Raw genomic sequence first — 56,201 nt, 5'->3', positions numbered from 1 at the left:
TCCGCATGTATAGAGGAGTTCTATAGCTGATAGTGCTGATCTGCAATTTACTCGATATGAGCCTCCGCGAATAATGTGCGCCTCCGCGGCTAGACGCGCTGCCCAGCGGCGCCTGGCCGTGGCGGATACTGGAGGAATTCATGAAGAGTTTGGAGTTGCCGATAGCCATCATCGGTGCCGGAATCGGCGGCCTGGCGGCCGCCGTCGCATTGCGCGCCCAGGGTATGAACGTGCACATCTACGAGCAGGCGCGGCAGTTCGCGCGCATCGGTGCCGGCATCCAGATGACGCCCAATGCCATGCGGGTGCTGAGCGGGCTGGGCCTGCAGTCGCGCCTGGAAGAAATCGCATTCGCCCCGGAGTCGTCGTTGAACCGGACCCACGACACGGGCGAGGTGACCAACGAATTTCCGCTGGCCGGTGCCGTGCTGGAGCGGTACGGCATGCCTTTCCTGGCCATGCACCGGGGTGACCTGCATGCCTCGCTGGCCAGCCTGGTGCCGCAGGAGCACATCTCGCTCGGAAAGAAACTGGTACATCTCGAGGATGAGGGCGAGGCGGTCCTGCTTCGCTTCGAAGACGGATCGCAGGTCCGCGCCGGGGCCGTCATCGGCGCCGACGGCGTGCACTCGCAAGTTCGCGAACTGCTGCTGGGCGAGGAAAAGCCCCGCTTCACCGGGCGTGTCGCCTACCGGACCACCTTTCCCGCCAGCCGGCTCGGGTCGCTGGACATCGGCCAGTCGCGCACGAAATGGTGGGGGCCGGACCGCCACATCGTCATCTATTACGTCACCCGCCGCTGCGACGAAGTGTATTTCGTCACCAGCCAGCCCGAGGACGCCGGCTGGCTCACGCCCGAATCCTGGTCGGCCAAGGGCGACCTCAACGTGCTGCGGGAAGCCTATGCGGATTTCCACCCCGACGTCAGGGCCGTGCTGGCCGCGTGTCCCGACGTGCACAAGTGGGCCATCTTCCAGCGCGATCCGCTGCCCAGCTGGGGCCGCGGCAACATCGTCCTGATGGGCGACGCCTGCCATCCCATGACGCCCTACATGGCCCAGGGCGCGGCGATGGCCCTGGAGGACGCCGTGGTGCTGGCGCGCTGCGTTGCCGAACATGCCGACCCGGACGCCGCCTTCCGCGCGTTCGAGCGCGTGCGCAAGCCCCGCACATCCGCCGTGCAGGCCGGCTCGAGCGCCAACAACTGGATGCGCCAATCGACGAATCCCGACTGGGTCTACGGGTATGACGCGTGGCAGGTCTCGCTGGACGAGCCCGCCCAATGACCTTCCTCCGGCGGGCCGGGCGCGGGGCCGCCTCGCGCAAGCCCGGCCGGGATCCGAAAGAAAAGGAGACAGCATGAAAACGCGCATCAAGATTACCGCCGGCGCCGTGGCTTCGGCGCTGGCCCTGGGAGCGGCGGCGGCCAACGCCGCGTATCCCGAGCGGCCGATCCGGCTCGTCGTGCCCCACGGGCCGGGCGGGGTGGCCGACACCGTGTCCCGCATCTTCGCCGATGCGCTGGCGCAAGAGCTCAAGCAGCCGGTGATCGTCGAGAACAAGGCCGGCGCCAGCACGATGATAGGCGCCGACAACGTCGCCAAGGCGGCGCCGGATGGCTATACGCTGCTGATGGCGTCGGTCACCACCTTGTCGATCAATCCCTTCCTCTACCCCAACATCACCTACGATCCCAAGCGTGACTTCACGCCGGTGTCCATGGTGGCCGCGCTGCCGTTCTACCTGATGGCCAGTCCGACACTGGGCGTCAAGAACGTCAAGGACCTGGTCGCCTTGGCCAAATCCCGGCCCGGGCAGCTGAATTACTCGTCGCCCGGCGCCGGTACTTCGCCGCACCTGGTGGGCGCCCTGTTTGCGTCCATGACCGGCATAGACGCCATTCACGTGCCCTACAAGTCCACCGCGGCAGCCGAAGTGGATCTGAACGCCGGCCGCGTCCACTTCGCTTTCACCGGTTCGGGCATGGCGCCTATCCGGTCCGGGCGGGTGGTGGGCCTGGGCGTGACGAGCGACGAGCGGGTGGCTTCCATGCCGGACCTCCCCACCCTGCAGGAGCAGGGCCTGGCGCTCGATGCCACGGTATGGAACGGCGTGGTGGTTCCCGCCGGTACGCCGCCCGAGGTCGTCAATAAACTGGCTGCCGCGCTGGCCAAGATCGCGAAGTCGCCCGCGATCAAGGAGAAGGTCCAGTCCCACGGCGGCATCGCGGTCGGCAACACGCCGGAGGAGTTCGAGCGCTTGATCGACACCGAGGCGCAGCGGTGGGAGAAAGTGATCAAGGAGGCCAGCATCACGGTGCAGTGATGCGGAAGAGGGGGCGCGGCCGCCGCGGCGCACTCCGGCTTCAATCGCCCCAGAAGGCGCCGATGCCCGCTATGCCGTGGGCGCCATGGGCGATCGCCGCCGTGCGCGTTTCGGGCGATTGTCCGCCCAGCGCGAACACCGGCAGGCCGGCATGGAGCGCGAGCGCGGAGAACGCATCCCAGCCCATGCCCGGCTGCCCCGGGTGCGAGGCCGTTGGGAGTACCGGCCCGAGAACCGCGAAATCCGCATCCAGCCGCCGCGCCCGCTCGAGTTCCGCGGCGTCATGGGCTGAGACCCCCAACCGGGCGCCGGGCGGCAGTTCGGGCCGCCCCTCCGGAATATCGGCCGCACGCAGGTGCAGGCCGTCGGCATCGGCGAGCCAATCGGCCGGATGCACGCTGTTCAGCAGCACTTGCGCGCCGGCGGCGCGGGCACGCGCCACCACCTTTTGCAACACGCCCCGCAGCGCCTCGTCGGCCGGACCGCCGGGCCAGCCCGGCTCGCGGAATTGGATCAATTGCAAGCCCGAGGCGAGCGCGGCATCGAGCCGCCGCAGGAACGGTTCTACGTTGCCGGGCGCGCCGATGTTCGTAATCGCATAGGTGCCTGGCACATGCAGCCAGCGCAGCGGCGGCAGGGTCGCCGGAAGGACAGGGCCGATGCCGGGGTCCAGCGCCAGCCCCAACGCATCCTCCGGCGCCTGTGCACGTGCCTGGGCCGCCTCGAGGTCGACCGGCTGCTCGCCGCGGGCAATGCGCGCTTCCAGCGCCGCCACCCGTTGCTCCCGATCCCGGCGCGCGGCATCCACCTCGGCCGCGCTGGCGGTGCGGACCCGCGCCCACTGCAGCGCCTGCGATTCCAGTCCGCGCGGCTCGCCTTCCCAGCGCGTTACCCGGCAGAAGTAAAGCCTGACCGTTGCATGGGAATACGCATGGACATGCGTGACCCAGGTCGACGACTCCCGCACCGTCACGCCCAGTTCCTCGTGCAGCTCCCGCGCCAGCGCCTCCAGCACCGTTTCCCCCGGCTCCAGCTTGCCGCCCGGCAACTCCCACCACCCCGCATAAGCCTTGCCCGCCGGCCGCTGCCCCAGCAACAGCCGCCCGTCCCGCTGGAGCATCACCCCCACCGCGACATCCACCACCTTCCCCGCAGCGCTACCGTTCGTACTCACCAGATGACTTCCTCAATATCCACGATCAGAACCCCCCGGGGACTGCCCTAAGGCGGGGCCCAAATCTAGCACCCCCGCCCCAAGCCAAGATGCCCTTTCCCGACCCAGGATGCGGTGGATCCGGCTCCGCCGGTCCACCCGCATCGCCCCCTGGGGGGCGCGCGTCAGCGCGTAGGGGGGGGACTATTCCTCCCCGCCCAGTCCTTGGCGAACTGCCAGGCCACCCGCCCCGAACGCGAACCCCGTTCCAGCGTCCACTGCAGCGCCTCGGTGCGCGCCTGGGCGATGGACTCCTCGCTGCAGCCGAGCTCGCGCAGCCAATGCGCGACGATGTCCAGGTAGTCATCCTGCTTGAAGGGATAGAACGACAGCCACAGCCCGAAACGCTCGGACAGCGATATCTTTTCTTCTACCGTTTCGCCGGGATGGATCTCGCCGTCGCTCTGGTGCTTGGCCTCGAGGTTCTCGTGCATGTACTCCGGCATCAAGTGGCGCCGGTTGGAGGTGGCGTAGATCAGCACGTTCTTGGTCGAGGCGGCGATGGAGCCGTCCAGCACGGACTTGAGCGCCTTGTAGCCGGCTTCGCCTTCCTCGAAGGAAAGGTCGTCGCAGAAGATGATGAAGCGCTCGGGCCGCTCGGCCACCGCTTCCACGATTTCCTGCAGGTCGCCCAGGTCGCTCTTGTCGACCTCGATCAGGCGCAGGCCGCGTTCGCCGTAGGCCGCCAGCATGGCCTTGACCAGCGAGCTCTTGCCGGTCCCGCGCGCGCCTGTCATCAGGACGTTGTTGGCGGGCTTGCCTTCCAGGAACTGGATGGTGTTGCGGTCGATGACGCCTTTCTGGCGGTCGATGTGCTGCAGGTCGTCCAGCGCGATCGTGGCCACGTGCCGCACGGGTTCCAGCCAGCCGCGCGAACCGCGCTTGCGCCAGCGGAAGGCGTGCGAGGACCAGTCTACCGGGGGCGGCGCGGGCGGCAGCCAGGCCTCGAGCTGGGCCAGCACGCGTTCGGCCCGCTGCAGGAAGGACGCGAGATCGACCTGGGACGGCGTTTGGTTGGGCACGGCTGTTGTTCTCCTAGGACCGGTAGTCGGCGTTGATGCTCACGTATTCGTGCGAGAAGTCGCAGGTGTAGACCGTCTCGGCCACGTTGCCGCGTCCCAGCGCGATCCGGACCGCTATTTCCGCCTGCTTCATCACCCGCTGGCCATCTTCTTCGCGATAGTCGGGATTGCGCCCGCCGTTCCTGGCGACCCACACGTCGTCCAGCCACAGGTTGACGCGGCCCACGTCGAGGTCGTCGATGCCGGCGTAGCCGATGGCTGCCAGGATCCGGCCCAGGTTGGGATCCGACGCATAGAAGGCGGTCTTGACCAGCGGCGAATGGGCTACGGAGTAGGCGACCTTGAGCGCTTCTTCCTGGGTGCCGGCTTCTTCGACGCGGATGGTGATGAACTTGGTAGCGCCCTCGGCATCGCGCACGATGAGCTGCGCCAGCTCGGTCGCGGCAGCCTTCAGCGTCGCCAGCAGTTCCGGGTAGAGCGGATCGTTCTCCGACTCGATGCGCAGGCCGGCGCGGCCGGTGGCGGCGACGATGAAGGAGTCGTTGGTGGAGGTGTCGCCATCCACCGTGATCCGGTTGAACGACACGTCGGCGATCTGTCCCACCATGCGCTGGAGCACGTCCTGCGCGATGGCCGCATCGGTGGCCAGGAAGCCCAGCATGGTGGCCATGTTGGGCCGGATCATGCCGGCGCCCTTGCTGATGCCGGTAATGGTGATCTGGTGTCCGCCGATGTTGGCCTTGCTCGAGACGATCTTGGGCAGCGTGTCGGTGGTCATGATGCCGTGCGCCGCCTCGGTCCAGTTGCCCGGCGCGAGCGCCTTGACGGCCGCCGGCAGGCCGGCTTCGATGCGGTCTACCGGCAGCGCCTCCAGGATCACGCCGGTCGAGAAAGGCAGCACCTGGCGCGCATCGATGCCCAGCAGCCGGGCGACGGCGTCGCAGGTGGCCCGCGCGGCCGCCAGGCCTGGTTCGCCGGTGCCGGCGTTGGCATTGCCGGTATTGACCACCATGGCACGGATAGGCAGCGACTGCGCCAGATGTTCTTCGCACACCAGCACAGGCGCGGCGCGGAACCGGTTGCGGGTGAACACGCCGGCCACGCTCGTGCCTTCGGCCAGGCGGAATACGGTCAGGTCGCGCCGGCCGGCCTTGCGGATGCCGGCCTCGGTGACGCCGATGTCGATGCCGTCCACCGGGAAAACCTGTTCGGGGGCGGGGATGTGAAGATTCACGGCCATGAGTGTCCTCGCGGAGCGGAAAAGTGCAATGCGGCGCGGGCGGTCCCGCGCCGGGCGGTCAAGGGTTGAGTTCGGCGAAAGCTTCGCCGGCGATGGCGACGGTGCGGGCGATGACCTCGTCGTCGTGCGCGATCGAGACGAAGCCCGCCTCGAATGCCGACGGCGCGAAGTTCACGCCGCGCGCCAGCGCCGCATGGAAGAACTTGTTGAAGGCCGCGGTATCCGAGGCCGACACGTCCGCCAGCGAGGCCGGCACGGAGTCGCGGAAGTACAGGCCGATCATGCCGCCTATGTGGTCGGCGGCAAAGGGCACGCCGGCGCTGGCGGCGGCGGCGCGCAGGCCTTGCACCAGCTTGCCGGCCTGGGCCTCGAGCCGTTCGTAGAAGCCCGGTTCGGCCAGCAGCCGCAGCGTGGTGATGCCGGCTGCCACGGCCACCGGGTTGCCTGACAGCGTGCCCGCCTGGTAGACCGCGCCCAGCGGCGCGATGTGCGCCATGATGTCGCGCCGGCCGCCGAACGCGCCGATCGGCATGCCGCCGCCGATCACCTTGGCCAGGGTAGTGAGGTCCGGCACGATGCCGGTGCGCCCCTGCACGCCTTGCGGGCCGACGCGGAAACCGGTCATGACCTCGTCGAAGATCAGCACCGCGCCGTGCCGCGTGCATTGCTCGCGCAGCGCCTCGAGGAAGCCGGGAACCGGCTTGACCAGGTTCATGTTGCCCGCCACGGGCTCCACGATGACGCAGGCGATGTCGTTGCCGTACTGCTTGAAGGCAGCTTCGACGGCGGCGATGTCGTTGTAGTCCAGCACCAGCGTGTGGGCGGTGAACTCCGGCGGCACGCCGGCCGAGGTCGGGTTGCCGAAGGTCAGCAGGCCCGATCCCGCCTTGACCAGCAGGCTGTCGGCGTGGCCGTGGTAGCAGCCTTCGAACTTGATGATCTTGGCGCGGCCGGTGAAGCCCCGTGCCAGGCGGATGGCGCTCATGGTCGCCTCGGTGCCCGAGCTGACCAGGCGCACCTGCTCGATCGAGGGCAACCGGTGCACCAGCATCTCGGCCAGTTCGACCTCGGCCTCGGTGGGCGCGCCGAACGACAGGCCGTTGACCGCGGCGTTTTGGACCGCGCGGACCACCTCGGGGTGCGCGTGGCCGAGGATGGCCGGGCCCCACGATCCCACGTAGTCGATGTACTGCTTTTTGTCCGCATCCCAGATATAGGGGCCGGAGGCGCGCTCGATGAAGGGCGGCGTGCCGCCCACGGAGCGGAAGGCGCGCACGGGCGAATTGACGCCGCCGGGAATGGTGCGGCAGGCGCGTTCGAACAGTTCAGCGTTGCGGATCATGATCAAGCCTTGCTAGAGGAATTGCCGGCCGGGTCGGCGGTCCAGGCCCGGGCGAAGGCGCGTGCCGCGGCCTCGATATCGGACGCGCCGAACAGCGCGGTGATGACGGCCAGGGCATCGGCGCCAGCCGCGACCGCCTGCCCCGCATTGGCGGGCGTGATGCCGCCTATGGCCACGATGGCCGGGCGCGTCGGCCGGCTCGCGCCGGGCAGCCTCAACCGGTGGGCGTCGGCCAGGCAGGACAGCGGCGCCCGCACGGCCGCCGGCTTGGTGGGCGAATCGAACACCGCGCCAAAGGCAACGTGGTCGGCGCCGGCCGCCAGCGCCGCGCGGGCGCGCTCGGGTTCGTTATAACAGGAGGCGCCGATCAGCAGCGCCGGTCCGCCGGCCTGCCGGGCCTGGGCGATGTCGCCATCATCGCGGCCCAGGTGCACGCCGTCGGCGCCCGCATCGAGCGCCAGCCGCCAGTCGTCGTTGATGATGAGCACTACGCCCAGCCGGCCGCACGCGGCACGCAGGGCCCGTGCCTGTTCCAGCCGCTTGGCCGGAGTTGCCAGCTTGCGGCGCAGCTGCACGGCGCGCAGGCCGCCGCGTGCAGCGGCCTCGACAGCCGCCACCAATTGGGCGGTGTCGTCCCATTCCGGCGTAATGCCGTAGAGTCCGCGCATGGGGCTGGCCATTGCCGCGTCGGGGGTATCGGGGGTGCTCATGACGCGTCCTCGGTGGGGCCGGATGGCGAGCCGTCGGCGCCCGGCGCGGCCGGTTCGTCGCCTTGCCGCGCCCAGAAAAACCGGTCGGGCAGCAGGCGGCCCATGCCCGGCTGGAAGCCGGATGCCAGCGACCGCCACGTGTACTCTTGCGCTTCCGGGACCGCGTCGCGTACTTCCATGCCGTTGGCCAGCAGGGCCGCCAGCGCTGCCGAGAGCGTCGCGCCGGCGCCGCGGAAATTGCCGGGCAGCCGCGGCCAGCGGTATTCGCCGGCCGGCTCGGCGGCCGAATCGCCGCCGCCGCGCAAGGTGTTGACGACGATGTCCCCCGGTTGGTGCAGCCCGGTGGTCAGGACCCAGGCGGCACCGCGGCGCAGCAAGGCCTGGGCCGCGGTTTCCTCGGGCGAGTCGGTCTCGAGCAAGCCGTCGGCCGCCAGCTGCGCCAGGCGCAGGCCATCGGCCACCACCACGGTCGCTTGCGGGATCAGCAGCTCGAGCGTCGCCGCCATGACTTCCTCGGCGGTGTCTTCCATTTCCGCATCGTCGGTGTCCGGCGGGTCGGCGCCCAGGTGCAGCACCACCGGCACGGCCGAATAATCGGCCAGGATCTCGGCCACCGCCGCCACCGCCTCCGCCGCGAACAGCCCGCCCACCTTGAAGGCGCGCACCGGCATGTCCTCGAGCAGGCTTCGGGCCTGGTCGTCTATCCATTCCGGCGCGATGGCCTCGGCGTCCTCCAGGCCGGCGGAGTCCTGCACGGTGTAACCGGTCATGACCGTCAGCGCATGGCAGCCCATGCTGGCGCAGGTCAGCAGGTCGGCCTGGATACCGCTTCCGGCGCTGGGGTCGGAAGGAGCGAAGGTCAGAACGAGAGGCGGCGTGGGGGCGGCTGGCAACGAAAGATCTCGAAAAGCGGGCCACTCGGATGGGACCGGGCGCGGCCCACGGTGTTTCGGTAAGATGCGAGATTCTAATAGATGCCCGGAGGTTCCCGGTTCGCGGGGACGGGGTTGAGTAATAATTGAGATCATGCGTACCTGGATGTGTCTGATTTGCGGCTGGATCTACGATGAAGCGGCCGGCCTGCCCGAGGAAGGAATTCCTCCTGGAACCAAATGGGAAGACGTGCCGCCCAATTGGGTTTGTCCGGAATGCGGCGCCCGCAAGGAAGATTTTGAGATGGTCGAGATCTGAGCCGTCCCAGGGCGATTACAATTCGGGTATGAGCGAACGCGCCAATATCGATCTCACGAATCAGTTCCTGATCGCTATGCCCGGCATGGCGGATCCGAACTTTGCCGGCGCGGTGATCTACGTCTGCGAGCACACGCCCAAGGGGGCGCTGGGCCTGGTCATCAACCGGCCCACCGACCTCACCTTGGCGTCCCTGTTCGAACGCATCGAATTGTCCCTGAGCGATCCCGACCGGGCCGAGTCCCCCGTGTTCTTCGGCGGCCCGGTCCAGACCGACCGCGGCTTCGTGCTTCACGCGCCGGTCGGGGAATACAACTCTTCCATCAAGGTCGGCGACCTGGCCCTCACCACTTCGCGCGACGTGCTGCAAGCGGTATCCGAAGGGCAGGGCCCGGGCCAGCTGCTGGTCACGCTGGGCTATGCCGGGTGGGAAGCCGGCCAGCTCGAGGACGAAATCTCCGAGAACGCCTGGCTGAGCGTGTCCGCCACGCCCGAGATCATCTTCAACGTTCCGCCCGCCGAGCGTTTCGACGCCGCGCTGGCGCTGCTGGGCATAGCCCCGATCATGCTGGCGGGCGAAGCCGGCCATGCCTGACGAAACGCTGCTCGCATTCGACTACGGAACCCAGTTCATAGGCGTCGCCGTCGGCAACACGCTCACCGGCCACGCGCGTCCGCTGGAGGTGTTCGCCAATACCACGCGCGAAGCGCGGTTCGCCCGCGTCGAACAACTGCTGCGCGAATGGCAGCCCTCGCGGCTGGTGGTCGGCCTGGCACTGGACGCCGACGGCGGCGAGCAGCCCATGACCGCCCTGTGCCGCCGCTTCGCCAACCAATTGCACGGGCGCTACGGCCTGCCGGTCGAGCTGGTGGACGAACGCGGCACCAGCCTGGCCGCGCAGTCGGAAATGGGCGCAGCAGGCCGCGGACTGCGGGTGGACGCGGTGGCCGCCGCCATCATTCTTCAGAGCTATTTCGATGCCCGTTCGCCAGTCCTGTCCCATCCGCCGCCGCGCGAAACAGGCTGACTACCGTTTCCCTCATCCGAGACTGCCATGAACCCACCTACCTCCCACCTCGATGCCGAGGCGCTCTATACGCGGCTGCTCGAAGCCGTGCGGGGCCTGCTGGGCGAACTGCCCGCCGACCGCACGCACCTGGTCGGCATTCATTCCGGCGGCTCCTGGATCGCCGACCGGCTGCATCGCGATCTCGGCCTGCCCGACGCCCCGGGCAAGCTGGACATCAGCTTCTATCGCGACGACTACGCGCGCATCGGCCTGCACCCGCAGGTCAAGCCCTCGGCCATCTCGTTCGACGTGGACGACAAGCACCTGATCGTGGTCGACGACGTGCTCTATACCGGCCGCACCATACGCGCCGCCATGAACGAACTGTTCGACTATGGCCGTCCGGCATCCATCAAGCTGGCCGTGCTGGTGGACCGCGGCGGGCGCGAGCTGCCCATTGCCGCGGACATCGCCGCCGCCACCATCGACCTGGCGCCGGGGCAGAACCTGGTGCTCTCGCGCGTGGGGGACGCCTTCAAGCTCGATTTCGAAAACCTGCCGGCACAGGAGCCGCACCATGCGTAACCCGCAGCTCAACAGCAACGGTGAGCTAACCCATCTGTTGACCGTGGAAGGATTGCCCCGCGCCATCCTGAACCATATCCTCGATACCGCGGAATCGTTCGTGCCGCTGGCCGACCGCGACATCAAGAAGGTGCCGCTGCTGCGCGGCAAGAGCGTGTTCAATCTGTTCTTCGAGAACTCCACGCGTACCCGCACCACATTCGAGATCGCGGCCAAGCGGCTCTCGGCCGACGTCTACAACCTCAACATCAACGCGTCGTCCGCCAGCAAGGGCGAATCGCTGCTGGACACGATCAACAACTTGTCGGCCATGCAGGCCGACCTGTTCGTCGTGCGGCATGCATCCAGCGGCGCGCCGCACCTGATCGCGCAGCACGTCGCACCGCACGTGCACGTGATCAACGCCGGCGACGGCCGGCATGCGCACCCCACCCAGGGGCTGCTCGACATGTACACCATCCGCCACTACAAGAAGGACTTCACGCAGCTCAGGGTGGCCATCGTCGGCGACATCCTGCATTCGCGCGTGGCGCGTTCGGACATCCACGCGCTGACCACGCTGGGCGTGCCGGAAGTGCGCGCCATCGGGCCGCTCACGCTGCTGCCCTCCGGCCTTGAACAAATGGGCGTGCGCGTGTTCACCGACATGGCCGAGGGGCTGCGCGGCGTGGACGTGGTCATCATGCTGCGGCTGCAGAACGAGCGCATGCGCGGCGCGCTGCTGCCGTCGGCCCAGGAGTACTTCAAGCACTACGGCCTGACCCAGGAAAAGCTGGCGCTGGCCAAGCCCGATGCCATCGTCATGCATCCCGGACCCATGAACCGCGGCGTGGAAATCGACTCGCCGGTCGCCGACGGCAAGCAGGCCGTCATACTGAACCAGGTGACTTTCGGTATTGCGGTCCGGATGGCCGTCATGAGCATCGTCGCAGGAGCTTGACCCCATGAAAATCCATATCCAGGGCGGCCGCCTGATCGATCCGGCCAACGGCATCGATGCGGTCAACGACGTCTACATTGCCGCCGGCCGCGTGGTCGGCATCGGCCAGGCGCCCGCCGGTTTCACCGCCAATCGCGTCATCGATGCCCGCGGCCTCGCGGTATTGCCGGGCCTGGTGGACTTGTCGGCCCGCCTGCGCGAGCCCGGCTTCGAGCACCGAGCCACGCTCGAGTCCGAACTGCAGGCGGCGCTGGCCGGCGGCGTCACCAGCCTGGTGCTGCCGCCCGACACCGACCCCGTGCTCGACGAGCCCGGCCTGGTGGAAATGCTCAAGCACCGCGCCCGCCAGCTCAATCAATCGCACGTCTATCCGCTGGGCGCGATGACGGTGGGCTTGAAAGGCGAAATCATCACCGAGATGGCCGAGCTGGTCGAAGCCGGATGCGTGGCCTTCTCGCAAGCCGATACGCACGTCACCGACACCAACGTGCTGCTGCGCGCCATGCAATATGCGCGCACCTTCGACTATGCGCTATGGCTGCGGCCGGAAGACCCGTGGCTGGCGCGCGAGGGCGTGGCTGCCAGCGGCGCCATGGCGTCGCGGCTGGGCCTGCCCGGTATTCCCGAGCAAGCCGAAACCATCGCCTTGCATACCTTGTTCGAGCTGCAGCGCGCCACGCGGGCGCGGCTGCACCTGTGCCGCATTTCCAGCGCCGCGGGCCTGGAACTGGTGCGCCGTGCGCGTGCCGAAGGTCTGCCGGTCACTTGCGACGTCAGCGCGCACCATGTGCACCTGACCGACCTGGACATCGGCTACTTCGATGCGCATTACCGCCTGATCCCGCCGCTGCGCAGCCAGCGCGACCGCGATGCGATCCGGGCCGCGCTGGCCGACGGCACCATCGACGCCATTTGTTCGGACCACACGCCCGTCGACGAAGACGACAAGCTCTTGCCCTTTAGCGAGGCGGAACCCGGCGCCACGGGCCTGGAGCTGTTGTTGTCCTTGGCCTTGAAGTGGGCGCAGGACGCCGGCGTGCCGGTGGCGCAAGCGGTCGCGCGGGTCACCAGCGAGCCCGCCCGCGTGCTGGGCAACAAGGTGCTGGCCTCGTGCGGGCAGCTCGGGGTGGGTGCGCTGGCCGACCTCTGCGTGGTCGACCTCGACGCGCACTGGCAGGTCAGCGAACAGACCCTCGTCAGCCAGGGCAAGCACACGCCCTTCCTCGGCATGGAACTTCCCGGCAAGGTGCGCATGACGCTCGTGGCCGGCCACGTGGCCTACGAGTGATTGCCTGATCGTGCGCGCCTGGTTTCGTTTTATCGTCCACCTGCTGCGGTTCTCGCTGCGGTTCCTGCTCGTGACCCTGTGGGTGATATTCGGGCTCATCGTGCTGGCCACCGTGTTCCGGCGGTTCGAAGTGGCGCGGCGCGACCGGATCAACAGCTGGTGGTCCCGCTGGCTGCTGCGCTGGTGCGGCATCCGGGTCTACATCAGCGGCCGGCCGCCTGTCGACGGGCCGGCCCTGCTGATCGCCAACCACGTGTCGTGGCTGGACATCTACGCACTCAGCAGCGTGCGCTGCACCATCTTCGTCGGCAAGCGCGAGTTGCGCGATTGGCCGGTGCTGGGGTGGTTGATTGCCGGCGTCGGCACGGTGTTCATCGATCGCGGCAGCCGGCGCGCCGTGCACTACGTGGCGCAGGCCATGCGCGAGCGTTTCGACCGCGGCCAGTTGATCGGGCTCTTTCCGGAAGGCACGACCTCGGACGGGCTGGACGTCCTGCCCTTCCACGCGGGCTTGTTCGAGCCGGCGCGCCGTGCCGGCGTACCGGTGCAGCCGGTGGCCTTGCGCTATCTGCACCATGGCGAACGCAGCACGCTGCCTGCCTACGTGGGCGATGAAAGCCTGCTGGGCAACGCCTGGCGGGTGCTGGGCACCACCGGCGTCGCCGTCCAGGTGGTCTACCTGCCGGCGGTCGTGCCCGAGGCGGGCGACGACGACCACCGCCACGCCATGGCCGCGCGGGTGCGCGAAGCGATCCAGCGCGAAGTGAGGCTCTAGGCAGGCGCGGCGCCGGGTCCCAAGGCCCAGGGCTGATTTCTAAGCCCGGGCCTCCGCCGCCTTGCGCGCGGGGCGCTTGCCCTTGCGCGGAATCGGCTGCGCGAACAGCCGGTGCACCAGCGCCCGTACCCATTGCAGCGACGGATCGCGCGCGGTATTGGCGTGCCAGATCAGCCGCACGTCATAGCTCGGTGCGTAGGGCAGCGTCCATACCTTGAATCCATAGCGCGGCTGCGCATTGCGGGCGTAGGTCGTCGGCACGATGGCCAGCATGCGCGAATTCATCACCACTTCGGGCAGGGCGCCGAAATGCAGCGCCCGGACGACAATGCGATGGTCCAGCTTCATGCGCGTCAGCATGTCGCGCACGCTGTCATGGAAGGTGGCGGTCGGGGATGCCACCAGCAGCGAGGCCGAGGCCAGTTCGCTGGGTGTCAATATCTTGCCTTTGTGCCCGGGAAAGGGCGTCCAGTCGGGCGCGGTGATCGCGACGTAAGGCTCGTGGAACAGCACGTCGGCCTGGATGCCGCGCTGCTTCGGATGCAGGATGCCGATGGAGAAGTCGATCTCGCGCGCTTCGAGCGCGGCTGCGACGTCGTCGGCCAGCACCGAGACGTTGGTCAGCTGGGTGTGCGGCGCTTCGGCATGTAGCGCCGCGGCCAGCGTGGGGAGGAAGGTCATTTCGCCCAGGTCCGACATCGAGACGCGCCATTCGGCGTGGCTGTGCTGGGGGTCGAATTCTTCGCGGCCGGTGACCAGCGCTTCGAGCGATCGCAGTTCGGCGGCGACGGCGGGGGCGACGTGTTCGCAGACGCTGGTGGGGATGAGGCCGTGCGGGGTGCGCAGGAAGAGTTCGTCTTCGAAGAAGTAGCGCAGGCGGGCGAGGGCGTTGCTGGTGGCGGGTTGGGAGAGGGCCAGCATTTTGCCGGCGGCGGTGACGGAGCGGGTTTGGTGGATGGCGACCAGGACGCGGAGGAGGTTCAGGTCTAGCTGACGGAAGTTCATGTTCGGCTGTCCGTTTGGGGTTCTTGAGGCGGCCGGATTCGGGGCGGGCGCCGCGCCAAGGGGGCCGGGGGCGCAGCGAAGCCGGTCCCGGCTTTGCCGGGACTTCCCGACGAGGGCCGGCTGGACGGGGCGGGCGCATAACTCGCGCGGGGACAGTCCCCCGGACTGCCCCTACTGCCGCGCTCGAACAGATGCGCCCTTGCTTCCCCGTCCAGCCGGCCCTCGCCGGCGGCTTCGGATGCGCCTCCGGCCCCCTTGGCGCGGCGCCCACCCCGAATCCGGCCTGCGGTAGCTGGGGCGCTCGCCGGCGATGATGGATATTGCTTATAGTGATTCTACGAGGTATTCACCAAACCAATGTGGAATATACGAAAAAACCATTAGCCTGGGATTGGTCGCTGGAGAAGAATGATGTGCTAACACCATGACCATGCGGCAGGGAGGTCGGACGATGGCGGAGCGTTCGTTCGCGAACGAGGTCGGCAAGCTGAGGCTGGGGGAGGGCGAGGAGTTCCGGGGGGAGGGGATTCTGGCCGTTACCAAGGCGCTGTTGCAGTCCGGGGTGTCGTACGTGGCCGGGTACCAGGGAGCGCCGATTTCGCATTTGATGGACGTGCTGACGGACGCGAATGACATTCTGGCGGAGCTGGGGGTGCATTTCGAGCACAGTGCGTCGGAGGCTACCGCTACGGCGACGCTGGCGGCTTCGGTGAACTATCCGCTGCGGGGGGCGGTGACCTTCAAGTCCACGGTCGGGACCAACGTGGCGTCGGATGCGCTGGCCAACCTGGCTTCGGGCGGGGTGACCGGGGGCGCGCTGCTGATCGTGGGCGAGGACTATGGCGAGGGGTCCAGCATCATGCAGGAGCGCTCGCATGCCTTTGCGATGAAGTCGCAGGTATGGCTGCTCGATCCGCGGCCCAATCTGGAAAGCATGGTGGCGGCGGTCGAACGGGGGTTCGAGCTGTCGGAGGCCAGCAATACGCCGGTGATGCTGGAACTGCGCATTCGCGCCTGTCACGTGCATGGGCGCTTCAAGACGCGCGCCAACAAGCGCCCGGCGTTCACGCTCAAGGACGCCATCGAGAATCCAAAGCGCGACGTGAACCGCATCGTCTTGCCGCCCGCTTCCTATCTGCACGAACAGGAAAAGATCGCCAAGCGCTGGCCAGCGGCGGTGCACTATATCGTCGAACACGGCATGAACGAGTTCTTCGCCGCCGACGCCAAGGACATCGGCATCGTCATGCAGGGCGGCATGTACAACGGCGTGCTGCGCGCGCTGGAGCTGCTGGGGCTGGCCGATCCGTTCGGCAATTCGCAGGTGCCGCTGTACGTGCTGAACGTAACGTATCCGCTGGTGGACGAGGAGTTCGTGCGCTTCTGCGCCGGCAAGCGCAGCATCCTGGTCGTGGAAGAGGGGCAGCCCGATTTCATCGAGCAGGCGGTCAACACCATCCTGCGCCGGGCCGACCTGAACACGCGGGTGCATGGCAAGGATGTCTTGCCGATGGCGGGCGAGTACACGGGCGGCGTATTGCTCAAGGGCGTTGCGGAATACGTGCGCCGCTACGAACCGGGCTTGCTCGAAGGCCGGCCATTGCCTCGTGCGGCCCGCGCGGCACCGGCCAAGATGGCCGACAACCCCAAGGCGTTTGCCATCCAGCGCGCCGCCGACCAGGTCCAGGGGCGACCGCCATCGTTCTGCACCGGCTGTCCGGAACGGCCGATCTTCTCGGCCATCAAGCTGGTCGAGCGCGAGCTGGGCTCGCACCACATCAGCTGCGACATCGGCTGCCATTTGTTCTCGGTGCTGCCGCCGTTCAACATCGGCGCCACCACCATGGGCTACGGCCTGGGCTGGGCCGGGGCGTCGGCCTTGAACACCCGCGAGACCTCCCGGCGCACCATCTCCATCATGGGCGACGGCGGGTTCTGGCACAACGGCTTGACCAGCGGCGTAGGCAACGCGGTGTTCAACGAGACCGACAACGTGCTGCTGGTGGTGGACAACGGCTATTCCGCGGCCACGGGCGGGCAGGATGTATTGTCGTCCAAGGCCGAGAATCCCATCCGCAGCACCAATAACCCCATCGAAAAGGCGGTGCGCGGCGTGGGCGTGAAATGGGTGCGGACGGTGACGCGTACCTATAGCGTGGCGCAGATGCGCGACACGCTGCGCGAAGCGCTGACCACGCGTGAAAAAGGGCCGAAGGTCATCGTCGCCCAGAGCGAATGCATGCTCAACAAGCAGCGGCGGGTGCGGCCGCTGATGCGCAAGATGATAGGCGAAGGCAAGCGCGTGGTGCGCGAGCGCTTCGGCGTCGATCCCGACACCTGTACCGGCGACCATTCCTGTATCCGGCTGTCCGGCTGTCCGTCGCTCACCATCCGCGACAACCCCGACCCGCTGCGGCGCGACCCGGTGGCCGCGGTCATCGACAGCTGCGTCGGCTGCGGGCTGTGCGGCGAGGTCTCGCACGCGGCGGTGCTGTGCCCCTCGTTCTACCGGGCCGAGATCATCAATAACCCCACCGCGTGGGACCGCTTCAAGGCCCGCGTCCGGCGGGCCCTCATCGGCCGCCTGCAGCGCCGCATCGACCGGCGGCTGCAGGGCTTGGCGGCATGAGCGCGCCCGCCCGGCCGCCCGAAGGGCGCGCGTCCTCCCCCGGGGAGGATGTCGCGCAGCGACAGGAGGGTGGTCCAGTAAGCGCGCCCGCCCGGCCGCGCGCCATCACCATCGCGATCCTTGCCATGGGCGGCGAGGGCGGCGGGGTGCTGGCCGACTGGCTGGTCGACATGGCCGAGAACAAAGGCTACCTGGCGCAGACTACGTCGGTGCCGGGGGTGGCCCAGCGTACCGGCGCCACGGTGTACTACGTCGAGATGTTCCCCGAGTCTGGCGTGCCGCCGGGCAGTGCACCGGTCCTGGCGCTCAGCCCGGTGCCGGGGGAGGTCGACGTCGTCATCGCGTCGGAGCTGATGGAAGCGGGCCGGGCGCTGCAGCGCGGCCTGGTCAGCGAGGACCGCACCACGCTGGTCGCCTCCACCCACCGGGTCTACTCCATGACCGAGCGCACGGCCATGGGCGACGAACGGGTCGATTCAGCTGCGCTGCTCGAGGGCGGGCGCGCCGCTTCCCGGTGTTTCGTGGCGGCGGATTTCAACCGCATCGCCGAGGAAGCGGGCAGCCCCATCAGCCCGGTGCTGTATGGGGCGCTGGCCGCCACGGGGGCGCTGCCGTTCCCGCGCGAGAGCTTCGAGGAGGCCATCCGGCGCGGCGGCATCGGCGTGCAGGCCAGCCTGCGGGCGTTCGCGGCGGGATACGACGCGGCTGCCGCTGCCGTGCCCGTGGCGCCGGCGGCCGAGCCGGTCCTGCAGGAACACACCGTACGGCGCGCCACGGCACCTATTCCGTCCGCTGGCCCTGTACCGGCATCGGCCGCCCCGGCTGCTGCGCCGGCTGCCCCGGGCGGCGGCAACGGCCTGCCGGCGGACGTCGGCCCGCGCCTGGCGGCCCTGCGCGAGCGCCTGGTGCGCGAGTTCCCCGAGGCCTGCCACGCAATACTACGGGCCGGCCTGATACGTACAGCGGATTACCAGGACATCGCCTACGCGGGAGAATACCTGGACCGGCTCGGGCCCCTGCGGGATGCCTTGCCGGATCGCAGTCCGGCGAGCCTGGAGGTGCTGGCCGAGACAGCCCGCCACTTGGCCTTGTGGATGACCTACGAGGACGTCGCCCGGGTCGCCGATTTGAAGACGCGCGCCGCGCGTTTCGACCGCGTGGCCGCCGAGGTGCGGCTAGCCCCGGCGCAGCAGCTCGAGATCAACGAGTTCATGCATCCCCGGCTGGAGGAACTGGCCGACGCCATGCCGGCGTGGCTGGGACGCTGGATGATGTCCAGCTCCGTCGCCCGTGCCTGTGTCGGTCCCTTCACCCGCAAGGGCCGGGTGGTGCGCACCAGTTCCCTCAGCGGCTACCTGTTGCTGTATGCCGTGGGCGCTTTGCGCGGCATCCGCCGCAGCTCCTTGCGCTATGCGGTGGAGCGCGAACGCATGCAAGCATGGCTGGCGCAGATCGCCTCGCTCGTGCCTGCGCGGCCTGAACTGGCCCTGGAAGTGGCCCGTGCCCAGCGGCTTATCAAGGGTTATGGCGACACGCACGTGCGCGGCTGGGGAAACTTCGAGCGCATCATGAGCGTACTGCCGAGATTGAAGGAGTCACCGGATGGACACCTGACATTGCAGTCGCTGGTTAAGGCGGCCCTGTCGGACGATACCGGCCGGACGCTGGAACAAAAGCTCGCCACTATCTAGCATGTGAAGCGGCTCGACCGCCGGGCAGGCCTTTCCGGGGGACTGCACAGGCAACCCTAGAGGAGATGACCATGAAATTCCACTTGTTCAAGGCAGTGACCGCCGTCTTGCTGGGGGTGGCCGGCGCGGCCTCCGCCGGTATCGCCTACGGCCAGGAGCGCACCCTCCGGCTGGTGTCGGCCTTTCCCGAGAACGGCATCTACGTCCAGCATCTGCAGGCCTGGATCAAGAAGTTCAACGAGGAAGGCAAGGGCGTGCTCCAGATCAACTTCCTGGGCGGCCCCAAGACCATGCCGCCGTTCGAGGTGGGCAACGCGGTCAAGACAGGGGTGGTGGATGTCGCGCTCAATACCGGCGCTTTCTATACCAACGTCCTGCCCGAAGCGGACTTCCTCAAGCTGAGCCAGGTCACTATCGCCGAGCAGCGCAAGAACGGCGCCTTCGAGGCCATCAACGAGGTCTGGAACAAAAAGGCCAACATGCAATACCTGGCCCGCATGGTCGAACACCAGCCCTTCCACCTGTATATCAACAAGAAGATCGACAAACCCGACCTCACCGGCATGAAGATCCGCATCACGCCGGTGTACCGGGAGTTCTTCCAGGCCCTGAACGCCAACGTCATCACCACACCCCCGGGCGAGGTCTATACCGCGCTGGAGCGCGGCGTGGTGGACGGCTACGGCTGGCCCATAGGCGGGATCTTCGATTTGAACTGGCAGGAAAAGACGAAGTTTCGCGTGGACCCCGGCTTCTACGACGCCGAGGTGTCGCTGGTCATGAACTTGCCGGCCTACAAGAAGCTCACCCCGCCGCAGCTGGCCTACCTGAACAAGCAGCTGCAGGCGCTGGAAGCGCAGAACTCGTTCTGGACCCGCTATGCCGAGGAAGAAACCGCGCGCCAGGCGAAGGTAGGCATACAGACGATCAAGTTCGACGATGCCACGGCCAAGCGCTACCGCGACATGGCCTATGAAGTAGGCTGGGCCGCGGCGGCCAAGCAGAGCCCCGAGGTGGCGGCGCGGTTCAAGGCGCTGCTGGCCAAGCCGGCCGCCGGGAACGCCCAATGATCGCGCGCCTGTCCGCCGCCTACGGCAGGCTGCTGGCCGGGCTCGCGATCATCGGCTGCGCGCTGCTGCTGGCCATGATGTTCATCATCGTGGCCGACGTGCTGCTGCGCAATGTCCCCATTCCCGGGCTGCCGCGCGGCCTGGCCTGGAGCAACGAGGTGTCCGAAGCCATGCTGTATCTCATCACGCTGTGCGTGGCGCCCTGGCTGCTGCGCCAGGGCCAGCACATACGCGTCGACATCCTGCTGCAGGCCATCCCCAGGCGGCTGGCCTGGGCGCTGGAGTGGGTGGGCGACACCATCGGCCTGGGATGCTGCCTGGTCATCGCCTGGTATGCCGCGCAATCGGCCTGGGCCAGCTATCAGTCCGGCTCGCTCAACATCCGGACGCTGGTAACGCCGGAGTGGTGGCTGATGGCGCCGTTGCCGGTGGTGTTCGTGCTGCTGTCGGTGGAAATGCTGTTCCGCATGCACCGGCTGCTGCATAGCGAAACCGGCCCGCGCAGCGAAGCGGTGAGCGCATCATGAGCTGGCAGATCGCGGCGTGGATCCTGCTGGGCGGATCCACGGTACTGCTGTTCATCGGCATGCCGGTGGCGCTTACCTTCATCACCATCAACATCCTCGGCGCCTGGCTCTACATGGGTGGCGAAATCGGCCTGATGCAGCTGGCGCGTAACAGCGTCAGTTCAGTGGCGGCATTCTCGCTCACGCCCATCCCGCTTTTCGTGCTGATGGGCGAGGTCCTGTTCCATACGGGGCTGGCACTCAAGGTGATCGACGGCATCGAACGGCTCATTACCCGCGTGCCGGGGCGGCTGGCCGTCGTAGCGGTCGTGGCGGGCACCGTGTTCTCCGCCATTTCGGGTTCCACCATCGCCACCACCGCCATGCTGGGCTCGCTGATGCTGCCCGTGATGCTGGCGCGCGGCTACCACGCCCGCATCGCCACCGGACCCATCATGGCCATCGGCGCGGTCGACATGCTGATTCCGCCGTCGGCCCTGACGGTGCTGCTCGGGTCCCTGTCCGGCATCTCGATCTCCAAGCTGCTGGTGGGCGGCGTGATGCCGGGCGTGATCCTGTCGGTGGCCTTCGTGCTCTGGATCGTCCTGCGGGTGCGCATCACCCCCTCGTGGGCGCCGGCCGCCGACACCGGCGAGCGGCGCATCGGCTGGGATCGCTGGAACCTGTTCGTGGCCTACGTGCTGCCCACCCTGTCCATCTTCGGCGTCGTGGTGGGCGCGCTGGCCGCCGGCTGGGCCACCCCCACCGAATGCGCGGCGTTGGGCTCGTTCGCCACCATGCTGCTGGCGGTCCTGTACCGGCGGCTGACCTGGGAGGCCCTGGTCAAGTCGCTCAAGGGCACCGCGGCTATTTCCGGGATGATCCTCTTCATCATCCTGGGGGCCACCACCTTCGCGCAGATCCTGTCGTTCTCCGGCGCCAGCAACGGGCTGGTGGAAATGATCACCGGCCATGGGCTGCCTACCGGCATGATCGTGCTCGGCATGATGCTGATGCTGATCTTCCTCGGCATTTTCGTGGACCAGATCAGCATGATGATGATCACGCTGCCCATCTTCATGCCCATCGTGAACGTGCTGGGCATCGACCCGGTCTGGTTCGGCGTGATGTTCCTCATCTGCATGCAGCTGGGCTTGCTGCTGCCGCCGCACGGCCTGTTGCTGATGACCATGCGGGGGGTGGCGCCGCCGTCGGTGTCGATGGGGACCATCTTCATCGCCGTCGTGCCCTACGTGGTGATGAGCCTGCTTTTGCTGGCCGCGGTGTTCTTCGTGCCGGGCATTGCCACCTGGCTGCCCAGGCTGATCGGGTAGGGGCCGGCGGCTTGCTCGCTATTCCTCGACCCAGCGCACCGCTTCATCGGCCGGTACCCGCCGGGTCCGGAACTGGTTGGCCGGATGCGCCATGTCGGCGTAGCCGAACGAAATCCCGCACACCACCCGGCGCTCGTCGGGGATCGAGAAATACTCGCGGATGAAGGCCGAGTATTCAGCCAGGGCCGCCTGCGCGATCGTGGCCACGCCCAGGCTATGCGCCACCAGCATGAAGTTGCTCACGTACGCGCCGCAGTCCACCGCGCCATACACACCCAGCGCCTCCGGGGTGGTGATAATGGCGACATGCGGCGCGCCGAAAAAGCGGAAGTTCAAAGCACCCTGGCGGGCCGACGCCTGCCGGTCGCCGCGCTGCACGCCCACGCTTTCATACAGCTGGAAGCCGCACTCGCGCCGCCGTTCGCGGTAGACGCCCGGGTATTCGCGCGGGAAGTCGAAATCGGGATGCGCGGACGGTTGCGTGGCGACGTAGGCGCTCAAGGCCTCCCGGAAACGCTCGGTGCCTTGCCCCGAGGTAACGATGACTTCCCAGGGCTGGGTATTGCACCAGGACGCGGTCCGCTGCGACAGCGCCAGTATCCGGGTAATCGTTTCGCGCGGCAGGGATTGCGGCTGGAAGCCGCGGCAGCTCCAGCGCTCGTGCAGCAGTCGTTCGATCGAAGCCTTGTGTTCGCCTTCATCCTTCACGGTTGCCTCTCCTTGTCGAGCGGCCGGGGCGCCGGTCGGCCCCCGGGGCCTGCCGCCATCATAAGGCTAGGGCAGCGACCAGCGATCGGCGACCGTGGCCAGGTCGGTTTCGCAGGCCGGCCGGGCGGAGGAAGGCGTGCGCGAGAACCGCGGCGCGGGCGCCGGCTGCGGAATGCCGCCGACCTGGGCAAAGGCGCCGCGCGCGACGTGATGCGGGTGGACCCTGGCCTCGTCCAGGCTCAGGACGGGTGTGACGCAGGCATCGGAGCCATCAAAGACCTCGGCCCATTCCTGGCGCGTGCGGCTGGCGAATCGGCGGGCCAGCTCGGCGCGCAAAAGCGCCTGGCGCGAGGGGTCGTGCTGGGCGTCGCGCAAGGCAGGGGCTACCCCCAGCCGCTCGCATAGTTCCGCGAAGAACTGTGGCTCGAGCGGTCCCACGGCTACGTGACCGCCGTCGGCGGTGCCATAGACCCCATAGCAGGCCGCGCCGCCGTCCAGCAGGTGGGTGCCGCGCCGGTCCGAGAACTTGCCTTGCAGCGCACCGGCCACGTGCTGGCTCATCAGCGACAGCACGCCGTCCGTAATGGCGGCGTCCACCACCTGGCCCCGTCCCGAGCGGCGGACTTCGTACAGGGCGGCGAGGATTCCGGCCACCAGGTAAAGGCTGCCGCCGCCGTAGTCGCCCACCAGGTTCAGCGGCGGCACGGGCGGTCCGCCGGCCGGGCCGATCGCATGCAAGGCCCCCGCCAGTGCGATGTAGTTGATGTCGTGGCCGGCCGTTTGCGCCAGCGGGCCATGCTGTCCCCAGCCGGTCATGCGTCCATAGACCAGGCGCGGATTGCGCGCCGCCACCGCGTCGGGTCCCAGGCCCAGCCGTTCCATGACGCCCGGCCGGAAGCCTTCCACCAGTACGTCGGCCGTCTCCAGCAATTGCAACACGTGCTCGCGGGTATCGGCGTTCTTGAGGTCGGCCCGGACCAGCAGCCGCCCCCGGTCCACGACGTGCCGGGGGTCCACCGGCCGATGCCGGGGGCGCGCAATGGTGACCACTTCGGCGCCCATATCGGCCAGCAGCATGCAGGCGAAAGGGGCCGGCCCCAGCCCGGCGAATTCAACCACCCGCAAGCCGCGTAGCGGGCCGGATCCGGCATCAGGCGCCTGCCGCGCCATGTCGTGATGTGGGTTCATAGGCATGCTCTCGTCCGAAAGGGCCGCCGTCGCGTTCAGCCTCGCCGGCGCGCGCGCCACTGGAGCAGCGAATAGGGCGGGTCCGCGTCCGGGTGGTGTTCGAAGACGCCTTCGACCTCCATGCCGATTTCCACCTGCTGTTGCGGATCGCCCAGCAGGTTGCCGATCATGCGCACGTGTCCCGCATGAGGAAGCTCGACCAGCACGACCAGGTAAGGCAGGCGCCCTAGCAGCACGGGATGGGAAGGATGCCACACCCGTTCCCAGCTATACACGCGTCCGGCCGGATCGACCTCGTCCCAGTCCGGATCGAAGCGCCGGCAGCCATGGCACAGCCATTCCGGGCCGAACTGCCAGGTGCCGCAATGCCGGCAATGCTGCACCCGCAGCCGCCCTTCGCGGAGCCCCTGCCAATAGGGAGCGGACAATCCGTCGGGCTCGGGCACCGGAATGGGCAAGCCTGGCGGCAGATAGCCGGCGTACGAGTGGTCTGGGTTCATCGCGCAGCCTCCGATCCCAGCAACAAACTGCTGGTGGGCGTGACCATGGGGCCGCCCGTGACCAGCGCTACATCGTGCCGGTCCGCCTGCAGCGCGGCCGTGCCGCGTACCTGGCGCACGGCTTCCACCACCAGCTCGAAGCCTTGCATATAGCATTCGGCCAGGTTGCCGCCGCTGGTATTGAGCGGCAGCCTGCCCGATGGGGCGGACAGGTTCTCCAGGGTCAGGAAAGCGTTGGCCTCGTCCGGCGCGAAGAAGCCGTGTTCCATCAATGCCATCACGACCCCCACGGTAAAGTTCTCGTAGCTTTGCACCACGCCTATGTCAGCCGGCGTCACGCCGGCCATCCCATACAGGTCGGGCACCAGTGCGGCAAAGTTGGCGCCCGCATAATCCGGCGCGTTGTGCGGGTCGGCCCCGGCGCGATAGCCGGACCCGGCGGCGGCGCCCAGTACGTAGACCGGCGGGTGCGGAAGATCCTTGGCACGCGCGGCATCGACCAGCACGATGGCGGCGGCGCCGTCGTTCTCCATGCAGCAGTCGTACAGCCGGAAGGGCTCGACGATCCAGCGCGAGGCGTCGTAGCGTCCGGCATCGAGCGGCTTGCCGTGCATCACGGCGCGAGGATTGGATTGGGCGTGGTGATACGAGGCCAGCGCGACGGCACGCAGTGCTTCGCGCGCAATGCCGTATTCGTGCATGAAACGCCGCGCGCGCATGGCAAAGCGCTGGGGCGGCGCCAGCACACCGTACGGCATCAGGTAGGCGCGCTCGCCCGACACCGTGGCAAGATCGGCGCTTTGGCCGAAGCGGCCGTACTCGCCCTGGGCCAGCGAGCGGAAGACCACGACGCATTCCGCCAGGCCCGCGCGGATGGCGGCGGCGCCATTGGCCACGGCAGCGCAGCACCCGCCGCCGCCCCCGCCCCATTGCAGGGTGGCCGAGCGCAGGTGGCGCACGCCCAGCGCGGCCGCCAGGCGGGAGGCGTCGCTGCGCTCGTTGCCGAACGAGGCGAAGCCATCGATGTCCTCCGGAAGGATGCCCGCATCCTCGCAGGCCGCCAGGATGGCCTTCAGCGCCAGCTTGAATTCGGCGTCGGGCGAACGCCCGTGGCGGTAGTAGAGGGTCTCGCCCACGCCCGCTACGGCCACGCGTCCCCGCAGGCTGCGGTCCGTCATGCCGGAGCTCCGCGCGCCTCCCGCGGCCGCTCCGCCGGACCGAAGGCCCCGGCCGCTTGCAGCGCATCGAGTCGATCGGCGGTGTAGCCCAGCGTAGCCTGCAACACCTCGCGGGTGTGCTGGCCCACGGTGGGCGCGGGAGCCGGGTCGGCCAGCGGCGTGGCTGAATACCGGATGGGCAGCGCGAGGTTGGGAACCCACCCCAGCCGCGCATGCGGAATCCTGGTCAGCAGGGCGCGCTCGCGCGCTTCGGGCGAGCGCACGGCTTCGCCCACCGTACGGACCAGGCCGCAGGGCACGCCCGCCGCGCGCATCCGGGCCTGCCAGTGTTCCCATGGCTCGCGCCCGAAGGCTTCGTCCAGGATGGCGAACAGCTCCTCGCGCCGCGCACTGCGTGCCGCGCCGCTGGCGTAGTCCGGATGGCTGGCCAGGTCCGGCCGCTCCAGCACCTGCGCCATCAGGCGCTGGAAAATCTTGTCGCTGCCGCAGTTGATGTAGAACGACCGGTCCCGTGCCCGGAAAGCGCCCGACGGGCAGGTGTCCGGGCTGGTATTGCCATGCCGCCGCGGTTCTTCGCCCGTGAACACGTGCTGCAGCGTGGCATAGCCGGTCATCAGCACGGCGCTGTCGAACAAGGCCACTTCCACTTGCTGGCCATGGCCGGTGCGCCCGCGTGCCAGCAATGCGCCCAGGATGGCGTTGCACGCCATCATCGCGGTGCCGATGTCCATCACCGGCGACAAGGCCCGCACGCCTTCGCGGTCGGGGTAGCCGTTCATCGAGATGAAGCCGCTTTCCGCCTGGGCAATGGGATCGAAGCCCAGGCGGTCGGCAAAGGCGCCTTGCCTGCCGTAGGCCGACACCGAGCAATACACCAGCGCGGGATTGTCGCGGCGGCAGCTGGCGTAGTCCAGGCCCAGCCGTTCCATCACCCCGGTCGAGAAATTCTCCACCACCACGTCGGCCGTTGCGATCAGCTCCCGCGCCAGACGCAGCCCCGCTTCCGATTTCAAGTCCAGCGCCACGCTCCGCTTATTGCGGTTGCTCCATAGGAAGGGCGCGCCCTGGCCGATGTCGGGATGCACGGGCGGATACTGGCGAAAGTCGTCGCCCCGCGGCGCCTCGATCTTGATGACCTCCGCGCCCATGTCGGCCAGGATCATCGTGGCGAACGGCCCGGCGATGAAATGCGAAAAGTCGATCACCCGCACGCCGTCCAGCGCGTGTGGCGCGCCTGCGGGCCGCGCCCGGTGCTCAGGAAAGTCGGCTTCGAGGTTCTGCAGCATTGAAACGGTTCCTTGTGTCGCGTCCCGGCGGCGCGGCACAACGACGGTGCCGCGGGAACGCGGGGTCAGTTTTGGATGTTGGCCTTCTGGACCACGGGCCGCCATTGCCCGATTTCGCCCTTGATGATGTTCGCGAGCTCCTGCGGCGTGCTGCTGCGCGGCTCGATCCAGCGTTCGCGGAACAGCTTGTTCACCTCGGGATTCGCCACCGCCGACACCACGGCGGCATGGACTTTCTTCACGATGTCGTCCGGCGTGCCCTTGGGCGCCAGCAGGCCGAACCAGGCCACGCTCTTGAAGCCGGGCACGTCCTGCGCAATCGCCGGCAGGCCCGGGGCGACGTCGGTGGGTTGCTCGGTGCCTACGGCGATGTAGCGCACCTTGCCCGATGCCAGCATGGTGGCGCCGTCCAGCCCGGTCACGAAGGCAGCCTGGATCTCTCCGCCTATGAAAGCCGGAAGCATGGGCGCACCGCCCGTATAAGGCACGTGCTGCAGCTTCAGGCCCGCCAGGTCGTTGAAGTACTCCCCAGTCAGGTGCGACAGCGAGCCCGCGCCGACCGAACCGAAGTTCATCTTGCTGCCGTGCTGCCGGGCGTACGCGATGAAGTCCTTCAGCGTCTTGGCCGGGCTGTCGGTCGGCACCGCGAGGATCATGGGGGTCAAGGCCACTGTCGAGATCGGCTTGAGGTCGTTGACCATGTCGTACGGGATCTTGCGCGTGAGCCCCACGATGGCATTGGGTCCGCTATTGCCGAACACCAGCGTGTAGCCATCCGGTTCGGCCCGCACGACCTGGTCCACGCCTATGGTGCCGCCTGCGCCCGGCTTGTTGATCACGATCACCTGCTGGCCCAGCGCATCGCTCATCGGCTTTTGCAACATGCGCGCGAGCTGATCGGTGGTACCGCCCGGGGCGTAGGGAACGATCACCTGTATCGGCTTTTCAGGATAGCCGGCCGCCAGGGCGCCAGCCGACAGCGAGACACAGGCCGCGCCCAGCAACAGGCGCCATTCGATGCGTTTGCTCATGATTCGTCTCCTTGCTCTGGTGCCGCCGGAGGCGGCCCATCATCGTCGTTGGTGTATCGAGTACTAAGGGGTGTAGCCAAAGCCGCTGCCCAGCCGGGCACGCATGAAATCGCCGCCGCTTTCGGCCCAGTCGGCGCCGGCCGGAATCGTGATCGAGATCGCGCGGACCATGAACTGCTCCGGCGCATCGGCCGAAGGCGGCCGCACGTTTTCGCTGCGCAGCCGCTTCAGCGCCTCCAGCAGCAAACGGCGCGTGCGCGCGATGCCGGTATCCGTCGTGCCCAGATGCTCGCGCGTACGGTCATAGATAGCCGTCACGCCCGACTGGCAGGCCGCATCCTGCACCCACAGCCCCGGCATGCCGGCCTTGTACTTTTCCACCTGCGAGCGGTAATCGAACTGGTAGCCATTGCCGCGATTGAACTTGGTCCAATACGTGTAATAGGGCGTGGTGACGGATCTCGGTTCAAACGCGTGCTGCGAGGCATGCCCCGTTTCGCGACCCTTGTAGCCTTGCTTGAACACCTCCCGGCTTTTCTCGTACATGGGCTGCGACGGGTGGTACGAGAACATCATGCACAAGGTGTGTTCGTCGTCGATGGGCACCCATGCGTGCCCGCTCAGCTCGGGGTATTGCGACTGCGGCGGCACCAGCGTCCAGAAGGGCAGCAGGAACTGGTTGACCCGCACGTAATGCTGGTCCTCGCCGATCTTGCGGCGGGCCGCGATGCTCAGGCCGGCATCGTGCTGGCGGCATTCGAAGGTCGGCATCAAGTCCTGCGCCTGGCGCCATTGGCTGACCGTGCCGCCATCCACCCTGCCGTGCAGGATGGCCGCGTGCGCCGAGTCGATCTCGCCTTCCAGCGCCTGCAGCCAATTGCATTCCTGTACCCGCAGGCTGACCACCACGTGGTCCTCGGGCACCATGTTCCATTCGACCTCCGGCAGTGGCGGAGGCTGGTCCGCGCCGGGTCCCATATACGTCCACAGCACGCCATTGCGCTCGCGCACCGGATACGACTTGATGCGCATGCGCCCGATCATGGCCGAGCCGGCGGGTTCGGCCGGCATGTCCAGGCATTGGCCATCCACGCCGAACTTCCAGCCGTGGTAGATGCAGCGCAGGCCCGCTTCCTCGTTGCGGCCGAACACCATGGGCGCGCCGCGATGCGGACAGGCATAGTCCACCAGGCCCACGCGGCCATCGCTATCCCGGAACGCGACCAGGTCCTCGCCCAGCAGCCGCACCGGATAGGCCTGGCCATCCGGCTGCACGTCCTTCGAGGCAAGGAAGGGAATCCAGTACAGCCGCATCAGGTTACCCATCTCCGTTCCCGGCCCCACCCGGACCAAGCGCTCGTTATCTTCGCGCGACAACATGCGGTGTCTCCATCTAGTTTGGTTGAACCATTCAAACAATCTACCAGAGGTCGCAAAGCGCTGTCCAGAGCCTGGCGTTTAGAAAATGCCGAAGGAAATCCCGGGAGGGTTAGCGGCCGACGAACGCGGCGGGGCAGCCGCGGCGCCGAAGGGCGCGCAGCGGTTCTGGAAGAGAAGAAGGGGGAAAGAAGGGAAAGCGGGCGGGGAGGACGGCGGGAGAACCTAGCGCCGGGGCGGCTCGCGCTCGGCCCACTGGTTCAGGTAGCGGGTCTGCAGGCGCTTGAGGTAACTCGTCATCTCCTTGACCGCCGAGTCCGCATCCCGGTTGCGCAAATGCTTCATCAGGCGGTCGCGGGCCGGCTCGGTGAAGGCGTTCTCGCTAGGCCCGATGCGCTCGATGAACAGGCCCATCACCTCCATCACGCCGGCCATGGTGCTCTCGATGATGGGGTTGCGGGTGATACGCGCCAGGATCAGGTGGAACTCGCGATGCAGCTTCTGCCGCACGTCGAAGCGATCCTCGGCAATGGCCCGGCGTCCGGCGCGGATATTCTCGTCCAGCGCCCGCAGGTCCTCTTCGGTGGCCCGCTCGCAAGCGATACGCACCACGATTTCGCTCAGCCAGATGCGGGCTTCGGTCAGCTGCTGCGGCGAAATCGCGCCCAGGTGATAGAGGTTGCTGAAGCCATCGATAATGGCATCCGAGCTCCCATGCAGAATGTACGCGCCGCCGTGCACGCCTTTGCGCATTTCCAGGATGCCGGCGCGCTCCAGCGTGCGCAACGCTTCGCGCAAGGTATTGCGGCTCACGTTCAGCTTGGCGGCCAGGTCCCGCTCCGAAGGCAGGCGGTCGCCCGGCTTGAGCCGGCCTTGGGCCACCATGTCGCGGATCTGGGATTCGATTTCGTCGACGGCCCGGGGCGCGGCGATGGCCGCGAACTCAGCCGTGGCGGTGGGAGATCTCATGGGCAGGTGATGGGGTGGATGGTCCAATCATTCTACCTGTAGGCCCCGCAGCGCATTTGTCGCCCTCTCCCCGACGGAGCGTAAAGAGTCAGCCGGGCGCCCGATATTGCTGGCACCGCACTTGCACCAGCTTATGGTCTTCCAGCCGGGCTGCCGTAAGATGGCCGCCCCAGACACAGCCGGTATCCAGCGCCAGCAGGCCCGGGCGTTCCAGCAGTCCCAGTGTCGACCAGTGGCCGAACACCACGGTCACCGATTCGGTGGCCCGGCTCGGCACGTCGAACCAGGGCATGAAGCCCGGCGGGGCGTGGTTGGCGCCGTCCTTGGCCGCGAACTCCATCGTCCCGTCGGCCGTGCAAAAGCGCATCCGCGTCAGGGCGTTCACGATCACCCGCAGGCGGTCCGCGCCTTGCAGGCTGTCGTCCCAGGCCGCGGGCAGGTTGCCGTACATGCGCGTCAGGAACCCTTTCCAATCCGGCCCGCGCAGCGCGGCTTCCACCTCGCCCGCAAGCGCCAGCGTTTGGGCCGCCGTCCAGCCCGGCAGCACGCCGGCGTGCACCAGCAGGTGGCCGTGCTGGTAATGCGCCAGCGGCCGGTGCCGCAGCCAGCGCAGGATCTCGGCCGCGTCCGGCGCGTCCAGGATGTCCTGGATGGTGTCCGACTTGCCCGGCTTGCGCACGCCGGCCGCCACCGCCAGCAAGTGCAGGTCATGATTGCCCAGCACCGCCACGGCCCGTTCGCCCAGCGCCATCACGCGGCGTATCGTCGCCAGCGAAGCCGGCCCCCGGTTCACGAGGTCGCCGGCGAACCAGAAATGGGCGTCGGCATCCCCAGCGATCTCGGGCCGGGCAAGCAGGGATTCAAGCGGCGCGCAGCAACCCTGCAAGTCGCCGATCATCCAGATGCTCATGCCGCGCCGCCTGCCGGTTGGCGCCAGCGGGCGCGCAACAGATTGCCGTATTCCATGCCCAGCATCGCCAGCAGCGCAAGCGCCAGGCCCAGCGCGTTCGGCGCCACCGCGGTCACCCACGCCGGCCAGCGGTTGAGCATGCCCACGTTCAGCGAAAGCTGGTTCAGCATGAAAAACGCCACGCCCAGCAAAATGCCCACGAACATCTTCACGCCCACGCCACCGCGCCGTGTCTGCATGAAGCCGATGGGCGCCGCGATGGTAATCATCGCCAGCAGCGTGAAGGGATAGATCAGCTTGCGCCAGATCGCCACGATCTGCCGGTCCGACACCAGGTGGTTCTTGTTCAGGTAGCCCACATAATCGAGCAGGTCGGTAAACGACATCCGCTCCGGCGTCAGCACGCGCGCCAGCAGCAATTCCGGCGTCAGCGTCGTCGGTACCGTGCGCTCCGCTTCCTTGGTCACCTTCACCGGCGGGGCGGTGGGCCGCGCGCCCTCGCGCAACGACGATTCAATGCTGGGGGCAACCGTGGTCACGGTCACATCCTGCAGCCGCAGCTCGTTCGTCGCGAAATTGGCCGTGGCTGCCGCGATTACGGTCGATAGCTGCCGTTCGGGCGTGAAGTCGTACAGCGTCACGTTCGCCGCGCCGCCGCCGGCCTGCAGGGCGCCCACATTGATGATGCGTTCGCCGCTGGCCGTGTCTTCCTTGAACCAATAGCCGCTGCGCAAAATGCCGGACGTGCGCCCGCCGGCACTGCCGGTAATGGCCAGCTTGGTCTCGTTCAGCTTGACCTCGGCCACCGGTGTAAGCCATTCGGCCAGGATCAGCGCCAGCACCATGACGGGCACTGCGATCACCCACAGCATGCCCAGCAGGCGCATGCCGCTCACGCCCGACACACGCAGGATCACCAGCTCGTGCCGCTGCGCCAGCCCCGCCAGCGCCAGGATGGACCCGATCAACAGGCCGATAGGCAGGATGTCGTAGATGCGGGTGGGAAGAGCGAGCAGCTCCAGGAACAGCAAGTGGTACAGCCGGAATCCGCCGCGTCCGACCTGGTCCAGGTCGTCCACGACGGCAAAAAACGAGAACAGTCCGACCAGCGCCACCAGGACGATAGCGGACGAGCGATAGATTTCAGAGGCCAGGTAGCGGCGGGCGGTTTTCACAGGAAACGGGACATGATGCGTAGGGCCCTAGTGTAAAGGAACGAAAACGGCACTTTCATCGGCCGGCAGGCGCGTCTTGCGGTCCGTACCCGTGCGGATTGGCCTAGGCCCGGACATCCGGGTCGGTATCGTCCGACCAGCGATGCAGGCGTACCTCGGTCCAGTGCGCCTCCGCCCATTCAAGCAAGGCCTGGGCGGTGGCGAGGATCGTCTGCGGGTCGGGAGGCGAGGCGCGGGGAGGCAAACCCGGCAGGGCGAGACGCCGTCCGGCGGAAAGAGATTCCAGCACGCTCCCGATAGTGGATGACGTATCGCCTGCGCTTACCGTTACAGCTCTTAATCGCTTGGCCGGCACCCAACGGCGATGGCCCGGAACGATTTCCTCCCGGATGTAGCACGTGTCGATGCGTTCCAGCAGGGCGGGGATGCGAGAGGACAGAGTCCGGAGGTCGGCGGCGGGCAGGCCCGCGCGTTCAAGAAAGGCCTTGAGGGTCAGCTCGATGGACCGGCTGCTCAAGTAGGCGACTGTGCTCCTGGCTTCGGCGCTGTTCAAGCCGCGGTCCACGACGTCCCGGGCGACCACGACGAGCTCCCGAGCTGCATCCAGCTCATATTCGGCCATACGAATCCCCCATTAAAAACAGGTCGACTCGTCTCCGCCCTCTAGCGCAGGAAGCTCAATATGAGATTGATGAACTCCAAGATCGAGTTCCATGCTTCCATGCCGGTCTCCCCCCTTGGAGTGTACGTGGACCTTGTCCAGAGTGCCCGTGGATTAAGCCAAAAGAGCCGCTCCGACGGGCACCCCGTACCTTATCGCTGAAGGTACCAGTCCACGGTTTTCACAATACCGGTTTCGAAACTTTCCTCGGGCGTCCAGCCCAATTCGTCGCGCATCTTGCTCGCATCGATGGCATAGCGCCAATCATGGCCCGGCCGGTCGGTAACGAAGCTGATGAGCCGCTTGTGCGGACCGCCTTGCGGCCGGCGTTCATCCATGAGCGCGCAGATGCGTTCGACGATGTCGATATTGCGCCACTCATTGCAGCCGCCGATATTGTAGGTTTCACCCAGTCTTCCGGTTCGCAGTACGCGGTCGATCCCCCGGCAGTGGTCTTCCACATAAAGCCAGTCGCGGATGTTCGTGCCGTTGCCGTAGACCGGGATAGGCTGGCCGTTCAAGCAGCTGCGGATCACCGTGGGGATGAACTTCTCGCCGTGCTGGTACGGGCCATAGTTGTTCGAGCAATTGGTGGTCACCACCGGCAGGCCGTAAGTATGGAAATAGGCGCGCACCAGGTGATCGGAAGACGCCTTGCTGGCCGAGTAGGGCGAGTTGGGCGCATAAGGCGTGCTTTCCGTGAACGGCGCATCCGCCGGTCCCAGCGTTCCGTAGACTTCGTCCGTAGAGATGTGGTGGAACCGCCGCCCTTCAGTGGTCTTCTGCTCCACCATCCAGTATTGGCGGGCAGCCTCGAGCAGGGTGTACGTTCCTTGGATATTGGTCCGGACGAACTCGCCCGGGCCGCTGATGGAGCGGTCCACGTGGCTTTCCGCAGCGAAGTGAACGATGGTATCGATCTGGTGTTCGCGAAGCAGACGATCGATAAGCTCACGGTCGCAAATATCGCCTTGCACGAAAGTATGGCGTGCCGGATCCGCCAGGCCGGCCAGGTTGTCCATGCTGCCCGCATAGGTCAGGGCATCGAGGTTGACCACACGGACGTCGGGTGCCGCTTGTAAAAGATAGCGGACGAAGTTGGCGCCAATGAAGCCGGCCCCGCCGGTAACGAGAACGTTATTGGGCGTATGTTTTTTCATGCTTCGTGCTTCCAGGTTGTCAGTACTTCACGCAGGCCGGTACGCCAGTCGGGAGAGGCCAAGCCCAGCCGGCTATGGGCAAGCGAGTTATCCAGGGCGGAATTGGCCGGGCGCCTGGCAGGCGTGGGGTAGTCCGCCGTCGTGATGGCATGAACGGCCGGTATCCGATCGAGCAGGTCCTGGGCATGCGCCTCCGCAAAAATCGCCTGGGCGAAGGCGTGCCAGGTCACCACCGGCGTCCCGGAATAGTGGTAGGTGCCCCATGGCAGCGATTCCCCTGCCGCATGACGCCGGGCAAGATCCAGCAACGCATCGGCAATGGCCCCGGCATGGGTGGGCCCCCCGCGCTGGTCGGCCACCACCCGCAACTCAGGCCGTTCCCTCCCCAGGCGCAACATGGTGCGCACGAAATTGTTGCCGTAGGCCCCGAACACCCATGACACCCGCAATATAAGGTGTTGATCCAGCCGCTGGCGAAGCTCTTCTTCCCCGTCCAGCTTGCTTTGGCCATAAACCCCGGTGGGGTGCGGCGTGTCACTCTCGGCGTAGGGCGCAGGCTGGTTGCCGTCGAACACGTAGTCGGTGGACAAGTGGAACATCGGGATGCCGGCGTTGCGGCATGCCTGCGCCAGTGTGCGAACGCCGTCACGATTGACGGCGTTCGCTTGCGCTACTTCGCTTTCCGCCCGGTCTACTGCCGTATAGGCCGCGGCATTGATGACCAGGCGCGCGCCATGCCGGGTGATGGCCCGCTCAACGGCGTCGGGGTCGGTAATGTCCAGCTGACTGCGGTCCATGCCGACCACGGGCTGTGACGCACGCAGAATGAGTTCCCGGCCTACCTGTCCGCCGGCGCCTGTAACCAGGATGGTCATGGTCAGCCCTCGTAGCGCGGCAGTTTGTCGAGTGCTTGGTCCGCCAGGGCCGGCATGGCCGTATCCTTGGGCGACAGTTGGAAAGGCACTCCAGCGTCGGGCCAGTCGATGCCTATCTGCTTATCGTCCCACCGGATGCCGGTGTCGGAGGCTGGGTCGTAATAGGTGGTGCACTTGTAGACGAAGTCGGCCTCGTCCGACAGCACGCAGAAGCCGTGGGCAAAGCCCGGCGGAATCCACAATTGCCGGTGGTGGATGTCATCCAGTTCTACACCCACCCATTGTCCGAAGCTGGGCGACCCCTTGCGCACGTCCACCGCTACGTCAAATACCTTACCCCGCGCGGCGCGTACGAGCTTGCCCTGGGGGTTGGACCACTGGTAGTGCAAGCCGCGCAAGACTCCGCGGCGGGAGCGGGATTGATTGTCCTGGACGAAGCGGAACGGAATGCGGGCTTCTTCCAACCAGGTTTCTCGAAACGTTTCTACAAAAAAACCGCGGTCATCGCCGAAAACCTTAGGCTCGAAAATCAGGACGCCGGGCAGCCGGGTTTGGATGATGTTCAAAGCCGCGCTCCTTGCTTGAGCAGGTTGAGTAGGTATCGTCCGTAATTGTTCTTGGCCAACGAGTTCCCCTGCTGCTCTAACTGCGCATCGTCGATCCAGCCGAGACGCCACGCGATCTCCTCCGGGCATGCTATCTGGAGGCCCTGTCTAGCCTGCATGACTTGGATGAAGTTAGAGGCGTCGAGTAGCGAGTCGTGCGTACCCGTGTCCAGCCAAGCATAGCCACGACCCATGATTTCGACGTGAAGGTCGCCGCGTTTCAAGTAGGCGTTGTTCAGATCCGTGATCTCGAGTTCGCCGCGAGCTGAAGGCTTGACATCGCGCGCGAGCGATACGACGTCGTTGTCATAGAAATAGAGCCCAGTCACAGCATAGTTCGATTTGGGGTTACTAGGTTTCTCCGCCAAGTCGATCGCCCGCCCGTCACTGTCGAACTCGACGACGCCATACCGTTCAGGATCGCTGACGAAGTATCCAAACACGGTCGCACCGGAGGATCGGCTCGCTGCACGGTGCAACATCTCCGGAAGTCCATGACCGTGAAAGATGTTGTCCCCAAGAACCAGCGCGGCGGGATGTTGGCCAATGAAATCTGCACCGATAAGAAAAGCCTGGGCCAAGCCATCCGGGCTCGGTTGTTGGGCATAGCTGAGATTCAGCCCCCACCGGCTGCCATCACCGAGCAACTCGTAGAACGCGTGCGAATCTCTTGGAGTGGTAATGATAAGGATGTCGCGTATCCCAGCCAACATTAGCGTGGTGAGTGGGTAGTAGATCATCGGCTTGTCATACACAGGCATGAGCTGCTTGCTCACGCAGTGGGTAACCGGATGCAGGCGTGTGCCTGAGCCTCCGGCGAGAATGAGGCCTTTACGGATGGGCACTGAATTGATCATGCATTCCTCTTGGCTGTGCGAGACATGGTCCAGCTAACACTTTTGCCGATTTACGGCTAGGGAGCCGCGTGGCTTCGGGTGGCATAGCATGTCATAGAAATTACTATGACATTGCCCTGCACGAGCTGCCCCCGGCGTGCCATATCTTAGTAATGTTGGTAAGAACTATCGCCGAAGCTGGGCCGGTGCACTGTTTATCTTTCCACACACCGCGTTACTTTAGAGCTTTACGACCAAGGTCGATCGGAGGTTCTGCACCCGCAAATAAGGTAGACGTGCTTTTTGTCTCCCTAACTGTATCGTGGCGGGGCAGAAGGCTCTGCGCGGATGAACCTTAGCTTAAGTTTTGCGAAGCAAGCCCGTTAACGTATATACGGTCGGAGGTGTCCTATAGGCCGTGGTATTTTCTTCCCAAATCCACTGTTGCTTCGAACAGTCCGGCTTTGCTACCACAGTCGTACCGTTTGCCCTCGAACCGATGCGAGAAAACTCGTCCTTGATTCTTTATCATCGATGTGATGCCATCTGTGAGTTGTATTTCCCCGCCAGCTCCCTTTCCAAGGTCGCGCAAGTGGTCAAAAATATCCCCTGATAAGACGTACCGTCCGACGACGGCCAAGGTTGATGGTGCCTTGTCTGGGTGCGGTTTTTCAACCATGTCGAGAACGCGAGCAGTTCCTAATGAGCTACCGCCGGTATCTACAATGCCGTATTTATTAGTGTCCTGTGGCGCAACGTCTTCCACTCCTAGCACGGAGCCGCCATTGGCGGCGGCAACGTCTAGCAACTGCTTTGTTACAGGAGTCTGAGCGTCTATCAAGTCGTCAGGCAATATGACCGCAAATGGCTCTTTGCCAACGACCGGTTCCGCGCAGAGTACTGCATGGCCAAGACCGAGAGGAGCCGGCTGTCGTATGTAAACGAAGTTAATGCCTTTGGGGGTAATGTCGCGGAGTTGTTTGAGCACATCTGTTTTGTTTTTTGCGGCCAATTCCGATTCTAGTTCGGGGCATAAGTCAAAATGATCCTCAATGGCCCGCTTGCTTCTTCCAGTAATAAAAACCAGGGTGGTGATGCCGGCAGCGATTACCTCCTCTGCTGCATACTGTATCAGCGGCTTGTCGACCACTGGTAGCATTTCTTTCGGAATCGCCTTGGTCGCTGGAAGGCAGCGTGTACCTAGACCGGCCACGGGGAATACAGCTATGCGAACAGGATTCATAGGGGGCTCACAAATAGGGCTTGGGAGGGGGGGCAAACCACCAGACATGATGAAGCCCCCGCTGAGTCGCAGGTATGATATAAGCCATATCGCGATGCAGCAACTGATGTCGTATCTGTAGTAGGCCTTCGTTACCTCTGTATATCGCAATTGATACGGAACGTAAAATTGTCATTGGATGCTTCTATGTATCTATTCTGCATGGTGGAGTTGTGCAGCTTATGCAATAATCGGCGGGCCTCTGGGACTGGAGTGGCCCGTTCAAGAGTTCGGAGGCTACGCGGTAAGCGCTTCCCCCTTTGAAGAAGATGGGTATATATAGATGCAAATGCCTAATGCCGATGGCCCCGTCGTGCTAACGATGTGCACGGGTAACGTGTGTCGTAGTCCGATGGCTGAGGCTTTGCTGCGACGGGGGATTGAGCGTAGAGGTCTACGCGCCCATATTGTCTCGAGAGGCTTAGCGGCTCCCGTAGGGAGGCCTCCTCATGAGTACGCGGTTGCAGTTGCAAAGAGCCGCGGGGTTCCGATTCCCGCGGGGAAGTGCGCTGCTGCTGTCAATCAAGCAGATCTTCGTGCGGCCTCTATCATCTTGGTGATGGATCGCGGGCACCGGAATGCTATTCAGCAACGTTTTGCTACCGCTAGCGGTAAAACGTTTTTGATCGGGCATTGGCAGGGCAGGGAGATCGAAGATCCTATTAACTCTACTCCCGAAATTTTCGAACGCGTCTGGAGTGAAATCGAAGAGGGCGCTGAAGCGTGGATCGAGCAGATGCTCGCTGCAAAGATAATATCCACGTAAGACTTTGGTTTCAGGTTAACTGCTATTTATTCATATATGTTTCATTCCAGTGCGGTATTTAAATTTGCTCCTCGAGTCCTGGGGGCGTTCTGTTTAATAGTACTGTCCGGATGTACGGGCATGTATATGGGAGTGCGAGGCGACGATGATCCGAATTGGCGAGGGGTCATGCAAAAGGAGGATGCGTCGTTAGTGGCGGATATCTTTCAGATTGATGCAGCGTCCGTCGCTCGACTGAAGGGTGAGCGTAATAGACAGACAAATTTGTCCGAGGCGGCGAAGTTGTCTATTAATGAGCTTGGCACGAATGCGGCAGACTACCGCATTGGCCCTCAGGATGTGCTGAGAATTACAGTCTGGAATCATCCAGAGCTGAATAATCCCGCTCAAACCAATAACTCCCAAGCTCATGGTCGTGTAGTCGGGTCAAACGGGACTTTTTTCTACCCATATCTGGGCGAGGTTAAGGCTGTGGGGCGGACCGTGGCTGAGCTTCGGGCGGTGCTCACCAAAGGGTTGGCCCGTTACCTGACAGAGCCACAGGTAGACGTCGAAGTCAGCGAATACCGCAGTCAGAAGGCGTTTGTTGTTGGACAAGTTGCTAGCCCCGGTGTTCGGCCGTTGACCGCCATACCGACAAGGGTAACTGACCTTGTGGCAATGGCCGGTGGCTTAGGCGAGGGGGCCGATCTCCGAAACGTCGTGCTAACAAGGGGGCAAAAATCTTATCGCCTCGATTTGTACGCTTTGTACTATTCCGGAGACCTATCTCAAAATATTCTTATTCAGAATGGGGACGTACTTAATATTCCCGAAAATAGATTCAACAAGGTGTTTGTCCTGGGCGAGGTGGGGAAGCCCCAGTCTATTGTGATTCCCAGAGGGCGTTATTCTCTTGCAGAGGCGTTGGCTGATGCTGGCGGATTGAATCAAGTGACTTCGAATGCCGCTCAGGTGTATGTGATCCGAGGGGGAAGCAATGGTAAGCCTCAGATCTGGCACATCAACGCTCGTAGTCCCGAAGCCTTAGTCTTGGCCGACGGATTCGAGGTGCAGGCGCGTGACGTTATCTATGTTGATCCTGCGGCCGTTACACGGTGGTCTCGAGTAATCAATCAAATCCTTCCGAGTGCCCAATTCCTACGGCAAAGTTCTTCGACGTTTAATGTCGTGGAATGATCTCGTAGAGCCTATATAGAGTATAACGAATGGTAGAGCAGCACAGCGTGCCGGAGCTTAATGCCCAGTCAGAAGTTAGTCTTGCCGAAATACTTGACACGATATTGCAGCATATAAAGCTGATTGCGGCCATATTCGTGACGGCAATTGCGGTTGGCGGTCTTTATGCGACGTTAGCTACCCCGATCTATCGCGCAGATGCGTTAATTCAAGTAGAGAATCGAGCTGGCACAACACTGACAGGGTTATCTCAATTGGCCGAGGTTATGGGGGCTGCGCAAAGCCCAGTGGCCGGCGAGTTGGAGGTCATCCAGTCTCGGGAAGTATTGATGAATGCCGCGAGGGAAACGCGCGCTGATCTTGACGTTTCTGTTGCGAATCGATTCCCCGTTTTTGGCGACTGGTACGCACGACGCTATGAGAAACAACCTGGACAAGCATTGGCGCCAGCACCTTTCGGATTGACAGGTTTTGCATGGGGCGGTGAGAGCCTGAAGCTGGCGGATTTCAGTGTGCCTGAACTCGAGTGGGGAAAAGCATACTCGCTGGAGCTGTTGGACGCTAATCACTATCTGCTGAAGAATAACGCAGACGAGGTAATATTAAAAGGTGAAGTGGGTCGTGCTATATCTTTCAATATCCAGGGCAACCTTGCGAAGATAGCAGTGGCGGAGGCGATTGGTCGACCAGGTACTGTTTTTGAAATTGTCCAGCAATCTCCTGTTCAGGTATACAACAAGCTTCGGCAGACCGTAACTGTCATGGAGGCGTCGCGGGGTAGCAGTGTCATCTCGATAGCCTACGAAGATGCGGATCCGGTTTTCGCCAAAGCTGTGGTAGATTCGATTGCCCGTTCATATCTCCAGCAGAACGTCGGTAGGCGAAGTGAGGAGGCTAGAACGAGCCTGCAGTTCCTTGAGCGTCAGTTGCCCGAACTTAAACGCAATGTAGAGGCATCGGAGAATGCACTGAACGATTTTAGAACAAAAACAAACACTGTTAGTATGCCTCGCGAAACAGATTTGCTTTTGCAGCGTGCCACAGAACTAGAAGGCTCCCGCATGCAGTTGCAGTTGAAGCGCCAGGAGATGCTTCAGAGTTTTCGGCCCGAGCATCCTACAGTAAAAGCGGTCGATAGTCAGATGGCTCAGATCAATGAGCAGCTCAAATCTCTCGCGCGTGATGTAGATAAGTTGCCGGCGGCCCAACGAGATCTATTGAGGCTCGAGCGTGACGTGCAGGTTAATACTCAGTTGTATATTTCGCTACTGAACAATGCCCAGGAGCTTCGAATCGCCGAGGCTGGCACTATCGGTAATGTGCGCATTATCGATTTTGCTGTTCGAGCTGAATCCCCAATCAGCCCTCGGAAGGCAGTGATCGTTGCCGTTGCGGCCTTCGCAGGGCTTGCGCTAGGAGTTCTCGCGGTGCTGGCTGCTCGGATTCTTCGTCCCACTGTCCACCGAGCAGATCAGGTAGAAAAGGCTACAGGACTCGCTACTTATGTAACTGTTCCAGAGTCCTACTCGCAGCGTAAGTTTACCTCCAGAAGACTTCGGGCTCCTAACGGCGAGGGCATGGGTGCGCTGCTCGCGTTCGGGCAGCCTGATGACCCAGCAGTCGAAAGTCTTCGTTCATTGCGCACGGGTTTGGCGTTTGCAATGATGGGGAGCGAAGGGAAAGTCATTGTTATAACCGGAGCCACTGCTGGAGTAGGTAAGAGTTTTGTGTCGGCCAACTTGGCGGCTCTTCTCGTGGCTAACGATAAGCGCATTCTGATCGTTGATGCTGACATGCGCAGGCCACGACTCGGTGAATATTTCTCTTATGGAAAGGCAGCGCCCGGTCTATCTGACGTTCTTGTTGGCCGTATAGGCGTGGTCGATGCAATCCAGACAAAGTACAGTGGCTTGGATGTTTTGTCTGCGGGCCAAATTCCTCCAAATCCGGGCGAGCTATTAATCAGCCCGGCTATGAGTAAAATGTTGGAAACTCTCGAGGCTCGATATGACTATATCGTACTGGATACACCACCCTTGCTACCAGTCGCGGACACGCTTGCGCTGCTAAAGCATGCGGCTGCCGCTTTCTTGGTCGTTCGAGCGGAGCAGAGCACTATTTCTGAGGTAAAGGATGCTCTAAAGAAGCTTGATGGCGCTGGAGTTAGGGATGTCGTCAAGGGAGTTATATTCAACGGAGTGAAGCGGGCGCGTGTAGGTTATGGTAGTTCCTACAAATATTACTACTCGTATGGAACTGGGAAGTGATTCGGGAGGCTGCAGAAGGTGGTTAGAGTAGATCGGATGCTCGACTGATGATACCCCTGCTTCAACGACCGCTGCGGAATACACTTGTTTACGCCTGTGTGTGTCTGTTCTTCCTGCCGAAAATCAATATTTTGTCGATTCAAGGGCAAACGGCTGGGCTTCGAATCGATGATCTTGTAATCTTTGCAAGCTTGGCTATTATTTTAGTCGGGTTCGCGCTTAGAGGTCGGGGCCGTATAAGTAAGCTAGAGTGGGCGTGCCTGCTATTTATCGTCTTCGGCGTCGTTAGCGCCCTATTTAATATAATTGCGTATGGAAGATCAAACGTACTTTATGCTCTTCGGATACTAGAGTATTTCACGTTCTTTTACATCGGCTATTATTTTGCTATACGCGGAAGCATTCAGCGACTGTCCTGGATACTGCTCTTTGTAACAGCTGCCGTCATGCTGCTCCAGTATGTTGGACTTCTTGGGGGCTTTGCTTCGAGCGGTTTTCGTACGTCCGTGGAAAGCCGCGTGATCGGGCTGGCAGGTGGACCTTGGGAAGTGGGCGCGATTATTAATATTTTATTTGGCATAATAATATTTGGGCGGTCGCGGGCGGTATCTACTGTTCTACTATTGTTTGTAGCTACTTTTGTGCTTATATTTTTGACCGGAGCCCGTCTTCCAACGGTCGCACATATTATTCTGCTGCTTTATTATTTCTACAGGCGATCGCGAGACCCTCTTGTGTTCGCCGTGAAAGCGATCATTTTTGTCAGTCTGATAAGCGCCGCGCTCCTGCTTATTCCTAATCCTGTTGTAGAACGTTCGTCAGGATTAACATCTTCTGAGAATGTTACAGTATTTAAAGAGGCCTATCGCGGGGTCGATCTGAACTCTCCGCCTGGCCGGTATGAGTATTTTCTGAGCGGGCAGGATATTGATGCGGACGCTAGCTGGCTGATGCGCGCTATAAAATGGGCGACTGCGATTCGTTTCTGGCAAGATAGCCCCTCTGCTTGGCTCGTGGGGTTAGGGCCGGGGTTCATGGGCATTGCCTTGGATGGTGGATGGCTGAGAGTGTTGGTCGAGACCGGATTTGTAGGCCTAGCCTTGTTTCTCAGTGTTTATTGGCAACTTAGGAAGTTGCATAATGCTGTTGTTAACAGTGCATGCGTATCACTTGCGATTAGTATGATCGCCATTGATATTCATATGGCATATAAGGTAATGGCGCTTTTCTTCTTTGTGATGGGGTATTTTTTCTATCACGGTGAAGCTACGAGACAGCGACCGGCCGCATGAAAAAGAATGGATTGCTTGGATGTTGTGTTTCCGTTAGTGACGATTAGTTGACTAGGGGCGGGGTTGTAGACTGGAATACATTTGTCCCACCTTTAGGAGTAGATAGGATGAGTCGCACGCCTATCACCAACGTAATCGACTTAGTTCGTGAGTGCGTTGTTTTTTTACTGATGGCCGCAACACTTCTGCTGGCGTGGTCAATGGAAGCGGAGGCGGGAACTTACAAGGACGCGGAGGGACGAGCTCACGACTGGAGTGTAACCGCAGATCATGTGATGGAGTGGGATGGCAGACCGTATGTGCCATTTGGCGGAATGTTTACATCTGCGTGGTTGACGCGCCCTACGGTAGCGACGTTTGAGCAGGACAGACGCAGTCTTCAGCAAATCAAGGCAGCGGGCGTAGAAGACCTTTATCTTCATGTTATGAATAAAGGAGCGTCACCGGAGAGTACGCAGAGACTGATTGACGAGTTCGAGAGACTCGGGATTAAGTATGGAATCCAGCCCGCTCACACCTTTACTACCGTAACTGAAGGATATTACATAAATTCGAAGGCTCTCGCGACCAATATAAAAAATCCCGGTAGGGTTGTTGTCACATTGCCCGGCAGTATTCGGCTGACATCCGCGTCCTCTGTCCGATATTTCGTCTTTTCTCGGTCCAATGGTGAGCTGATCGATTCGGGGGAGGTAAGGCCTGATGGAAAGCGTAAACTTGTAGTCGACCTAAAAAATGTGCCTTCCGGCGGAGCGAGGGTGAAATTTTTGCCTGAAATCCGAAGCGGTCGATGGATCGATCCGAATGACGCCACATTGATTAACTGGGTCCAAGATCTCCGCTTGGGGCCCGGGTTTAGATTCTTTCTGGACCCATTTGGAAATGAGTACCGTAGACCAGCTAATTTTCTGCCGAAGTCGAGCGAGTGGAGAAAGTTTTTTTCAAGTTGGCTCTCGCAGCGGTATAGCACCCTCGAAGCACTGAACAAAGCATGGGGAGTTAGCGGAGATCAGCTTTCGTCTTTTGAATCTGCTGCGAAACTGATTCCAATCACTGTGGAGGCGGCGGCCACTGCAGAAGAAGAATGGGGCTCTGCACTTATCGACGGTGAAACGCGCATTGTGAGAGTTGATATGCGGAGGTCCAGGGTGTGGCTTGATATGTCTGAAGCCATTGATGAGAATCTTCAAACTCTTGCCCAAACGGCGATGCAACGGTTAAGACAGGTGGTGGACGTGCCCATCATAGCTAAACGACATCACGAGGCGACTAGGATCTGGATTAGTCGGGAAGAGTCGCGGGGGCTCGACGGTCTGGGGATGGAGAGCTATGGTTCCGGAAAGAAATTAGCCCGATTCAACGGCGCTGCCACTTACGTTGAGGCGCTTCAAAGTGTTCGTCCAACATGGTTGCTAGTGACCGAACATAATCGCGACGCGTGGAACGGAGATTATGTTGGCTACAGGAGCCGTGGGGATATGTACCAACACTTTAATGCCTTGTTAGCTTTAGGAGCAAAGGGAATTTTTGTTTTTGGGCTCAACTTGAAATCCAGTAGTGGCGACTCGCAGTGGACGACGTTTGACCTGAGTAATGATCCACGTCAATTGGAGTGGCTCGGGACGTTTGCGAAGGCCGCTCGTGCCAATTTGGCTTGGTTAAAATACAAGCCCAAAGTCGCCGGAGTTTGGTATCCAGTCCAAAGTTCGGACGCACGTAGTTTTTTAACGGAGAGTCTCCCGGATTACGGCCTCTCTGGTAGTTGGCGAGGGGCCAGCGGTGTAGTAGAAAACTCAGCGGGTGAATGGGTGGTCCCGGTTTTCTATCCAGACCGCTTTGCTCAAGTCTTTTATAGCAGTGCGCTCACACAAAGCCCAATTTTAGGGCAAGAAGCAGCCGTTTTGAAGGCGGTTGGATCAAAGGCAAAGCAAGGTGCAGGCTTTAAATCGCAAGCAACAAGGGGTATCTCGTCATCTGTCGGAGCGGCGGAGGCTCTAGTTAAGACGTCTGTTCAGTCTGTTAACGGGGTAGCGGAAATTGTCCGGTGGGATCGTGAAGACGGTCGAGAGCAAGTTGAGGTTCGATCGCTTGTCGATAGGCCGCTGAAAATAGATATTCGAGCCTCGCAGCCCTTTGTTGTAATAGCTGGCGATGAAGAACACCAGGGACAAAGTACGTCCGGCGGAAGCTATACGTTAGCGGCAGTGGAGTCAGAATCCAAGGAATTTACGCTTAAGAATAGCGCGTTTTCTGCAAACAGGCGGTTTGGTCAAAGGGTAAGCGTATCGGGTAAACCTTTAATATTGGAAGGCAGAGGGATGAATGATCTTCATATTTCGGTGCGCTAAGGTATGATCATGATTTCTATGCCGACGGGGGCGACTCCAAAAATATTGGTCTTGTTGGCGACGCATAATGGGGCTAATTGGTTAGAGGAAATGTTGGTCAGTATCCGATGCCAGATTGGCGTCGACCTAACAATTCTAGTGAGTGATGATGCGTCCTCTGACACAAGTGTTGAAATCCTAAATGCTCATGCCGAAGTAGACCCTAGAATAAAGATCCTCCCTTTTGTTGGTAAATTTGGCGCTGCTGGTCAGAATTTCTTTCGACTGCTGAAAGCTGCAGAAGGCTTTGAATTCGACGCACTGGCATTTGCTGATCAGGATGATATATGGCTGCCTAGAAAGCTTATTCAGCAATATGAATGCATGACAAAGGAAGGGGCCGACGGAGTTTCTTGTGATGTAGCCGCATTTTGGCCGGATGGCGCCATTAAGCATATAGTTAACAGCTTTCCTGTGAAAAGGTATGATTATTACTCTCAGTCAGCAGGTCAGGGATGCACCTACCTCATGAGTAGAAGGGCTTGCGAGTTGTTTTGGAAAGTAGCCCCTGACGTGGATTTGACGCATGTCACTTATCATGACTGGCTTATGTATGCGCTGGTGAGGGGAGCAGGCTTGCACTGGGTCATCATGAACGCTGTACTGGTGATGTATCGACAACACGGATCGAACGTTATAGGGTCAAGGGGCTCCTTTGCTGGCGTAAAGAAGCGTCTGATGTTGGTCCGAAGTGGCTGGTTACGTGAGCAGATGTCTCTGATATCGGGCGTAGTTAGTCGCCTTTCACCTAACCCAGATGCCTTTGCTACTAGTCTCGCAGCGCCCAAGCCAAGTTGGAGGCGGAGGTTCAGCTTGCTGAAACGTGCACATCAATTGAGGCGAGATTTTGCTGGTGCCGTCATGATGACGGTATTTGCAATACTCGGTTGGGTGTAGGTGTATGACAATGAAACTCCGCTGCAGCTATCTTTCGCCTGGTTATACGTCTTAGATGGATTCCCTGTAATGATTCCAGCAGAACTTTGCTCCCATTAAGCAGCTAAAGCGAATGCCTCAGCCACCGACGCCCGCACCAGTGTAATGACCCAGCAGAACCTGCTCAGGTTAAGCGGCTAATGCAAATGCCTCAGCCGGGGTCTTCATGCCAAGCGCCTGGTGCGGGCGTCGGCCGTTGTAAAAGCGTATCCAGTCGCCGATCACGCGGCTGGCGTGTTGGATGGTCTCGAAGCGATGCCGGTGCACGCATGTTCCTTAAGCGTGCGGATCACCCGTTCGATCATGCCGTTCTGCTGAGGGCAGTGCGGCGTGATGAACTCCTGGCGTAAGCCGTAGCTGCGCACAAGGGCGGTGTAGCTGCGAGAGGTAAAAACCAAGCCGTTGTCCGAGCGCAGCAGAAACGGCATCGGCACGCGCCCCAGCGTTCCGAAGCGAGCGATCAGAGCGTGTTCCAGAGCAGCACCCGCCGTGCAGGCCCTACCACTTCGCGACAGGTGCCAGCCAAGCAACTCACGTGTGTGGCAGTCGATCACCAGCGCCAGCGTTGCCCAGCCGTCCCGTCCGGCCCACACGCGACACAGGTCCGTAGACCAGCGTTCATTGGGCATCGTCGCTACCGATGGCAGAGCCTGGATGCGAGGCCTGAACCCGATCGGCCGCTTGCGAACCTGCCAGCCCATCAACTGGAACACGCGCTGCACGGTGTTCTTGTTGAACCCCAGCAGGTGCGCCACCGTCCGGTACCCAAACGACGGCGATTCCTCGATCATCGCCTTGATCGGCACGGCGAACTTGGGATCGACCTTGGGCGCGGACTTCACCGGCTTGTAGTACACCGTACGGCGCGGCACACCGAACCAGCGGCACAACTTGGCGATCGAGACGGTGATACCGTCGGCTTGCAGTCCCTGGCGGATCGTCTCGATCACTTCTCGTCCTCGCCCAGCAGGGACTGCAATTTTTTTCTGGCGCGCAACTCCAGCATCGCCTCACCATAGGCCTCTTGCAGGTCCTTGAGCTGGCGTTCGTACTGTTCGCGCACGTCCTGCGGATTCGCGCGCAGGGCGTTCTCCATACCCCGCTTGCCGTCATCGACCCACTGTTCGACCTCCGACGGCGACAGATCGTACTGGCGGCTTGCCTCAGCCACGGTGGTCTTGCCCTGAATGATGTCCAGCACCAGCGCACTCTTGCGCTTGGCTGTCCAGCGTTTGATGTCTTCTTCCATCTTCGTGCTCAACGTCGTTTCCTTGATTATGACGTGAGCAGGATTTCACTGGGTCAATACAAGATCCGCTTGACCATTCGGCCGCATCAGCAAATCGACCAATTAACCGATCACGCCCAAGAACTCGCCTACCACCCGATAGCGGTGTTCGTCGTCTCCCTTGCGGAGTTCAATTGCGGCCAGCGCCGGATTGGTTGACCGAGGTTTCAATAGAATCTGCAGATTTTCGGTACCGTCTTCGGTGTGCGATTTGAAGCTTTGATACTCCTTGACCGTGTACCGCGAACCGCCATCGCCGTCCTGGGAGTCGGCGCATTCCACCAATACGATTTTCCCATTCCGGCTGCCTCCCGGGTTCAAGCGAAACAGGCAGATGGCCCCATCTGGGATGATCTTATTCATGGATTCGCCTACCACATGGCAGGCAAAAATATTCTTCCCTACCGGCATGCCGTCAGGTACGGGCACCCATTTTTCATGTTGGACGTGCTGAAGCTCGCTGAAGCCACCGGCAGCGGCCCGCAAGTCATAGAGCGGAACCGCATTGACATAGGGTTCCAGCGGTTTCGCAGGGTCGGGAAGCGCGATGACATTGGACTTATAGCTTTCCACGTGCCGCTTCAGGTAACGTCGCAAATTGTCGTCGCATGCGTAGACGAACGTGCCGCGTATGCCTCGCAGCATGATGGTTCGGTAAATATTCAGTATGTATTGTTTAAGTTCATTCGGGTCTTTGATCGCCTGCTTTCCCATTCGGTCATGGTAATTGACACTGTCGATGACGATCTGATCCAGCGTTTCGTCATAGCGAATTTCGCGGCCGAAGATTACCCCGGTGTAGTTCAGGTCATAGCCCTGGGTGGTATGGATGCACCCTACTTCGCCCTCGGCACCCTTTGTGTTGATCCAATCGATATTCGTGCGGTTCCAGCGCAGCCGGATGTCACCGATCTCGATGTCGTATAGGTCGGGGGCGTCTTGGGAAATCCAGCGCCATGAATAGCCGGCCACCAGACGTGCCAAGCCATAGCTACGATTCCTGTGTTCAATCTCCTTAACCATGTCGGACAGTTCGTCAAAGACGAGAAATTCGTACTTTCTTGAGCTGAATTTCTCACCCGCGGGCAGTCGCATGTTCAGCAGATCATCAACAAACTGCACATAGTGCCGCCCCGCGCGGACCCGGAACTGCGAAACCAGCGTCATGACCTTGCTGGCCGGCGAAGACTTGATGTTGTCGAAGTCTGATGCGTTGGCATCAGATGGCTTGATGCTCTGGTCCGGATCGTAGAAGAAAACGGCCTTATCTGATTGGCGGGTGACCCAGTCCACCTCGCTGCACGTATTTTTGTCCAAGCCAAGAGCGGCACAAGCCTTGTCGAAAGCACCGTAATACGCTCCCAGGTTGACGCGTTTGCGCAAGCGGTGTGACTCGTCCACCAAGACGATGTCGTAGTGTCGCTGCGTCAGTTCCGAAGGGCTGATGACCATATCGGAGCGCAAGCCTGCAACATTACGAAAGGCCTTCTTCAACGTGCTACGAAACGAGTTCATTGGCACCACCAAGGCCATGCGCGGGTGTGGGAGGCGCTGCTTAAGTTGCCGCAGAAGCTCCCGCAACTCCTTTTCTTCTTCGGAGAACTCACGCAGATCCAGTTCATCAAGGTCGGAATGCATGAGCTTGAAAAGGAATATCGCCAACACCGACTTGCCGGTTCCAGCCCCGCCTTGCACCACGATATTTTTCAGCCCGGGGTCGACCAAAGACCGCATTATTTCGATCAGGCCTTGTTGCTGATCAGCCGACAGCGATTTGTACGGCGAGTATTTGAAAACATCCGAATTGTCGATGGCCTCGATGGATCTTTGGGCGATCCCGTGCTCGAGCAGTCTGTCCCAGGTCTCTCGAAATATCTTGGAATAGAGTTCATCCCTCTGGTAGTAGTTGTGATCGCTCAGGCCGAGGTTGCCGTTCAACATCCTGAAACGGCCGTCGGCAGACATGTACTTTATGAGGGAGGACTCGATGTCGAGCGTCGCCGACTTGTTGAAGCGTTCGCTGCTGACGAGGTGTACCGTCGTCAGTGATCGTTTTTGGGGGTGTTTGAGATGCGTACCCAGCCGAGCGATCGTGTCGGTAGTCTCGCCGACGTAGGCGCATCGTGTCTTCCCATCGCTGAGAATATAGACAAGCGGCCAGTTGTTCGCTGCGTATGCGTTGGTCTCGATTTCCGTCAGGGTCTCTACGGAGAACCGGTAACGGTTCACTTCGACAAGCTGCGGCTGGGTCATAGCTCGTTGTATTTTTTTGCGGTTCCCTTTGCCTTGTGTACAGGGTACTTCTGTTCGTTCCTTTCGATCTTCTCCAGGACAATCTTCTTTATGTCGAAGTTGTACGCGTCAGACAGCAGCAGCGCGTAAGCCAAGACATCGGCCAGCTCTTCCTTCACCTTTTCGGGGTCGGCAGCTTCAGGGGTCTTCCATAGAAACACCTCCAGCAGTTCGCTGGCCTCAATGCTGAGCGCCAGGGCCAGATCTTTGGGATTGTGGAATTGCTGCCAGTTTCGCTCGTCGCGGAACTGGCGCAGGCGCTGAATGACTTGTTCCATTTCCTGCCTTTCCCGGGTGAGGTTGCCCGAATGGATGATAGACCGCTCCGCGGGGAGTTGCACTTTTGTGCTTGTTCGCGGCGCGTTTGGTTCTGGATGCCTGCCTAGCAAACTTGGAAGGCCAAACAAAAAGCCGCCCTGCATTGCAGTAGCGGCTTTTTCTGTTCTGGTGCCCGGGGCCGGAATCGAACCGGCACGCCTTGCGGCGGGGGATTTTGAGTCCCCTGCGTCTACCAATTTCACCACCCGGGCGGGTTCCGGCTCGATCAGCCGGAAGGAAGGGAAGCCCTAAATTATACCCATAAATTGCGGTACTCTGTCCTTCCCTCAATAAGGAGCATGCCATGGCTCATGCAAGCGCCCGTCACATCCTCGTCTCCACCGAAGCCCAGTGCAATGAATTGAAAGCCGCGATCGAAGGCGGCGCCGATTTCGCCGAGGTGGCACGCCAACACTCGAGCTGCCCTTCCCGTGCGTCGGGCGGCGAGCTGGGCACCTTCGGCCCTGGCCAGATGGTGCCGGAGTTCGACAAGGTGGTGTTCAGCGCCCCGGTCAACGTGGTGCAAGGCCCGGTCAAGACGCAGTTTGGCTATCACCTGGTGGAAGTCACCAGCCGGCAGGACTAAGGCAGGCGGCAGGCCGCCCGTGCATATCGCGCGGGCGGGCTCGCCTCCTCAGGGGCCAGCGGACTCGCTCCGCATGGGGCCCCGGCCGCGGCGGGTTATCATGGCTGGTTTTCCCAGTTTTTTCAAGCCCTTACGCCGTGTCCGAGCTGACTCTCGACGATTTTGACTATCACCTGCCGCCCGAGCTGATCGCGCAGACGCCTGCCGCTCACCGCACCGCCAGCCGCCTGCTGCACCTGGATGCCCAGGGCGGGCTGCATGACCGCGGCTTTGCCGATCTGCCCACGCTGCTGCGCCCGAACGACCTGCTGGTGTTCAACGATACGCGGGTGATCAAGGCGCGCCTGTTTGGCGAAAAGCGCAGCGGCGGCAAGGTGGAGGTGCTGGTCGAGCGCATTGTGGAGCCCGACCGCGCGCTCGTGCACCTGCGTGCCAGCAAGTCGCCCAAGCCGGGCGCGGTGATGCGGCTGGCCGGCGCTTTCGATGTCACGATGCTGGGCCGGGAGGACGACCTGTTCGACCTGCGCTTTCCGGCCCCGGTACTGGAACTGCTGGCGCAGTACGGCCAGACGCCGCTGCCTCCCTATATCACGCACACGCCGGACGCCGGCGACGATACGCGCTACCAGACGGTCTATGCGCGCGAGCCGGGCGCGGTCGCGGCGCCTACGGCCGGGCTGCATTTCGACGAGGCCATGCTTGAGACGCTGAAGGCGCAGGGCATACGCACGGCCTTTGTCACGCTACATGTGGGCGCGGGCACCTTCCTGCCGGTACGGGTGGACAAACTGTCCGAGCACGTGATGCATAGCGAGCTCTATACCCTCCCCCAAGCAACCGCCGATGCCATTGCCCAGGCCCGGGCCGCGGGCGGGCGGGTCATCGCCGTGGGCACGACCAGCGTGCGGGCGCTGGAGTCGGCCGCGGCCGCGCATTTGCCGTTGCGCGAAACGCGCGGGGACACCCGGCTGTTCATCACGCCGGGCTTTGCCTTCCAGGTGGTCGATGCCTTGATCACCAATTTCCACCTGCCCAAGTCGACGCTGATGATGCTGATCTCGGCGTTCGCGGGCATGGAGCCCATCCGCCGTGCCTATGCGCATGCGGTGGCCGAGCGCTACCGCTTCTTCAGCTACGGCGATGCGATGTTTATAGAACGATGAACGGACTCAAATTCGAACTGCTGGCCACGGAAGGCCTGGCGCGCCGCGGGCGCATGACGCTGAACCACGGCGTGGTCGAGACGCCGATCTTCATGCCGGTGGGCACCTATGGCACGGTCAAGGCCATGGCGCCGTACGAGCTGGAGGAGATCGGGGCGCAGATCGTGCTGGGCAATACCTTCCACCTCTGGCTGCGGCCGGGCACGGACATCATGGAGGCCCACGGCGGGCTGCATGGCTTCATGCAGTGGCACAAGCCCATCCTGACGGACTCGGGGGGCTTCCAGGTGTTCAGCCTGGAGGGTCTGCGCAAGATTACCGAGGAAGGGGTGCGCTTCGCTTCGCCCATCGACGGGACGCGGCTGATGTTGACGCCCGAGGAGTCGATGCGCATCCAGCGCAGCCTGAATTCGGATATCGCGATGGTGTTCGACGAATGCACGCCCTACGCGATCGACGGCCGCCCGGCTTCGCTGGACGAGGCCGCCACGTCGATGCGGATGTCGCTGCGCTGGGCGCGCCGCTCGCGCAATGCCTTCGACGCGCTGGAGAACCCGAACGCCTTGTTCGGCATCGTGCAGGGCGGGATGTACGAGTCGCTGCGCGACGAATCCCTGGCCGGGCTGGCGGATATCGGTTTCCACGGCTATGCGATTGGCGGCCTGTCGGTGGGGGAACCCAAGGAAGACATGCTGCGCATCCTGGCCCACGTCGCGCCCCGCCTGCCCCAGGATGCCCCGCGCTACCTGATGGGGGTGGGCACCCCGGAAGACCTGGTCGATGGCGTGGCGAACGGGGTGGACATGTTCGACTGCGTGATGCCGACGCGCAATGCCCGCAACGGCTGGCTCTTTACCCGCTTCGGCGACGTCAAGATCCGCAATGCCCGCTATCGCGACGACACCCGCCCGCTGGATGAAACCTGCGGCTGCTATACGTGTCGAAACTTTTCGCGGGCATATCTGCACCACCTGTTCAGATCGAACGAAATCCTGGGAGCACGGCTCAACACCATTCACAATCTCTACTATTACCTGCACCTGATGCAGGAAATGCGCGATGCCATCGCCGCCGGCCGGTTTGCCGCCTGGCGCGACGATTTCGCCGCCCAGCGGGCCCGCGGCGTCTAGGGCCGCCCTGCCCGCGCGCGATATGGGTTATCCCTAAATGCAGGCCCGGGCCGGCCTGTCGGCGCTGGGCTACAATTTCGAGTTATTTTCGACGCAAGTCATTGATTCTGGAGAAGAAATGCTGACATCCAACGCGCTCGCCAACGTCCTGGCGCAAGCTCCTGCGGCCGGCGGTGAAGGCGCCCTGATGGGCATGCTGCCCATCATCCTGATGTTCGTGATCCTCTATTTCCTGATGATCCGTCCTCAGATGAAGCGCCAGAAGGAACACAAGAACATGGTTGCCGCGCTGGCCAAGGGCGATGAAGTCGTCACGGCAGGCGGCATCCTCGGCAAGGTCTCGCAGGTCAGCGAAACCTATATCTCGATGGAAATCGCCCGCGAAGGCGACAAGCCCGTGGAAGTCCTGGTCCAGAAGACCGCGGTCCAGACCGTTCTGCCCAAGGGCACCATCAAGGCTCTGTAAGCCAGGCATACGCGTCCATGCCGCCCTGGCGGCATGGAGGCTCTGCCGGGGGCGGGCGCTGCGCGCCGGCCCCTTTTTCGCATTCTGCAGCATGGCCCCCAGCGGGCGCCGGCGCGGTGCGCCAGCCTTCCGAGGTTTGATTACCGATGAATCGCTATCCTCTCTGGAAGTACATCATGATCGCCGTGGCGGTCTTGATAGGCTTCATCTACACCTTGCCGAACTTCTTCGGCGAATCCCCCGCCGTCCAGGTCTCGAGCGCGAAGGCGACCGTCAAGGTCGATAACTCGATGACCGAGCGCGTGGCGCAGACTCTGCAGGCTGCCGGCATTTCCCATACCGGGATGTACTTCGAGCAGAACGGCCCGGTCGGCACGGTGCGCGTGCGCCTGGCCTCCACGGACCAGCAGCTGCGCGCCCGGGACCTGCTTGAAAAGAGCCTCAACCCCGATCCCTCGGATCCCAGCTATGTGGTGGCGCTGAACCTGCTGTCGGCCTCGCCCGCCTGGCTGCGTTCGCTGCACGCGCTGCCCATGTACCTGGGCCTGGACCTGCGCGGCGGCGTGCACTTCCTGCTGCAAGTGGACATGAGCGGCGCGCTGACCAAGCGCTACGACGCCATGACCGGCGACGTGCGGACGCTGTTGCGCGACAAGAACATCCGCCACAACGGCATCGACCGCGTGGGCCAGACGATCGAAGTCAAGTTCCGCGACGCCGCCACGCGCGACGCGGCGCGCGACGTGCTGCGCGACGGCCTGCCCGACCTGCAGCTGACCGACCAGGACGCCGGGGACGAGTTCAAGCTTGTGGGCGCCCTGAGCCCGCAGGCCATCAAGACCGCCCAGGACAACGCCCTGCGCCAGAACATCACGACCCTGCACAACCGGATCAATGAACTGGGCGTGGCCGAGCCGGTGATCCAGCAGCAAGGCGCCGACCGCATCGTGGTGCAGCTCCCGGGCGTGCAGGACGTCGCCAAGGCCAAGGACATCCTGGGCCGCACCGCCACGCTGGAGGTACGCCTGGTCGACGACTCGCCCGAAGCGACGAGCGCGCTGGCCAGCGGCACCGTGCCCTTCGGGCTGGAACGCTATACCGACCGCGACGGGCGGCCGGTGCTGGTGCGCCGCCAGGTCATCCTGACCGGCGAGAACCTGCAGGACGCGCAGGCCGGCTTCGACGGCCAGACCCAGCAGCCCGCCGTGCACCTGACGCTGGATTCCAAGGGCGCGCGCATCTTCCGCGACGTCACCCGCGACAACGTGGGCAAGCGCATGGCCATCCTGCTGTTCGAGAAAGGCAAGGGCGAAGTCGTCACCGCGCCGGTCATCCGTACCGAGATCAGCGGCGGCCGCGTCCAGATTTCCGGCAGCATGACCACGGTCGAGGCCAACGATACCGCCCTGCTGCTGCGGGCGGGCTCGCTGGCCGCGCCGATGGAGATCATCGAGGAACGCACCATCGGCCCCAGCCTGGGCGCGGACAACATCCAGAAGGGCTTCCACTCGGTGGTCTACGGCTTTGCCGCCATCGCGGTCTTCATCATCCTGTACTACGGGCTGTTCGGCGTGTTCTCCGTCATCGCGCTGGCGGTCAACCTGCTGCTGCTGATCGCGCTGCTGTCCATGCTGCAGGCCACGCTGACGCTGCCGGGCATTGCCGCCATCGCGCTGACGCTGGGCATGGCGATCGACGCCAACGTGCTGATCAACGAACGGATACGCGAGGAACTGCGTAACGGCGCATCGCCGCAGCAGGCCATACACCTGGGCTTCGAGCGGGCCTGGGGCACCATCCTCGATTCCAACGTGACCACGCTGATCGCCGCGGTGGCGCTGCTGGCCTTCGGTTCGGGTCCGGTACGCGGCTTTGCCATCGTGCACACGATAGGCATCCTGACCTCGATGTTCTCCGCCGTGGTCGTCGCCCGCGCGCTGGCCAACCTCTGGTATGGCCGCCGCAAGAAGCTGACCAAGATATCGATCGGTCAGGTCTGGAAACCCAAAGGGGTCTGAGCAACATGGAATTCTTCCGCATCCACAAGACCATCCCGTTCATGCGCCACGCGCTGGTGCTGAACATCATCAGCCTGGTCACCTTTCTTGCGGCGGTGTTCTTCATCGCCACCAAGGGCTTCCACCTGTCGATCGAGTTCACCGGCGGCACGGTCATGGAAGTGGCCTACCCCCAGGCGGTGGAACTGGACACGGTGCGCAGCACCATTGCCCAGAAGGGGTATAGCGACTTCCAGGTCCAGAATTTCGGGACCTCGCGCGACGTGATGATCCGCCTGCCCAACATCGAAGGGAAGACCTCGACCCAGCAGAGCAACGAGGTCATCGAGGCACTGAAGGCTTCCGATCCCAACGTCGAATTGCGCCGCGTCGAGTACGTCGGCCCGCAGATCGGCCGGGAACTGGCGCACGATGGCCTGCTGGCGCTGCTGTTCGTGGTGATCGGCATCATGATCTACCTGGCCTTCCGCTTCGAGTGGAAGTTCGCCGTCGCAGG

The 56,201-nt window shown here is 63.2% G+C and carries 54 protein-coding genes and 1 tRNA gene (1 of these 55 cut by a window edge); 26 read left to right on the top strand and 29 right to left on the bottom strand.

Translation table 11 applies throughout. The features are described from left to right. The first annotated feature begins 140 nt into the window (after positions 1-140). Together QHC78_RS14130 and QHC78_RS14125 are read left to right on the top strand one after the other, a co-directional pair. Positions 141-1,286, top strand: coding sequence for an FAD-dependent monooxygenase (locus tag QHC78_RS14130; RefSeq protein ID WP_319745575.1), 1,146 nt, complete (start codon positions 141-143; stop codon positions 1,284-1,286). A gap of 73 nt (positions 1,287-1,359) precedes the next feature. Further along, positions 1,360-2,325: a Bug family tripartite tricarboxylate transporter substrate binding protein gene (locus QHC78_RS14125; RefSeq protein ID WP_319745573.1), complete on the top strand. Its 966-nt coding sequence runs from the start codon at positions 1,360-1,362 to the stop codon at positions 2,323-2,325. Positions 2,326-2,365: 40 nt separating this feature from the next. Here QHC78_RS14125 and QHC78_RS14120 read toward each other — a convergent pair whose 3' ends face one another. The 6 genes from QHC78_RS14120 to thiD form a co-directional block, all read right to left on the bottom strand. Next, the gene (locus QHC78_RS14120) at positions 2,366-3,499 is read right to left on the bottom strand and encodes a thiamine phosphate synthase (protein WP_319745572.1); all 1,134 of its coding nucleotides are present in this window, start codon (positions 3,497-3,499) and stop codon (positions 2,366-2,368) included. A gap of 164 nt (positions 3,500-3,663) precedes the next feature. Beyond that, on the bottom strand, positions 3,664-4,560 hold the full coding sequence (locus QHC78_RS14115; protein WP_319745570.1) for an ATP-binding protein: 897 nt from the start codon (positions 4,558-4,560) through the stop codon (positions 3,664-3,666). 13 nt (positions 4,561-4,573) lie between these two features. Further along, on the bottom strand, positions 4,574-5,800 hold the full coding sequence (gene argJ / locus QHC78_RS14110) for a bifunctional glutamate N-acetyltransferase/amino-acid acetyltransferase ArgJ (protein WP_319745569.1): 1,227 nt from the start codon (positions 5,798-5,800) through the stop codon (positions 4,574-4,576). A 58-nt stretch (positions 5,801-5,858) separates the two neighbouring features. After that, positions 5,859-7,142 carry a glutamate-1-semialdehyde 2,1-aminomutase gene (hemL, locus tag QHC78_RS14105; protein ID WP_319745567.1) on the bottom strand — a complete coding sequence of 428 codons (1,284 nt, stop codon included), beginning with the start codon at positions 7,140-7,142 and terminating at the stop codon, positions 5,859-5,861. Between the two features lie 2 nt (positions 7,143-7,144). Then, positions 7,145-7,852, bottom strand: a complete 708-nt coding sequence (gene thiE, locus QHC78_RS14100; protein WP_319745565.1) for a thiamine phosphate synthase — start codon at positions 7,850-7,852, stop codon at positions 7,145-7,147. After that, on the bottom strand, positions 7,849-8,745 hold the full coding sequence (thiD, locus tag QHC78_RS14095; protein ID WP_319745563.1) for a bifunctional hydroxymethylpyrimidine kinase/phosphomethylpyrimidine kinase: 897 nt from the start codon (positions 8,743-8,745) through the stop codon (positions 7,849-7,851). The genes thiE and thiD overlap by 4 nt, the downstream gene beginning before the upstream one ends. 133 nt (positions 8,746-8,878) lie before the next feature. Between thiD and QHC78_RS14090 the strand changes: the two genes are divergently transcribed. The 7 genes from QHC78_RS14090 to QHC78_RS14060 are packed head-to-tail and all read left to right on the top strand — an operon-like array spanning position 8,879 to position 13,641. After that, positions 8,879-9,043 carry a rubredoxin gene (locus QHC78_RS14090; protein ID WP_087780643.1) on the top strand — a complete coding sequence of 55 codons (165 nt, stop codon included), beginning with the start codon at positions 8,879-8,881 and terminating at the stop codon, positions 9,041-9,043. A 28-nt stretch (positions 9,044-9,071) separates the two neighbouring features. Beyond that, the gene (locus tag QHC78_RS14085) at positions 9,072-9,638 is read left to right on the top strand and encodes a YqgE/AlgH family protein (protein WP_319745561.1); all 567 of its coding nucleotides are present in this window, start codon (positions 9,072-9,074) and stop codon (positions 9,636-9,638) included. Further along, positions 9,631-10,071 carry a Holliday junction resolvase RuvX gene (ruvX, locus tag QHC78_RS14080; RefSeq protein WP_319745559.1) on the top strand — a complete coding sequence of 147 codons (441 nt, stop codon included), beginning with the start codon at positions 9,631-9,633 and terminating at the stop codon, positions 10,069-10,071. Before QHC78_RS14085 ends, ruvX begins: the two co-directional genes overlap by 8 nt. A gap of 27 nt (positions 10,072-10,098) precedes the next feature. Then, positions 10,099-10,638 (top strand): bifunctional pyr operon transcriptional regulator/uracil phosphoribosyltransferase PyrR, encoded by a 540-nt coding sequence (gene pyrR, locus QHC78_RS14075; RefSeq protein ID WP_319745556.1) that lies wholly within the window; start codon positions 10,099-10,101, stop codon positions 10,636-10,638. Beyond that, positions 10,631-11,578 (top strand): aspartate carbamoyltransferase catalytic subunit, encoded by a 948-nt coding sequence (locus QHC78_RS14070; RefSeq protein ID WP_319745554.1) that lies wholly within the window; start codon positions 10,631-10,633, stop codon positions 11,576-11,578. Before pyrR ends, QHC78_RS14070 begins: the two co-directional genes overlap by 8 nt. Before the next feature lie 4 nt (positions 11,579-11,582). Continuing rightward, a complete protein-coding gene (locus tag QHC78_RS14065; protein WP_319745552.1) occupies positions 11,583-12,866 on the top strand; it encodes a dihydroorotase in 1,284 nt (427 codons plus the stop codon). 10 nt (positions 12,867-12,876) lie between these two features. Next, positions 12,877-13,641 (top strand): lysophospholipid acyltransferase family protein, encoded by a 765-nt coding sequence (locus QHC78_RS14060; RefSeq protein WP_319745551.1) that lies wholly within the window; start codon positions 12,877-12,879, stop codon positions 13,639-13,641. Positions 13,642-13,680: 39 nt separating this feature from the next. Here QHC78_RS14060 and QHC78_RS14055 read toward each other — a convergent pair whose 3' ends face one another. Then, a complete protein-coding gene (locus QHC78_RS14055; RefSeq protein WP_319745549.1) occupies positions 13,681-14,646 on the bottom strand; it encodes a LysR family transcriptional regulator in 966 nt (321 codons plus the stop codon). Between the two features lie 451 nt (positions 14,647-15,097). Between QHC78_RS14055 and QHC78_RS14050 the strand changes: the two genes are divergently transcribed. The 5 genes from QHC78_RS14050 to QHC78_RS14030 all read left to right on the top strand — a co-directional run bounded on the left by QHC78_RS14050 (position 15,098) and on the right by QHC78_RS14030 (position 21,876). Continuing rightward, complete coding sequence (locus tag QHC78_RS14050; RefSeq protein ID WP_319745547.1) at positions 15,098-17,275, top strand: indolepyruvate ferredoxin oxidoreductase subunit alpha; 2,178 nt, start codon at positions 15,098-15,100, stop codon at positions 17,273-17,275. Continuing rightward, positions 17,272-18,966, top strand: coding sequence for an indolepyruvate oxidoreductase subunit beta family protein (locus tag QHC78_RS14045; protein WP_319745545.1), 1,695 nt, complete (start codon positions 17,272-17,274; stop codon positions 18,964-18,966). Before QHC78_RS14050 ends, QHC78_RS14045 begins: the two co-directional genes overlap by 4 nt. 71 nt (positions 18,967-19,037) lie before the next feature. Beyond that, a complete protein-coding gene (gene dctP, locus QHC78_RS14040) occupies positions 19,038-20,036 on the top strand; it encodes a TRAP transporter substrate-binding protein DctP (RefSeq protein ID WP_319745543.1) in 999 nt (332 codons plus the stop codon). Continuing rightward, the gene (locus QHC78_RS14035; protein ID WP_319745541.1) at positions 20,033-20,563 is read left to right on the top strand and encodes a TRAP transporter small permease; all 531 of its coding nucleotides are present in this window, start codon (positions 20,033-20,035) and stop codon (positions 20,561-20,563) included. Before dctP ends, QHC78_RS14035 begins: the two co-directional genes overlap by 4 nt. Then, positions 20,560-21,876, top strand: a complete 1,317-nt coding sequence (locus tag QHC78_RS14030) for a TRAP transporter large permease (RefSeq protein ID WP_319745538.1) — start codon at positions 20,560-20,562, stop codon at positions 21,874-21,876. The genes QHC78_RS14035 and QHC78_RS14030 overlap by 4 nt, the downstream gene beginning before the upstream one ends. 18 nt (positions 21,877-21,894) lie before the next feature. Here QHC78_RS14030 and QHC78_RS14025 read toward each other — a convergent pair whose 3' ends face one another. From QHC78_RS14025 to galU, 16 genes are all read right to left on the bottom strand, one after another. Continuing rightward, positions 21,895-22,584 carry a nitroreductase gene (locus tag QHC78_RS14025; protein ID WP_319745536.1) on the bottom strand — a complete coding sequence of 230 codons (690 nt, stop codon included), beginning with the start codon at positions 22,582-22,584 and terminating at the stop codon, positions 21,895-21,897. Between the two features lie 66 nt (positions 22,585-22,650). After that, complete coding sequence (locus QHC78_RS14020) at positions 22,651-23,772, bottom strand: CaiB/BaiF CoA transferase family protein (protein WP_319745534.1); 1,122 nt, start codon at positions 23,770-23,772, stop codon at positions 22,651-22,653. A gap of 35 nt (positions 23,773-23,807) precedes the next feature. Continuing rightward, positions 23,808-24,272, bottom strand: a complete 465-nt coding sequence (locus tag QHC78_RS14015) for a Zn-ribbon domain-containing OB-fold protein (protein ID WP_319745532.1) — start codon at positions 24,270-24,272, stop codon at positions 23,808-23,810. Beyond that, a complete protein-coding gene (locus tag QHC78_RS14010; RefSeq protein WP_319745530.1) occupies positions 24,269-25,450 on the bottom strand; it encodes a thiolase C-terminal domain-containing protein in 1,182 nt (393 codons plus the stop codon). The genes QHC78_RS14015 and QHC78_RS14010 overlap by 4 nt, the downstream gene beginning before the upstream one ends. Further along, on the bottom strand, positions 25,447-26,736 hold the full coding sequence (locus QHC78_RS14005; protein WP_319745528.1) for a CaiB/BaiF CoA transferase family protein: 1,290 nt from the start codon (positions 26,734-26,736) through the stop codon (positions 25,447-25,449). The genes QHC78_RS14010 and QHC78_RS14005 overlap by 4 nt, the downstream gene beginning before the upstream one ends. A gap of 65 nt (positions 26,737-26,801) precedes the next feature. Beyond that, positions 26,802-27,767 carry a Bug family tripartite tricarboxylate transporter substrate binding protein gene (locus tag QHC78_RS14000; RefSeq protein ID WP_319745526.1) on the bottom strand — a complete coding sequence of 322 codons (966 nt, stop codon included), beginning with the start codon at positions 27,765-27,767 and terminating at the stop codon, positions 26,802-26,804. A gap of 63 nt (positions 27,768-27,830) precedes the next feature. Further along, on the bottom strand, positions 27,831-29,147 hold the full coding sequence (locus QHC78_RS13995; RefSeq protein ID WP_319745525.1) for a Rieske 2Fe-2S domain-containing protein: 1,317 nt from the start codon (positions 29,145-29,147) through the stop codon (positions 27,831-27,833). Between the two features lie 222 nt (positions 29,148-29,369). Then, positions 29,370-30,113: a FadR/GntR family transcriptional regulator gene (locus QHC78_RS13990; protein ID WP_319745523.1), complete on the bottom strand. Its 744-nt coding sequence runs from the start codon at positions 30,111-30,113 to the stop codon at positions 29,370-29,372. A gap of 88 nt (positions 30,114-30,201) precedes the next feature. After that, positions 30,202-31,023, bottom strand: coding sequence for a symmetrical bis(5'-nucleosyl)-tetraphosphatase (locus QHC78_RS13985; protein WP_319745521.1), 822 nt, complete (start codon positions 31,021-31,023; stop codon positions 30,202-30,204). Then, positions 31,020-32,198, bottom strand: a complete 1,179-nt coding sequence (lptG, locus tag QHC78_RS13980; protein WP_319745519.1) for an LPS export ABC transporter permease LptG — start codon at positions 32,196-32,198, stop codon at positions 31,020-31,022. Before lptG ends, QHC78_RS13985 begins: the two co-directional genes overlap by 4 nt. A 103-nt stretch (positions 32,199-32,301) precedes the next feature. Further along, a complete protein-coding gene (locus tag QHC78_RS13975; protein WP_319745517.1) occupies positions 32,302-32,820 on the bottom strand; it encodes a hypothetical protein in 519 nt (172 codons plus the stop codon). Between the two features lie 191 nt (positions 32,821-33,011). Continuing rightward, positions 33,012-34,019 carry a dTDP-glucose 4,6-dehydratase gene (gene rfbB, locus QHC78_RS13970; RefSeq protein ID WP_319745515.1) on the bottom strand — a complete coding sequence of 336 codons (1,008 nt, stop codon included), beginning with the start codon at positions 34,017-34,019 and terminating at the stop codon, positions 33,012-33,014. After that, positions 34,016-34,894: a dTDP-4-dehydrorhamnose reductase gene (gene rfbD, locus QHC78_RS13965; RefSeq protein ID WP_319745513.1), complete on the bottom strand. Its 879-nt coding sequence runs from the start codon at positions 34,892-34,894 to the stop codon at positions 34,016-34,018. The genes rfbB and rfbD overlap by 4 nt, the downstream gene beginning before the upstream one ends. 2 nt (positions 34,895-34,896) lie before the next feature. Further along, positions 34,897-35,460 carry a dTDP-4-dehydrorhamnose 3,5-epimerase gene (gene rfbC / locus QHC78_RS13960; RefSeq protein ID WP_319745511.1) on the bottom strand — a complete coding sequence of 188 codons (564 nt, stop codon included), beginning with the start codon at positions 35,458-35,460 and terminating at the stop codon, positions 34,897-34,899. Then, positions 35,457-36,356 carry a glucose-1-phosphate thymidylyltransferase RfbA gene (gene rfbA, locus QHC78_RS13955; RefSeq protein WP_319745510.1) on the bottom strand — a complete coding sequence of 300 codons (900 nt, stop codon included), beginning with the start codon at positions 36,354-36,356 and terminating at the stop codon, positions 35,457-35,459. The genes rfbC and rfbA overlap by 4 nt, the downstream gene beginning before the upstream one ends. A 388-nt stretch (positions 36,357-36,744) precedes the next feature. Next, entirely contained in the window at positions 36,745-37,578 is an 834-nt protein-coding gene (gene galU, locus QHC78_RS13950) for a UTP--glucose-1-phosphate uridylyltransferase GalU (protein ID WP_319745508.1), read from the bottom strand. A gap of 322 nt (positions 37,579-37,900) precedes the next feature. On the opposite strand from galU, the gene QHC78_RS21150 reads away from it, so the two are divergent. The 6 genes from QHC78_RS21150 (at position 37,901) to QHC78_RS13925 (ending at position 46,405) form a co-directional block, all read left to right on the top strand. After that, the gene (locus QHC78_RS21150) at positions 37,901-38,383 is read left to right on the top strand and encodes a low molecular weight protein-tyrosine-phosphatase (protein ID WP_413816464.1); all 483 of its coding nucleotides are present in this window, start codon (positions 37,901-37,903) and stop codon (positions 38,381-38,383) included. A gap of 168 nt (positions 38,384-38,551) precedes the next feature. Beyond that, positions 38,552-39,562 (top strand): polysaccharide biosynthesis/export family protein, encoded by a 1,011-nt coding sequence (locus tag QHC78_RS13945; RefSeq protein ID WP_319745506.1) that lies wholly within the window; start codon positions 38,552-38,554, stop codon positions 39,560-39,562. 29 nt (positions 39,563-39,591) lie between these two features. After that, positions 39,592-41,829, top strand: coding sequence for a polysaccharide biosynthesis tyrosine autokinase (locus QHC78_RS13940; RefSeq protein ID WP_319745504.1), 2,238 nt, complete (start codon positions 39,592-39,594; stop codon positions 41,827-41,829). A gap of 47 nt (positions 41,830-41,876) precedes the next feature. Then, a complete protein-coding gene (locus QHC78_RS13935; protein ID WP_319745502.1) occupies positions 41,877-43,121 on the top strand; it encodes a hypothetical protein in 1,245 nt (414 codons plus the stop codon). A gap of 107 nt (positions 43,122-43,228) precedes the next feature. Beyond that, positions 43,229-45,469 carry a hypothetical protein gene (locus tag QHC78_RS13930; protein WP_319745500.1) on the top strand — a complete coding sequence of 747 codons (2,241 nt, stop codon included), beginning with the start codon at positions 43,229-43,231 and terminating at the stop codon, positions 45,467-45,469. 3 nt (positions 45,470-45,472) lie between these two features. Continuing rightward, entirely contained in the window at positions 45,473-46,405 is a 933-nt protein-coding gene (locus QHC78_RS13925; RefSeq protein ID WP_319745498.1) for a glycosyltransferase, read from the top strand. Between the two features lie 168 nt (positions 46,406-46,573). Here QHC78_RS13925 and QHC78_RS13920 read toward each other — a convergent pair whose 3' ends face one another. The 6 genes from QHC78_RS13920 to QHC78_RS13895 form a co-directional block, all read right to left on the bottom strand. Next, the gene (locus QHC78_RS13920) at positions 46,574-46,669 is read right to left on the bottom strand and encodes an integrase core domain-containing protein (RefSeq protein ID WP_319743341.1); all 96 of its coding nucleotides are present in this window, start codon (positions 46,667-46,669) and stop codon (positions 46,574-46,576) included. Continuing rightward, entirely contained in the window at positions 46,666-47,394 is a 729-nt protein-coding gene (locus QHC78_RS13915) for a DDE-type integrase/transposase/recombinase (protein ID WP_319745496.1), read from the bottom strand. The genes QHC78_RS13920 and QHC78_RS13915 overlap by 4 nt, the downstream gene beginning before the upstream one ends. Then, entirely contained in the window at positions 47,391-47,705 is a 315-nt protein-coding gene (locus tag QHC78_RS13910) for a DUF1153 domain-containing protein (protein WP_032955731.1), read from the bottom strand. Before QHC78_RS13910 ends, QHC78_RS13915 begins: the two co-directional genes overlap by 4 nt. A gap of 90 nt (positions 47,706-47,795) precedes the next feature. Continuing rightward, positions 47,796-49,985 (bottom strand): DNA/RNA helicase domain-containing protein, encoded by a 2,190-nt coding sequence (locus QHC78_RS13905; RefSeq protein ID WP_319745479.1) that lies wholly within the window; start codon positions 49,983-49,985, stop codon positions 47,796-47,798. Further along, on the bottom strand, positions 49,982-50,446 hold the full coding sequence (locus QHC78_RS13900) for a nucleotide pyrophosphohydrolase (RefSeq protein WP_319745477.1): 465 nt from the start codon (positions 50,444-50,446) through the stop codon (positions 49,982-49,984). Before QHC78_RS13900 ends, QHC78_RS13905 begins: the two co-directional genes overlap by 4 nt. Before the next feature lie 23 nt (positions 50,447-50,469). Beyond that, positions 50,470-50,554, bottom strand: a tRNA-Leu gene (locus QHC78_RS13895). 53 nt (positions 50,555-50,607) lie between these two features. Here QHC78_RS13895 and QHC78_RS13890 point away from each other — a divergent pair. From QHC78_RS13890 to secF, 6 genes are all read left to right on the top strand, one after another. Beyond that, positions 50,608-50,928, top strand: coding sequence for a peptidylprolyl isomerase (locus QHC78_RS13890; protein WP_319745634.1), 321 nt, complete (start codon positions 50,608-50,610; stop codon positions 50,926-50,928). A 137-nt stretch (positions 50,929-51,065) separates the two neighbouring features. Then, a complete protein-coding gene (gene queA, locus QHC78_RS13885; RefSeq protein WP_319745476.1) occupies positions 51,066-52,091 on the top strand; it encodes a tRNA preQ1(34) S-adenosylmethionine ribosyltransferase-isomerase QueA in 1,026 nt (341 codons plus the stop codon). After that, positions 52,088-53,221, top strand: coding sequence for a tRNA guanosine(34) transglycosylase Tgt (tgt, locus tag QHC78_RS13880; RefSeq protein ID WP_319745474.1), 1,134 nt, complete (start codon positions 52,088-52,090; stop codon positions 53,219-53,221). The genes queA and tgt overlap by 4 nt, the downstream gene beginning before the upstream one ends. A gap of 118 nt (positions 53,222-53,339) precedes the next feature. Beyond that, positions 53,340-53,687: a preprotein translocase subunit YajC gene (gene yajC, locus QHC78_RS13875; protein WP_319745472.1), complete on the top strand. Its 348-nt coding sequence runs from the start codon at positions 53,340-53,342 to the stop codon at positions 53,685-53,687. A gap of 146 nt (positions 53,688-53,833) precedes the next feature. Next, positions 53,834-55,705 (top strand): protein translocase subunit SecD, encoded by a 1,872-nt coding sequence (secD, locus tag QHC78_RS13870; protein WP_319745470.1) that lies wholly within the window; start codon positions 53,834-53,836, stop codon positions 55,703-55,705. 5 nt (positions 55,706-55,710) lie between these two features. Continuing rightward, on the top strand, positions 55,711-56,201 hold the 5' portion of the coding sequence (gene secF / locus QHC78_RS13865; protein WP_319745468.1) for a protein translocase subunit SecF. 442 nt of this gene lie beyond the right edge of the window; 491 of the gene's 933 nt are visible here — the first part of the coding sequence; the start codon lies at positions 55,711-55,713; its stop codon lies off the right edge, out of view.

Source organism: Pigmentiphaga sp. (genome assembly GCF_033795525.1).
GTDB lineage: Bacteria > Pseudomonadota > Gammaproteobacteria > Burkholderiales > Burkholderiaceae_B > Pigmentiphaga.
Note: the sequence above shows the minus strand (reverse complement) of the source record. Positions and strands in the feature narration are given on the sequence as shown.

What these genes read in the sequence shown, in the direction of transcription:
- QHC78_RS13975 (WP_319745517.1), bottom strand. Translation starts at nt 32,820, where the DNA reads ATGGCCGAATATGAGCTGGATGCAGCTCGGGAGCTCGTCGTGGTCGCC.
- QHC78_RS14065 (WP_319745552.1), top strand. Translation starts at nt 11,583, where the DNA reads ATGAAAATCCATATCCAGGGCGGCCGCCTGATCGATCCGGCCAACGGC.
- QHC78_RS14055 (WP_319745549.1), bottom strand. Translation starts at nt 14,646, where the DNA reads ATGAACTTCCGTCAGCTAGACCTGAACCTCCTCCGCGTCCTGGTCGCC.
- dctP (WP_319745543.1), top strand. Translation starts at nt 19,038, where the DNA reads ATGAAATTCCACTTGTTCAAGGCAGTGACCGCCGTCTTGCTGGGGGTG.
- QHC78_RS14035 (WP_319745541.1), top strand. Translation starts at nt 20,033, where the DNA reads ATGATCGCGCGCCTGTCCGCCGCCTACGGCAGGCTGCTGGCCGGGCTC.
- QHC78_RS14050 (WP_319745547.1), top strand. Translation starts at nt 15,098, where the DNA reads ATGGCGGAGCGTTCGTTCGCGAACGAGGTCGGCAAGCTGAGGCTGGGG.
- QHC78_RS14020 (WP_319745534.1), bottom strand. Translation starts at nt 23,772, where the DNA reads ATGAACCCACATCACGACATGGCGCGGCAGGCGCCTGATGCCGGATCC.
- QHC78_RS13930 (WP_319745500.1), top strand. Translation starts at nt 43,229, where the DNA reads ATGAGTCGCACGCCTATCACCAACGTAATCGACTTAGTTCGTGAGTGC.
- secD (WP_319745470.1), top strand. Translation starts at nt 53,834, where the DNA reads ATGAATCGCTATCCTCTCTGGAAGTACATCATGATCGCCGTGGCGGTC.
- rfbD (WP_319745513.1), bottom strand. Translation starts at nt 34,894, where the DNA reads ATGACCATCCTGGTTACAGGCGCCGGCGGACAGGTAGGCCGGGAACTC.
- QHC78_RS13925 (WP_319745498.1), top strand. Translation starts at nt 45,473, where the DNA reads ATGATCATGATTTCTATGCCGACGGGGGCGACTCCAAAAATATTGGTC.
- QHC78_RS14000 (WP_319745526.1), bottom strand. Translation starts at nt 27,767, where the DNA reads ATGAGCAAACGCATCGAATGGCGCCTGTTGCTGGGCGCGGCCTGTGTC.
- QHC78_RS14090 (WP_087780643.1), top strand. Translation starts at nt 8,879, where the DNA reads ATGCGTACCTGGATGTGTCTGATTTGCGGCTGGATCTACGATGAAGCG.
- QHC78_RS14130 (WP_319745575.1), top strand. Translation starts at nt 141, where the DNA reads ATGAAGAGTTTGGAGTTGCCGATAGCCATCATCGGTGCCGGAATCGGC.
- yajC (WP_319745472.1), top strand. Translation starts at nt 53,340, where the DNA reads ATGCTGACATCCAACGCGCTCGCCAACGTCCTGGCGCAAGCTCCTGCG.
- QHC78_RS14010 (WP_319745530.1), bottom strand. Translation starts at nt 25,450, where the DNA reads ATGACGGACCGCAGCCTGCGGGGACGCGTGGCCGTAGCGGGCGTGGGC.
- tgt (WP_319745474.1), top strand. Translation starts at nt 52,088, where the DNA reads ATGAACGGACTCAAATTCGAACTGCTGGCCACGGAAGGCCTGGCGCGC.
- QHC78_RS13905 (WP_319745479.1), bottom strand. Translation starts at nt 49,985, where the DNA reads ATGACCCAGCCGCAGCTTGTCGAAGTGAACCGTTACCGGTTCTCCGTA.
- rfbA (WP_319745510.1), bottom strand. Translation starts at nt 36,356, where the DNA reads ATGATCAATTCAGTGCCCATCCGTAAAGGCCTCATTCTCGCCGGAGGC.
- QHC78_RS14015 (WP_319745532.1), bottom strand. Translation starts at nt 24,272, where the DNA reads ATGAACCCAGACCACTCGTACGCCGGCTATCTGCCGCCAGGCTTGCCC.
- thiE (WP_319745565.1), bottom strand. Translation starts at nt 7,852, where the DNA reads ATGAGCACCCCCGATACCCCCGACGCGGCAATGGCCAGCCCCATGCGC.
- QHC78_RS13900 (WP_319745477.1), bottom strand. Translation starts at nt 50,446, where the DNA reads ATGCAGGGCGGCTTTTTGTTTGGCCTTCCAAGTTTGCTAGGCAGGCAT.
- ruvX (WP_319745559.1), top strand. Translation starts at nt 9,631, where the DNA reads ATGCCTGACGAAACGCTGCTCGCATTCGACTACGGAACCCAGTTCATA.
- QHC78_RS14005 (WP_319745528.1), bottom strand. Translation starts at nt 26,736, where the DNA reads ATGCTGCAGAACCTCGAAGCCGACTTTCCTGAGCACCGGGCGCGGCCC.
- QHC78_RS14045 (WP_319745545.1), top strand. Translation starts at nt 17,272, where the DNA reads ATGAGCGCGCCCGCCCGGCCGCCCGAAGGGCGCGCGTCCTCCCCCGGG.
- QHC78_RS13995 (WP_319745525.1), bottom strand. Translation starts at nt 29,147, where the DNA reads ATGTTGTCGCGCGAAGATAACGAGCGCTTGGTCCGGGTGGGGCCGGGA.
- rfbB (WP_319745515.1), bottom strand. Translation starts at nt 34,019, where the DNA reads ATGAAAAAACATACGCCCAATAACGTTCTCGTTACCGGCGGGGCCGGC.
- galU (WP_319745508.1), bottom strand. Translation starts at nt 37,578, where the DNA reads ATGAATCCTGTTCGCATAGCTGTATTCCCCGTGGCCGGTCTAGGTACA.
- pyrR (WP_319745556.1), top strand. Translation starts at nt 10,099, where the DNA reads ATGAACCCACCTACCTCCCACCTCGATGCCGAGGCGCTCTATACGCGG.
- QHC78_RS21150 (WP_413816464.1), top strand. Translation starts at nt 37,901, where the DNA reads ATGCAAATGCCTAATGCCGATGGCCCCGTCGTGCTAACGATGTGCACG.
- QHC78_RS14125 (WP_319745573.1), top strand. Translation starts at nt 1,360, where the DNA reads ATGAAAACGCGCATCAAGATTACCGCCGGCGCCGTGGCTTCGGCGCTG.
- QHC78_RS14070 (WP_319745554.1), top strand. Translation starts at nt 10,631, where the DNA reads ATGCGTAACCCGCAGCTCAACAGCAACGGTGAGCTAACCCATCTGTTG.
- QHC78_RS13985 (WP_319745521.1), bottom strand. Translation starts at nt 31,023, where the DNA reads ATGAGCATCTGGATGATCGGCGACTTGCAGGGTTGCTGCGCGCCGCTT.
- QHC78_RS14085 (WP_319745561.1), top strand. Translation starts at nt 9,072, where the DNA reads ATGAGCGAACGCGCCAATATCGATCTCACGAATCAGTTCCTGATCGCT.
- QHC78_RS14030 (WP_319745538.1), top strand. Translation starts at nt 20,560, where the DNA reads ATGAGCTGGCAGATCGCGGCGTGGATCCTGCTGGGCGGATCCACGGTA.
- QHC78_RS13945 (WP_319745506.1), top strand. Translation starts at nt 38,552, where the DNA reads ATGCAAAAGGAGGATGCGTCGTTAGTGGCGGATATCTTTCAGATTGAT.
- QHC78_RS13935 (WP_319745502.1), top strand. Translation starts at nt 41,877, where the DNA reads ATGATACCCCTGCTTCAACGACCGCTGCGGAATACACTTGTTTACGCC.
- QHC78_RS13940 (WP_319745504.1), top strand. Translation starts at nt 39,592, where the DNA reads ATGGTAGAGCAGCACAGCGTGCCGGAGCTTAATGCCCAGTCAGAAGTT.
- argJ (WP_319745569.1), bottom strand. Translation starts at nt 5,800, where the DNA reads ATGGCCGTGAATCTTCACATCCCCGCCCCCGAACAGGTTTTCCCGGTG.
- QHC78_RS13990 (WP_319745523.1), bottom strand. Translation starts at nt 30,113, where the DNA reads ATGAGATCTCCCACCGCCACGGCTGAGTTCGCGGCCATCGCCGCGCCC.
- hemL (WP_319745567.1), bottom strand. Translation starts at nt 7,142, where the DNA reads ATGATCCGCAACGCTGAACTGTTCGAACGCGCCTGCCGCACCATTCCC.